This window comes from Mesorhizobium sp. M0051, from assembly GCF_040323235.1.
Taxonomy (GTDB): domain Bacteria; phylum Pseudomonadota; class Alphaproteobacteria; order Rhizobiales; family Rhizobiaceae; genus Mesorhizobium.
In genome coordinates this window covers 1-57671 of record NZ_JAMYUT010000007.1, presented here as the reverse complement: position 1 = coordinate 57671, position 57671 = coordinate 1, and the positions used below count along the sequence as shown (strand labels likewise).

The 57671-nt window shown below is 61.2% G+C and carries 51 protein-coding genes and 2 pseudogenes (1 of these 53 running past the window's edge); 33 read left to right on the top strand and 20 right to left on the bottom strand.

Annotated features, from left to right (window positions below):
* Window positions 1-218, bottom strand: partial view of a LysR substrate-binding domain-containing protein gene (locus NKJ90_RS09375; RefSeq protein ID WP_023758764.1) — the start only. The gene continues 691 nt to the left of window position 1, outside the view; the window shows 218 of its 909 coding nt (coding positions 1-218); it begins with the start codon at window positions 216-218; its stop codon lies beyond the left edge, outside the window.
* 92 nt (window positions 219-310) lie between these two features.
* Between NKJ90_RS09375 and NKJ90_RS09370 the strand changes: the two genes are divergently transcribed.
* The 3 genes from NKJ90_RS09370 to NKJ90_RS09360 all read left to right on the top strand — a co-directional run bounded on the left by NKJ90_RS09370 (window position 311) and on the right by NKJ90_RS09360 (window position 4332).
* Entirely contained in the window at window positions 311-1861 is a 1551-nt protein-coding gene (locus NKJ90_RS09370; protein ID WP_352485957.1) for a trimethylamine methyltransferase family protein, read from the top strand.
* 30 nt (window positions 1862-1891) lie between these two features.
* Window positions 1892-3541, top strand: coding sequence for an ABC transporter substrate-binding protein (locus NKJ90_RS09365; protein ID WP_031260045.1), 1650 nt, complete (start codon window positions 1892-1894; stop codon window positions 3539-3541).
* 95 nt (window positions 3542-3636) lie between these two features.
* Entirely contained in the window at window positions 3637-4332 is a 696-nt protein-coding gene (locus tag NKJ90_RS09360) for a cobalamin B12-binding domain-containing protein (RefSeq protein WP_352485956.1), read from the top strand.
* Here NKJ90_RS09360 and NKJ90_RS09355 read toward each other — a convergent pair.
* The 3 genes from NKJ90_RS09355 to NKJ90_RS09345 are packed head-to-tail and all read right to left on the bottom strand — an operon-like array spanning window position 4327 to window position 7794.
* Window positions 4327-6312 (bottom strand): oxidoreductase, encoded by a 1986-nt coding sequence (locus NKJ90_RS09355; protein WP_352485955.1) that lies wholly within the window; start codon window positions 6310-6312, stop codon window positions 4327-4329. The two genes, NKJ90_RS09360 and NKJ90_RS09355, sit on opposite strands and share 6 nt — an antisense overlap.
* Window positions 6313-6356: 44 nt before the next feature.
* Window positions 6357-7151, bottom strand: coding sequence for a pyrroline-5-carboxylate reductase family protein (locus tag NKJ90_RS09350; RefSeq protein WP_352485954.1), 795 nt, complete (start codon window positions 7149-7151; stop codon window positions 6357-6359).
* A 13-nt stretch (window positions 7152-7164) separates the two neighbouring features.
* Window positions 7165-7794 (bottom strand): TetR/AcrR family transcriptional regulator, encoded by a 630-nt coding sequence (locus tag NKJ90_RS09345; protein ID WP_352485953.1) that lies wholly within the window; start codon window positions 7792-7794, stop codon window positions 7165-7167.
* A 148-nt stretch (window positions 7795-7942) separates the two neighbouring features.
* Here NKJ90_RS09345 and NKJ90_RS09340 point away from each other — a divergent pair, with 148 nt between their 5' ends.
* The 3 genes from NKJ90_RS09340 (at window position 7943) to NKJ90_RS09330 (ending at window position 11684) form a co-directional block, all read left to right on the top strand.
* Complete coding sequence (locus NKJ90_RS09340; RefSeq protein WP_352485952.1) at window positions 7943-9979, top strand: oxidoreductase; 2037 nt, start codon at window positions 7943-7945, stop codon at window positions 9977-9979.
* Between the two features lie 50 nt (window positions 9980-10029).
* Window positions 10030-10632, top strand: coding sequence for a dimethylsulfoniopropionate lyase (locus tag NKJ90_RS09335; protein ID WP_352485951.1), 603 nt, complete (start codon window positions 10030-10032; stop codon window positions 10630-10632).
* 917 nt (window positions 10633-11549) lie between these two features.
* Window positions 11550-11684: a hypothetical protein gene (locus NKJ90_RS09330; protein ID WP_023758752.1), complete on the top strand. Its 135-nt coding sequence runs from the start codon at window positions 11550-11552 to the stop codon at window positions 11682-11684.
* A 628-nt stretch (window positions 11685-12312) separates the two neighbouring features.
* Here the strand turns inward: NKJ90_RS09330 and NKJ90_RS09325 are convergent.
* The 7 genes from NKJ90_RS09325 to NKJ90_RS09295 form a co-directional block, all read right to left on the bottom strand.
* On the bottom strand, window positions 12313-13353 hold the full coding sequence (locus NKJ90_RS09325; protein WP_352485950.1) for an EscU/YscU/HrcU family type III secretion system export apparatus switch protein: 1041 nt from the start codon (window positions 13351-13353) through the stop codon (window positions 12313-12315).
* A 117-nt stretch (window positions 13354-13470) separates the two neighbouring features.
* Window positions 13471-14010: a pilus assembly protein N-terminal domain-containing protein gene (locus NKJ90_RS09320; protein ID WP_352485949.1), complete on the bottom strand. Its 540-nt coding sequence runs from the start codon at window positions 14008-14010 to the stop codon at window positions 13471-13473.
* 48 nt (window positions 14011-14058) lie between these two features.
* A complete protein-coding gene (gene sctV / locus NKJ90_RS09315) occupies window positions 14059-16221 on the bottom strand; it encodes a type III secretion system export apparatus subunit SctV (RefSeq protein WP_352485948.1) in 2163 nt (720 codons plus the stop codon).
* Entirely contained in the window at window positions 16218-16421 is a 204-nt protein-coding gene (locus NKJ90_RS09310) for a hypothetical protein (protein WP_352485947.1), read from the bottom strand. Before NKJ90_RS09310 ends, sctV begins: the two co-directional genes overlap by 4 nt.
* 125 nt (window positions 16422-16546) lie before the next feature.
* Window positions 16547-16987, bottom strand: a complete 441-nt coding sequence (locus NKJ90_RS09305; RefSeq protein WP_031260040.1) for a hypothetical protein — start codon at window positions 16985-16987, stop codon at window positions 16547-16549.
* Window positions 16984-17988: a SctD/MshK family protein gene (locus NKJ90_RS09300; protein ID WP_352485946.1), complete on the bottom strand. Its 1005-nt coding sequence runs from the start codon at window positions 17986-17988 to the stop codon at window positions 16984-16986. The genes NKJ90_RS09305 and NKJ90_RS09300 overlap by 4 nt, the downstream gene beginning before the upstream one ends.
* 116 nt (window positions 17989-18104) lie before the next feature.
* On the bottom strand, window positions 18105-18290 hold the full coding sequence (locus tag NKJ90_RS09295) for a hypothetical protein (protein ID WP_023758745.1): 186 nt from the start codon (window positions 18288-18290) through the stop codon (window positions 18105-18107).
* A 209-nt stretch (window positions 18291-18499) separates the two neighbouring features.
* Between NKJ90_RS09295 and NKJ90_RS09290 the strand changes: the two genes are divergently transcribed.
* Window positions 18500-19360, top strand: a complete 861-nt coding sequence (locus tag NKJ90_RS09290) for a MurR/RpiR family transcriptional regulator (RefSeq protein ID WP_352485945.1) — start codon at window positions 18500-18502, stop codon at window positions 19358-19360.
* Window positions 19361-19435: 75 nt separating this feature from the next.
* The gene (locus tag NKJ90_RS09285; protein ID WP_352485944.1) at window positions 19436-29272 is read left to right on the top strand and encodes a LysM peptidoglycan-binding domain-containing protein; all 9837 of its coding nucleotides are present in this window, start codon (window positions 19436-19438) and stop codon (window positions 29270-29272) included.
* A 17-nt stretch (window positions 29273-29289) separates the two neighbouring features.
* On the opposite strand, the gene NKJ90_RS09280 is transcribed toward NKJ90_RS09285, so the two are convergent.
* Both NKJ90_RS09280 and NKJ90_RS09275 read right to left on the bottom strand, forming a co-directional pair.
* Complete coding sequence (locus NKJ90_RS09280) at window positions 29290-30222, bottom strand: LysR family transcriptional regulator (protein WP_023758741.1); 933 nt, start codon at window positions 30220-30222, stop codon at window positions 29290-29292.
* A gap of 3 nt (window positions 30223-30225) precedes the next feature.
* Window positions 30226-30694, bottom strand: a pseudogene (locus NKJ90_RS09275) (L,D-transpeptidase).
* A 202-nt stretch (window positions 30695-30896) separates the two neighbouring features.
* Between NKJ90_RS09275 and NKJ90_RS09270 the strand changes: the two are divergent.
* The 13 genes from NKJ90_RS09270 (at window position 30897) to NKJ90_RS09210 (ending at window position 40729) form a co-directional block, all read left to right on the top strand.
* On the top strand, window positions 30897-31829 hold the full coding sequence (locus NKJ90_RS09270; protein ID WP_352485943.1) for a hypothetical protein: 933 nt from the start codon (window positions 30897-30899) through the stop codon (window positions 31827-31829).
* A gap of 18 nt (window positions 31830-31847) precedes the next feature.
* On the top strand, window positions 31848-32480 hold the full coding sequence (locus NKJ90_RS09265; protein ID WP_352485942.1) for a hypothetical protein: 633 nt from the start codon (window positions 31848-31850) through the stop codon (window positions 32478-32480).
* A gap of 17 nt (window positions 32481-32497) precedes the next feature.
* Window positions 32498-33331, top strand: a complete 834-nt coding sequence (gene sctJ, locus NKJ90_RS09260) for a type III secretion system inner membrane ring lipoprotein SctJ (protein WP_352485941.1) — start codon at window positions 32498-32500, stop codon at window positions 33329-33331.
* Entirely contained in the window at window positions 33328-33957 is a 630-nt protein-coding gene (locus NKJ90_RS09255) for a SctK family type III secretion system sorting platform protein (RefSeq protein WP_023758736.1), read from the top strand. Before sctJ ends, NKJ90_RS09255 begins: the two co-directional genes overlap by 4 nt.
* The gene (sctL, locus tag NKJ90_RS09250) at window positions 33954-34571 is read left to right on the top strand and encodes a type III secretion system stator protein SctL (protein WP_352485940.1); all 618 of its coding nucleotides are present in this window, start codon (window positions 33954-33956) and stop codon (window positions 34569-34571) included. The genes NKJ90_RS09255 and sctL overlap by 4 nt, the downstream gene beginning before the upstream one ends.
* Window positions 34568-35926, top strand: a complete 1359-nt coding sequence (locus NKJ90_RS09245; RefSeq protein WP_352485939.1) for a FliI/YscN family ATPase — start codon at window positions 34568-34570, stop codon at window positions 35924-35926. Before sctL ends, NKJ90_RS09245 begins: the two co-directional genes overlap by 4 nt.
* A 13-nt stretch (window positions 35927-35939) precedes the next feature.
* On the top strand, window positions 35940-36401 hold the full coding sequence (locus NKJ90_RS09240; RefSeq protein WP_156938522.1) for a hypothetical protein: 462 nt from the start codon (window positions 35940-35942) through the stop codon (window positions 36399-36401).
* Between the two features lie 78 nt (window positions 36402-36479).
* Window positions 36480-37538, top strand: coding sequence for a type III secretion system cytoplasmic ring protein SctQ (gene sctQ, locus NKJ90_RS09235; protein ID WP_352485938.1), 1059 nt, complete (start codon window positions 36480-36482; stop codon window positions 37536-37538).
* Window positions 37531-38184: a type III secretion system export apparatus subunit SctR gene (sctR, locus tag NKJ90_RS09230; protein WP_352485937.1), complete on the top strand. Its 654-nt coding sequence runs from the start codon at window positions 37531-37533 to the stop codon at window positions 38182-38184. The genes sctQ and sctR overlap by 8 nt, the downstream gene beginning before the upstream one ends.
* A 16-nt stretch (window positions 38185-38200) precedes the next feature.
* Window positions 38201-38470 (top strand): EscS/YscS/HrcS family type III secretion system export apparatus protein, encoded by a 270-nt coding sequence (locus NKJ90_RS09225; protein WP_023758730.1) that lies wholly within the window; start codon window positions 38201-38203, stop codon window positions 38468-38470.
* A 9-nt stretch (window positions 38471-38479) separates the two neighbouring features.
* Window positions 38480-39295, top strand: a complete 816-nt coding sequence (gene sctT, locus NKJ90_RS09220; protein WP_352485936.1) for a type III secretion system export apparatus subunit SctT — start codon at window positions 38480-38482, stop codon at window positions 39293-39295.
* A 170-nt stretch (window positions 39296-39465) separates the two neighbouring features.
* The gene (locus tag NKJ90_RS09215) at window positions 39466-40314 is read left to right on the top strand and encodes a D-glutamate cyclase family protein (RefSeq protein WP_352485935.1); all 849 of its coding nucleotides are present in this window, start codon (window positions 39466-39468) and stop codon (window positions 40312-40314) included.
* Between the two features lie 250 nt (window positions 40315-40564).
* Window positions 40565-40729, top strand: a complete 165-nt coding sequence (locus NKJ90_RS09210; protein ID WP_023758727.1) for a hypothetical protein — start codon at window positions 40565-40567, stop codon at window positions 40727-40729.
* 787 nt (window positions 40730-41516) lie between these two features.
* Here NKJ90_RS09210 and NKJ90_RS09205 read toward each other — a convergent pair.
* A complete protein-coding gene (locus NKJ90_RS09205; protein ID WP_352485934.1) occupies window positions 41517-41708 on the bottom strand; it encodes a hypothetical protein in 192 nt (63 codons plus the stop codon).
* Window positions 41709-41767: 59 nt separating this feature from the next.
* Between NKJ90_RS09205 and NKJ90_RS09200 the strand changes: the two genes are divergently transcribed.
* From NKJ90_RS09200 to NKJ90_RS09190, 3 genes are all read left to right on the top strand, one after another.
* Window positions 41768-41902: a hypothetical protein gene (locus tag NKJ90_RS09200; protein WP_502904892.1), complete on the top strand. Its 135-nt coding sequence runs from the start codon at window positions 41768-41770 to the stop codon at window positions 41900-41902.
* Between the two features lie 108 nt (window positions 41903-42010).
* Window positions 42011-42328 carry a helix-turn-helix domain-containing protein gene (locus NKJ90_RS09195; RefSeq protein ID WP_502904891.1) on the top strand — a complete coding sequence of 106 codons (318 nt, stop codon included), beginning with the start codon at window positions 42011-42013 and terminating at the stop codon, window positions 42326-42328.
* Window positions 42329-42339: 11 nt separating this feature from the next.
* A complete protein-coding gene (locus tag NKJ90_RS09190) occupies window positions 42340-43578 on the top strand; it encodes a type II toxin-antitoxin system HipA family toxin (protein ID WP_352485933.1) in 1239 nt (412 codons plus the stop codon).
* Between the two features lie 31 nt (window positions 43579-43609).
* Here NKJ90_RS09190 and NKJ90_RS09185 read toward each other — a convergent pair whose 3' ends face one another.
* The 3 genes and pseudogenes from NKJ90_RS09185 to NKJ90_RS09175 form a co-directional block, all read right to left on the bottom strand.
* Entirely contained in the window at window positions 43610-43768 is a 159-nt protein-coding gene (locus NKJ90_RS09185; protein ID WP_156938521.1) for a hypothetical protein, read from the bottom strand.
* Entirely contained in the window at window positions 43765-44178 is a 414-nt protein-coding gene (locus NKJ90_RS09180) for a c-type cytochrome (RefSeq protein WP_502904890.1), read from the bottom strand. Before NKJ90_RS09180 ends, NKJ90_RS09185 begins: the two co-directional genes overlap by 4 nt.
* Before the next feature lie 306 nt (window positions 44179-44484).
* Window positions 44485-45063, bottom strand: a pseudogene (locus NKJ90_RS09175) (sensor histidine kinase); the annotation flags it as partial.
* Here NKJ90_RS09175 and NKJ90_RS09170 point away from each other — a divergent pair.
* On the top strand, window positions 45059-45199 hold the full coding sequence (locus tag NKJ90_RS09170) for an aldehyde dehydrogenase family protein (RefSeq protein WP_352486079.1): 141 nt from the start codon (window positions 45059-45061) through the stop codon (window positions 45197-45199). The pseudogene NKJ90_RS09175 and the gene NKJ90_RS09170 sit on opposite strands and share 5 nt — an antisense overlap.
* A 135-nt stretch (window positions 45200-45334) precedes the next feature.
* Here NKJ90_RS09170 and NKJ90_RS09165 read toward each other — a convergent pair whose 3' ends face one another.
* Together NKJ90_RS09165 and NKJ90_RS09160 are read right to left on the bottom strand one after the other, a co-directional pair.
* Complete coding sequence (locus tag NKJ90_RS09165) at window positions 45335-45589, bottom strand: hypothetical protein (protein WP_352485932.1); 255 nt, start codon at window positions 45587-45589, stop codon at window positions 45335-45337.
* A 236-nt stretch (window positions 45590-45825) separates the two neighbouring features.
* Complete coding sequence (locus tag NKJ90_RS09160) at window positions 45826-46494, bottom strand: GntR family transcriptional regulator (protein ID WP_023758719.1); 669 nt, start codon at window positions 46492-46494, stop codon at window positions 45826-45828.
* Between the two features lie 130 nt (window positions 46495-46624).
* On the opposite strand from NKJ90_RS09160, the gene NKJ90_RS09155 reads away from it, so the two are divergent.
* From NKJ90_RS09155 to NKJ90_RS09120, 8 genes are all read left to right on the top strand, one after another.
* The gene (locus NKJ90_RS09155) at window positions 46625-47212 is read left to right on the top strand and encodes an amino acid synthesis family protein (RefSeq protein ID WP_031260025.1); all 588 of its coding nucleotides are present in this window, start codon (window positions 46625-46627) and stop codon (window positions 47210-47212) included.
* Window positions 47205-49001, top strand: coding sequence for an alpha/beta fold hydrolase (locus NKJ90_RS09150; RefSeq protein ID WP_352485931.1), 1797 nt, complete (start codon window positions 47205-47207; stop codon window positions 48999-49001). The genes NKJ90_RS09155 and NKJ90_RS09150 overlap by 8 nt, the downstream gene beginning before the upstream one ends.
* A 5-nt stretch (window positions 49002-49006) precedes the next feature.
* On the top strand, window positions 49007-50056 hold the full coding sequence (locus NKJ90_RS09145) for an LLM class flavin-dependent oxidoreductase (RefSeq protein ID WP_352485930.1): 1050 nt from the start codon (window positions 49007-49009) through the stop codon (window positions 50054-50056).
* Window positions 50053-51531 carry an aldehyde dehydrogenase gene (locus NKJ90_RS09140; protein WP_352485929.1) on the top strand — a complete coding sequence of 493 codons (1479 nt, stop codon included), beginning with the start codon at window positions 50053-50055 and terminating at the stop codon, window positions 51529-51531. The genes NKJ90_RS09145 and NKJ90_RS09140 overlap by 4 nt, the downstream gene beginning before the upstream one ends.
* A gap of 82 nt (window positions 51532-51613) precedes the next feature.
* Window positions 51614-52618, top strand: coding sequence for an ABC transporter substrate-binding protein (locus NKJ90_RS09135; protein WP_031260023.1), 1005 nt, complete (start codon window positions 51614-51616; stop codon window positions 52616-52618).
* A gap of 67 nt (window positions 52619-52685) precedes the next feature.
* Window positions 52686-53546, top strand: coding sequence for an ABC transporter permease (locus NKJ90_RS09130; RefSeq protein ID WP_352485928.1), 861 nt, complete (start codon window positions 52686-52688; stop codon window positions 53544-53546).
* Window position 53547: 1 nt separating this feature from the next.
* On the top strand, window positions 53548-54348 hold the full coding sequence (locus NKJ90_RS09125; RefSeq protein ID WP_352485927.1) for an ABC transporter permease: 801 nt from the start codon (window positions 53548-53550) through the stop codon (window positions 54346-54348).
* A complete protein-coding gene (locus tag NKJ90_RS09120; protein WP_023758711.1) occupies window positions 54345-55421 on the top strand; it encodes an ABC transporter ATP-binding protein in 1077 nt (358 codons plus the stop codon). Before NKJ90_RS09125 ends, NKJ90_RS09120 begins: the two co-directional genes overlap by 4 nt.
* A gap of 669 nt (window positions 55422-56090) precedes the next feature.
* On the opposite strand, the gene NKJ90_RS09115 is transcribed toward NKJ90_RS09120, so the two are convergent.
* A complete protein-coding gene (locus NKJ90_RS09115) occupies window positions 56091-57467 on the bottom strand; it encodes an ISNCY family transposase (RefSeq protein WP_352485926.1) in 1377 nt (458 codons plus the stop codon).
* Window positions 57468-57671: the final 204 nt, after the last annotated feature.

Genomic DNA, 57671 nt, shown 5'->3' with positions numbered 1-57671 from the left:
AAGAAGCGGGCCCCCGGTTCGGTGAGTTCGACTTTTCGATGCCGGCGGACAAAAAGCTTCGTACCGAACTGCTCCTCGAGGCGTATGATCGAGAGTGAAACCGCTGCCTGGGACATGCCAAGTTCCTTGCCGGCTGCTGTGAAATTGAGCAGACGGCCAGCTGCCTCAAAAGCGATTAGCCCATTCGCGGAGGGCAAGAGATGTCGCAAGCTACCCATAATCAGAGCTTATCGCATTGATTAGAATTTTCCAGCGTCACAGCCGAATTTCGTCTCGCTAAGATAACTGAATCTGGGAGGATGGAGTTTCCATGAACGCACCGGCCGCTGAAATAACCGAACCTGCCAACCGTCGAGCGGGTGGCCGCGTGGGGCGCAAGACGCTGCGCGGAATTCCCATGGCCTCTTTTCCGACCCTGGTCCGCAAGATCCCTGTGTATGAAATGGTCCCGGATGAGGCGGTGGAGTTGATCCATCAGGAGTCGCTCTCGATCCTCGAAGAGGTTGGTTGCGAATTCCGCGACGACGAGGCGATTGCCCTGTGGAAGGCCGCCGGAGCCGATGTTTCCGAGACGCGCGTCCGTATCGACCGTGCGCTGCTGATGGAACTGGTATCGAAAGTCCCGTCAGAGTTTACGCTCAATGCGCGAAATCCGCAGCGTACGGTGCGGGTAGGCGGCAACAACTCCATCTTCGTGCCGATGTACGGCGCGCCCTACGTGCGCGACCTCGACAACAACAGGCGTTACGGCTCGCTCGCCGACCTCAACAATTTCCACAAGCTCGCCTACATGGCGCCGGCACTGCACTCGTCGAGCTCGGTCATCTGCGAGCCGATGGAAATTGCGGTGCCGAAGCGTCACCTCCACATCATCCATTCAGCGCTGAAGCATTCCGACAAGCCTTTCATGGGCATCGTTACGTCGAAGGAACGCGCTGAAGACACGATGGCGATGGCGGGCATCGTGTTCGGCGAGGATTTCGTCCGCGACAATCCGGTGCTGGTGTCGATTACCAACTGCAATTCGCCGCTGGTCTGGGACGCCACCATGCTGGACGCGATGAAGGTCTATGCGCGCAGCAACCAGCCGGTGATCCTGGCGCCCTTCGCGCTGTGCGGCGCCTCGACCTCGGCCTCCGCCGTGGGTGCCGTGGCGCAGGTCAACGCGGAAGCGGTGGCTGGCGTCGCGTTCACGCAATTGCTGCGCCCTGGGTCGCCGCAGGTCTACGGACAGTTCATGGTGACGGTGGACATGAAGACCGGCGCTCCCATGGGCGGCACGCCGGAGGCGGCCCAAATGATGTATCTGATGGGGGCGCTGGCGCGGAAATACCGGCTGCCGTGGCGCACGTCTGGCTTCCATGTCGGGTCGAAGCTGAACGATGCGCAGGCCGGTTACGAGGCGAACATGCTGATGCATGCCGCCATCCTTTCAGGCGCCAATTACATCTGGCACTCCGCCGGATGGCTCGAGGCCGGCCTGACTTGCGGCTATTCGAAATTCGCGACCGACTGCGAACAGCTTGTCGGCTGGTACAAATACGCCGGCGGGCTGCCGTTCGACGATTTCAAGGAAGCGATGGCGGCGATCCGCGAGGTGGGCCCGCAGGGCCATTTCCTCGGCACCAAACACACGCTCGAACATTTCGAGTCCGCCTTCTTCATACCCAGCATCATGGACTTCAATTCGTACGAACAATGGAAGGCTGAAGGGGCGAAGGACCACGACACGCGCGGTCGCGAGAAGGCGCGCAACATGCTCGCCGACTATGAGGAACCGAAGCTTGACGAAGGCATCGCCGAGGGCCTGACGGATTTCATCGCGCGGCGCGAGGAGCGGCTGCCGGACAGCGTCAGTTAAAGACGTAACGGGAACAAAAGGGAGGAAAAAATGACACTCTTCAGAAGCAATGGCGACCGCGTCCCGGGCGCTATCGAGGCAATGGCGAAAGAGACGCGTGCAGGCCATATGGACCGGCGCGAATTCCTGGCGCTGGCCAGCGCCTTCGGCGCGTCGACGGCTTTCGCCTACAGCATGATCGGCCTTGCCGAGCCGACCAAAGCCCTGGCTGATGAACCGAAAAAGGGCGGAACGCTGCGTGTCGCGATGTCGGTCAAGGCGCAGAAGGATCCGCGCACCTATGACTGGACCGAGATGGCAAACGTCACCCGCAGCTGGCTGGAGCCGCTCGTCCGCTACACGCACGAGTTCACCTTCGAGCCGGTCCTGCTCGAAAGCTGGGACGTCAATGACGACGCCACCGAATACACACTGCATCTGCGCAAAGGCGTCACCTGGAACAATGGCGATGCCTTCAACGCCGATGACGTGGTCGCCAATCTGAACCGCTGGTGCGAGAAGGGTGCGTCCGGCAATTCCATGGCGGCACGCGTCGGCGCGCTGATCGACACAAAGACCGGCAAGGCCAAGGATGGCGCCATCACCAAGGTCGATGACCTCACGGTCAAGCTGAAGCTGACCGAACCCGACATCGCGATCATACCGGGCTTCACCGATTATCCGGCGCTGGTCGTGCATCGCGACTTCGACAAGGATGGCGCCGACCCGATCAAGAAGCCAATCGGCACCGGACCTTTCGAACTGGTGTCTTATGCGGTGGGTACGAAGGCGGTCGTCAAGCGTCGCGAGAACAGCAAGTGGTGGGGTGGCGAAACGCCGCTCGACGGGGTCGAGTTCATCGACTACGGCACCGACTTCAACGCCACGCTAAATGCCTTCGAGTCCGGCGAGATCGACCTCGATTTCGAAACGCCGGCCGACTTCATCGACGCCCTCGACAAGATGGATCTGGTAAAGTCGGAGGTCGCGACAGCGACCACGCTCGTTGCCCGCACCAACATCACCCACAAGCCCTATGACGACCAGCGGGTGCGCAATGCGCTGCAGATGGCCGTCGACAACAATGCCGTCATGCAGCTCGGCTACGCCGGGCTCGGCACGGTCGGCGAGAACCACCACGTCGCCCCGATCCATCCCGAATACTATCCGCTGCCCAAGAAGACACGCGATGCCGCCGCCGCCAAGAAGCTGATGGCGGATGCGGGGCAGGCCGACTTCGAGCACGAACTGATCACCGTCGAGGACGAATGGCAGAAGAACACCGGCGATGCGATCGCCGGCCAATTGCGCGATGCCGGCATTAAGGTCAAGCGTACGGTGCTGCCGGGCTCGACCTTCTGGAATGACTGGACGAAATATCCGTACTCGATGACCATCTGGTACATGCGGCCGCTGGGCGTCCAGGTGCTGGCGCTCGGCTATCGCACCGGCGAAGCATGGAACGAAACGGCCTATGCCAACCCGGATTTCGACGCCAAGCTCAAGCAGGCGCTCTCGCTGGCCGATCCTGCCAAGCGCAAGGAAGTGATGAAGGACGTCGAGCAGATCTTGCAGGATTCCGGCGTCATCATCCAGCCGTTCTGGCAGAAGCTCTACTGCCACATGAGCAAGAAGGTGAAGAACTACGGAATGCACCAGACCTACGAAATGGACTTCCAGAACGTCTGGCTGGACGCCTGATTTAACTCCCGCGACTTGCAAGCAAATGCTGCCGGCACCTATGACAAAGGTGCCGGCAGCCCGTAAATCACTGACAAGCAATTGGCGTAGGCAAAATGTCCGACGACGAGATCATCCTTTCCGAACTTTCCGACGACGAGTTGGTGCAGCAGATGCACGACGATCTCTATGACGGGTTGAAGGAAGAGATTGAGGAAGGCACCAACATCCTGCTCGAGCGCGGCTGGGCGCCCTACAAGGTGCTGACCGAGGCGCTGGTCGAAGGCATGCGCATTGTCGGCGAGGATTTTCGCGACGGCATCCTGTTCGTTCCCGAAGTGCTGCTGTCGGCCAATGCCATGAAGGCCGGCATGTTCATCCTGCGTCCGCTGCTCGCCGCCACTGGTGCGCCGAAGCAGGGCAAGATGGTGATCGGCACCGTCAAGGGCGACATCCACGACATTGGCAAGAACCTTGTCGGCATGATGATGGAGGGCGCCGGCTTCGACGTCATCGACCTCGGCATCAACAATGCGGTCGAGAAATATCTCGATGCGATCGAGAAGCATCAGCCAGACATCATCGGCATGTCGGCACTGCTGACCACGACCATGCCCTACATGAAGGTCGTCATCGACACGATGAAGGAAAAGGGCATCCGCGACGACTATGTCGTGCTGGTCGGTGGCGCCCCGCTGAACGAGGAATTCGGCAAGGCCGTCGGCGCCGATGCCTACTGCCGCGACGCGGCGGTCGCCGTCGAGACCGCCAAGGATTACATGAAGCGCAAGCACAACGTGCGCGCTTCATAGCCCCAAGGCAATTTTCCGTCCTTCGTGGAAGGCGTAGGGCGCCTGGCGCGGGGCGACGGCGTCGCCGACCTCCACGAAAGGCTGGGACGTATTTTCCAACTCTTTCGCCAGCCAATTCGCCGCCACATTGGTGGTTGCGAGAACAAGGCAATCGCCGGGCACAAAGCTCTCTTCACTGGTGTTGTGGTCAACGATGGTCGCGCCATCCCCGTGCCATTCCAGCACGCTGACATCCACCAACCAAGTGACGCCGAGCTGGCGCAATGTCCGCCGCAGCGGGAAATCGGCAGCCGTGCGCTGCAGTTCCTTGCCGATCAGCGGATCGGGCGTGAGAATGGTCACCTGATGACCATCCTCGGCAAGTTTCCAGGCTGTACCGCCACCGCGCCAACCGCCTCCCTCGTCCAGCAAAAGCACGCGCTTGCCTGGTCGCGCAACGCGAGCCATGACGGATTCGATCGAGAAGACGTTGCCTCTTTCGATGCCGGGCAGGCTCGGCATTGCCGGCAGCGCCTTCTGAAAGCCGGTTTCAGGAGACACGGACCCCGTGGCCAGGATGACGGCATCAGCCTGGAATGAGGGGATTTCCGACGCCTCGACATAGGTGTTCAGTCGCACGTCGACATTCAGTTTGCTGAGCTGGCGCTCATACCACCCAAGGAGGTCGAGGATTTGGCCGCGGCGCGGTTGCAGTCCGGCAAGCAGAAAGTTCCCGCCCAATCTGCTGGAAGCTTCGGCCAGCACGACGTCGTGACCCCGCTCGGCGGCAACCCGAGCCGCTTCGAGGCCGGCGGGGCCGCCGCCGACGACAAGTACCCGTTTCTTGATAACAGCGGAGGTGAACCGGTCACCGCCCCATTCAAACTCGCGCCCTGCAGAGGGATTGATAAGGCAGCTGATCCAGTAGTCGCGCGAACGACGGCCCCAGCACATTTGGTTGCAGGATATGCATCCCCGCACGTCCTCTGGCCGGTCTGCCGCAGCCTTGCGTGACAGATGCGGGTCGGCGATCTGGCCTCGGACGATCGAAACCAGATCGGCAGCTTTCTCGCCGAGCACGGTTTCGGCGTTTTCAGGCGTCCTGATATGGCTCTCGGCCACCACGAGGGCCGTCTTGACCACGCCCTTGAGGGTCGCCGCAAGATCGGCGCCAAGCTTCTCCGGATAGAGAAAGGTCGGCATTATCTTGTAGAAATCGAGGTAGCTGCCGGTTCCGCAGGTCACGTAGTCGATCAGCTCCTGCTTATCATGCAGCCGAACGATCTCCGCCAGCTCCTGGCGACTGAGCGCGACAGTGTAGTCTGGCTCATCGCTGACCGAGAGCCCAACGATAAAATCTCGGCCGCAAGTTTCGCGGATGCGGGTCAGGATCTCGCGGGAGATCCGCGTGCGGTTTTCGAGCGAGCCTCCCCACTGGTCCTGGCGTTGGTTTGTCCAGGGTGTCCAGAACTGATCGACCAGTCCAAGATAGGAGGCCCAGACTTCGACGCCATCGAAGCCGGCCTCCCGGCAGCGGCGCGCGGCCTGGACAAAGCCGTCGATGGTCTCCCAAATCTCATCCTCGGACATAGCGTGGGAACCGTCGCTGTCATGGTAGCTTGGAAGGCCCGAGGGCGACCAATGTGCATGAAACGAGTTGTCCGAATCGCCATGCGCACCGACATGATAGAGCTGCTGGATGGCGATCGCTCCGTGGTCTTTGATGGCGCGTGTGACCTGCTGGAAATGAGGAATGACGCTATCGTCGCCAGGTCGAAAATTGCCGCGTGTCAGGACGGCGGCCTGATGAACGGGCATGGGTTCGACAACAATCATGCCAGCCCCACCGATGGCTCGCTCGGCATAGTAGGCAACGTGTCGTTCGGTCGGTACGCCATTTTCGGCCATGTTGGCGGTATGAGCCCCGAACACGATCCGGTTTCGCAAGGTGCGGCTGCCCAGCTTTACCGGCGAGAACAGATGCGGAAAGAGTTTTGACATAGTATCTCACCAGCGGTCGGAGGGAGGCACGGCTCGTGCGGCTGTCAGGTGGCTTGTCCCATAGCCACAGATTTCTGAAGCGCTGCAGCAAGGCCGCCTCGCACGGCTGCTTCAAATCCGGCTGCGCGCATGGCCTCGATCGCTGCCGCGGTAGTGCCGCGGTAGTTGACGAAAGTCTGGACGATATCTTTGGGGTTTTCTGCGCGAGCCGCGAGGAGTTTGCCGGTTCCAATCAGCACCGCGCTGACGCCCCGCCGGGCAATATCTGGGTTCATTCCTCGGCTGACCGCATCGTCGATCATCGCTGCCGCCAAAAGCGCCGGAAAGGCTGGGCCGGAGCCTGTAAGGCCCGTCATATAGTCGATATCTGCTTCGCTTTTGACCTCATCGGCAGCACCACAGGCCTCCAGAATACGGCGAACGACATTGCGGTCATCCGCGGTGACCTCCTGGGAGCCTATCCAGGGACTATAGGAATACCGCACCTCTGCCGCTGCATTCGGAAGCGTGCGGACGACACGGTCGGTCTTGAGACGTTTAGCCAATTGGTCGAGAGGGATTCCGGCCATGACCGACATGACGAGCTTGCCATACGCAGAAATCTCGATAGCAGGCCAATCCTGGGGGCGGACCGATACGATGATGACATCAGATCGATCCGCCAGCTCCTGATTGTCCCTGGTCCATGTTGCGCTTGGCTGAAAGCCGGGTTGCCCGCTTCTATGAGAGAGAGTGAGTTGCTCGGGGGACACTATTTGCGCATCGATGATGGCCTCGGCGAAGGCGCGTCCAAGCCAGCCACCTCCGCCGATTATTCCGATGCTCAAGGGTTCGCCCATTGTCAAACCTGCCTCACCCCCCCGAATAGCCATGTCTGGCGAAGAACCGGTCTAGCTCGCGCTTCTGCGGGGCCTCACCTGTAAAGATCTCTACGTACCCGGGAATGCGGTTCATGCGGTTCGCGAGATCTTCCTTGGTCTGCATTGAGATGTAGCCAATCTGCACAAGGTAGATTGTGCGCGCTCGAACATCGGCTGAGCTTTCCTCGTAACCGAAGCGGACGAACATTTGGCTCATTGCATCGAGACGCGCCTGGTCGGCTTTATGCACCTCTGCCAGAATGTCAGGAGATTGAAGCGCCCAGCTTCTGACTGCGAACTCGAACTGTGAATCGAACAAGGACTTGTCGAGCCAGCAGTCGAAAACGTTTAGCATCGCTTCGGCGACCGTCTCGGCATAGGCCTCAGCCTGCTTTACGAGGTTGCCAGTGTTCTTGTCCCGCCAGCGGGTCACGAGGGAAGCCAACAGTTCTTCTCTATCCTTGAAGAACCAATAGAAGCTGGTGCGCGACAAGCCCAACTTCTTGGCCAATGGCGAAATTCTCACAGAGTCGACGCCGGATTCCAGAAGCAAGTCGTAGGCGGATTCAAGCCACCCCTCCGGTGATCCGCGCCATCCGCTGTCGTTCGAAATTTGCTCCATGAGCGACGAACCTAACAAACTGTCAAAGTGAAAACCAGAAAAATGTACATCGATGTCTATTTAGTCGACGCCTCGGCTTCGAAACTTGACATATATGTACATTTTCGAATAGCGTTCGCATATACCGTCCCATCCCGGAGTCCGCCAGATGTCGAACGATCCCCTTCTGCAGCCGTACAAACTCAAGCATTTGACCCTGCGCAATCGCATCATCGTGACGTCCCACGAGCCGGCTTATCCGGAGGACGGGATGCCGAAGCAGCGCTATCTTGCCTACACGGTGGAAAGGGCTAAGGGCGGTGTGGCGATGACGATGACAGCCGGGTCCGCGGCGGTTTCGAAGGACAGCCCCCCGGTCTTCAATAACCTGCTCGCCTACAAGGACGAGATCGTGCCGTGGATCAGGCAGATGACCGATGCGGTGCACGAAGAGGGTGCCGCCATCATGATCCAGCTAACCCATCTTGGACGGCGTACACGCTGGGACAAAGGCGACTGGCTTCCGGTTGTGGCGCCGTCCCATCATCGAGAAGCCTCACACCGCTCATTTCCCAAGAAAATTGAAGACTGGGATATCGAACGCATCATCAAGGACTTCGCGGACGCAGCGGAGCGAATGAAAGCAGGCGGGATGGATGGCGTCGAGCTCGAGGCCTACGGCCACTTGCTCGACCAGTTCACGTCTCCTCTCACGAACGAACTTGACGGTCCTTATGGCGGTGCGCTTGATAACCGCATGCGCTTCTGCATGGATGTCTTGAAGGCGATCCGGTCACGGGTCGGCGAGGACTTCATCCTGGGCGTGCGATATACTGCGGATGAATGTCTTTCCGGCGGCAATGGCGTGTCGGAGGGCATTGAAATCTCCAAGCGCCTCAAGGAAAGCGGACTTATCGACTACCTCAACGTGATCCGCGGCCACATCGACACCGATGCGGGCCTGACCGACGTCATTCCGATTCAGGGAATGGCGAATGCGCCGCATCTTGATTTTGCCGGCGAGATTCGTGCCGCGACCAACTTCCCAACCTTCCATGCAGCGAAAATACCGGATGTGGCGACTGCGCGCCACGCGATTGCATCGGGCAAAGTTGACATGATCGGCATGACGCGCGCCCACATGACTGACCCACACATCGTGCGGAAGATCATCGAAAAGCGCGAAGACGAAATCAGGCCCTGCGTGGGTGCCAACTATTGCCTTGACCGCATCTATCAGGGCGGAGCGGCATACTGCATTCACAACGCCGCGACCGGCCGCGAACTGACCATGCCGCACATCGTCCCCAAGGCAGAAACCCGCAGGAAGATTGTCGTGGTCGGCGCAGGTCCGGCTGGCCTCGAGGCCGCCCGCGTGGCGGGTGAGCGCGGACACGAGGTCGTGGTCTTCGAGGCCGCCAGCGACCCTGGCGGGCAGATCCGCCTGACAGCGCTGAGCCCGCGCCGCAAGGAGATGATGAGCATCATCGACTGGCGCATGGCCCAGTGCGAAAAGCATGGAGTGACCATCAAGTTCAATAGCTGGGCGGAAGCAGAAACCATCGAGGCGGAAAATCCCGACGTCGTCATCGTTGCGACGGGCGGGGTGGCGCATACCGACGTCCTTTCCAAGGGCAACGAGTTCGTGGTGTCGTCATGGGACATCATTTCCGGAGACGTGAAGCCGGGAAGCAATGTCCTCATCTTCGACGACGCGGGTGACCACGCGGCACTCCAGGCCGCGGAATTCCTCGCTGGCGCGGGAGCCAAGGTTGAGATCATGACACCGGACCGGTCCTTCTCACCCGAGGTCATGGCTATGAACCTCGTGCCCTACATGAGATCTCTTCAAAAACTCGATGTGACCTTCACCGTTACCTATCGACTCGAGTCTGTTGAAAAGAATGGCAACCAGCTCATTGCAAACGTCGGCAGCGACTACGGCGGTATATCCAAGCAGCGCGTCGTGGACCAGGTTGTCGTCAATCACGGCACCCTTCCGCTCGACGACATCTATTTCGAACTGAAACCGAAATCGACCAATCACGGCGAGATTTCGCATGATGAGCTCATTGCCGGACAAGCGCAGTCGGTGGTGCGGAATCCGCAAGGCCTATTCCAACTCTTCCGCATCGGAGATGCCGTTTCAGCTCGCAACACCCACGCTGCGATCTACGACGCACTTCGCTTGGCGAAAGATATCTGATTGCCGGGCGGCGGACGACAGCGTTCGCTCTTCATAACAAGGGTTCGGTCATGGTCAGAAGTGACGCGCTGCAATATTTTGTAGACACAGCATTCGTGGCATTCGACCGGTTCTCCCACGACCTGCGGTCGCGCCGATCGATCATCCAGCTCTTCGCCCAAGCGGAGGTTCCCGGGCCTGAAAGGACCACGGCTGGGAGCCGTTTGCCAGTCTGTTCCTATCTCGGCCCGGCGTTGGCAGAAGAGACAGTTCCGTCCACACTTCGCAATCTGGTCGAACGCTTCAAGGCGATCGAGCCGTTGCTCGAATGGCGGCTGAAATCGAACCCCGACCCGTCTGCAAGCAGCAATTTCCGCGACGGTCATGCCAACGCGATGATACTTGGCCCAGGCGGCATTGAGGACAGAAACGATCTGTGGCTCGGCGTCACGTTGATGGCGCCTCACGTCCGCTATCCCGACCACGATCATCCGCCGGAAGAGACCTACCTCGTGCTTTCACATGGCGAGTTCAAGCAGGGTGACAAGGCCTGGTTTTCGCCGGGCATCGGCGGATCATTCTACAATCCGCCAGGCATCAAACACGCCATGAGATCGCTGGATGCGCCGCTGTTCGCTTTCTGGGCGCTGTTGGTGGATCAAACTCATCACTGAGCTGGGCCGAAACCCGGCCGCGGCTCGAGGAAGCAGCCAATCAAGGTTGCCCTGTCGGTGAAGCGCGTTTCATCAATAGCTTCGCCTATCGACTTGGGTTGACCGCGGACCGTCAAGGCGCCGCCGCGCTTGAAGACGCACCTTGATCAAAGATCGCGGAATGGTTGCTATACGTCGACTTTCACATGGCCGACCGGGTTCGAACAGCAAGCAAGGATATAACCGTCGGCAATCTCTTCGTCGGTGTGTCAATTACCACCGAATCGGACCCTGGTTTTTCGCGCAAAAGGAATTTTGTACGCCGATCCACACATTGCGCAGCCTGACGGCTCCTTTGCCTGCATACCGGTTGGATGACGCGCGAGACGGCGACGCACTTCAAGCTGTCGGCGGAGCCGCAGTTTTCCCGTAACCGCCCGATTGTCACCGCCTGCCTGACATCGTCGTGATGGCGTCGTTTGCGGCGTGTCTTGTGCGAGGTTTGCGATGCGTGTCGAGATTCTTGGTGCTGAACGGCGGCGTCGCTGGGGTGATAAGAAGAAGCTCGACATCGTCATGTCGGTTGGAATTGAGGGGCGACCGTGACTGAGGTTGCCGAGTGGCATGATGTGACGCGGCAGCAGATTTACATCTGGCGGCGAGAGCTGAGGAGGAAGGGCTCTTGTTGCCGTCGGCGGGTCCCATGTTCCTTCCCGTGGACATGCCCGTGGCGCAGAGCGAACCCCGTATGGGCAACGGCACTGACAGATTGTCAGCGTCGCTGGTTGAGTTGCAACTATGCTGTGGGCGGAACCTGCGCTTTGACAGAGAGATCGATCTTGCCACTCTGACCCGGCGAACAATCGCGGCCGGATCGAGAGCGAGCTTGCCAAGCGGCGCGGTGAATTGGAGCGGATGATCGACCTCGGATCAAAGGCGTGATCTCGGCCGATCGCGTGGTCGAGCGCAAGGCTCCGCTCGACGCCGAGATTGCTTGGCTTGAGGCCGAGCTTGTCGTCGCGCCGCCGATCAGTGCCGTGGAACTTCATCCGGGCGGGCGCCTTCGCCTTTGAAGGAGAGGTTCTGGCGCGGGCGTTGCAGACGACCTTCGAGCGCCGTGAAACGCCGCTTCCCACCGAGACGCCATTGGCGCTGACGACGGGCTTCGCCGAGGCAAAGCAAGTCCAGTGGGCGGTGTTTCTGAGACGGACCGAGGTCGCCCTCGCACAAGAACCACTTCGAAAATCCAGGCGCGCATCGCCGAGCTTGTCATGCCGCCCACGATCGCAACGACGCAGGCTGCGCCTTTCAATGCGCGTTGGGCGGCAGGCGGTCCCTGGGTCGACAGATAAACTTTTGCGCAACATCAATGCAGCCAGTGCCGAGACCTGCCGAGACCCCGATGGCATTGGTTTTCTAAGCGCGATATGGTTTGATGACGCTGGTTTTAGGGGCAGATTCGGGCGCGTCGCCAGAGGACGAGAAGGGCATAAATCGTCCGACTGGTCCCGATAGTTGGCGAAACCTCATAAAAATTTTCATGGCGATTTTCTTTTTAAATTCAATACTGTAACTTTTTGACGGGCCCAGCGTCGGAATCTTCTCACCGTCAGAATAAATTTGTCAGCAATTTCAGTTGGTGCATGCTGTTTAAACAATTGAGTGGGAATGCTTGCCGGGCACTTCTGCGGCGATCCTGCCTCAGGTGAGCCCGTGCCGGACGAGATGGCGAACGACCGGCGAAAACATCTGCTGGCCGATATAAGATCCGGTGTTCGCCTGCTCGAAGAGTGTTTCGGCAGCTGCCGCATCCTCAACTATGGGGATACCTGCCTGGCGCGCTTGAGCCATTATCTCGTGGGCGGCGCGGCCCTGACCCTTGCCGACGACCGTCGGCACAGGCGTTTCGCCCTTAACGTAGCGCAACGCCACGGCGCGGTCGGCGGACGCGAAAACGATGACGGCATTTTTCACGCCCAGCTTCGCAGGTTGCATCACCGTTTCGCGCCGCTGTCGCTGCTGTTCATGGCGGATCAATGGATCTCCTTCGAGATCCTTGTGCTCGCGCTTGTATTCAGTTGTCGTCATGCGCATGTCGCGAAGGAACAGCCAGCGCTGAATGGGAACATCGATCAAGCCGATAACGACAAAGGCCAGGGCAGCGGCAACTCCAAGGGGCGTCAGCACCGCCTTGATAATCGGCTCCAGACATGACTGACCGCAGCCTGGCACATCGAAGAGCGGCTGCAGCCATTCGGCCAAGACGAATACGAACAGGCTTGCCAGCAACACCACCTTGATCAGGCCCTTGGTGAACTCGACGACGTTGCGGAGCGACAGGACTTTCTGAAGGCCCTTCGCCGGGTTTATGTGATCGAACTGCGGCTTGAGCTGCTCAAACGAGAAGACCGGCCCGAATGTCCCCAGCATGCCGAAGGCCATGGTGAAAACGACAACGATCCCGACCAGCGGCAATGTCGCAAGCATCAGCAACGAAAACGAATGGCGGATGGCCCGCAAACTGACCTCCCCGAACGAGCCGCCGGGCACCGTCACGGTCTGCACGAGTTCCGAAAGGCGGCTGAAGAGCATCGGCCAGGAAAAATAAAGATACGCGAGCGCTGCGAAAAGCGTGAAGCCGGAGACCAGGTCGCGGCTTTGCGAAACCTGGCCTTTGCGGCGGGCGTCACGAAGCTTCTTGTCGGACGCTGGTAATTTCTTTTCCTCAGCTTCTTCGGCCATGTTGCAATCTTATTGCACTGTCGTGGTTCCAGTGGGCCGCGCTGGCCTGTGTAAGGTGGGGCGGGCTTGAATACGGAGAGGTGGATATGCGGTTGCATGCCGTATTCTTGCCCGTCGTCATCGCGCTGGCGCCGGCGAGAATGTCCGGGCGACATTGTCGAGATCCCCTGCCTCGTCGACGCCGCGTGCCTCGCCCATCGCAACAATGCGGGTTCCGAAAATATGGAGATTTGTCACCGAGTTCGGCTGCATTGCATGCTTCGCTTCATTGGCGGGCGTGACATCGGGCGTGACGCGGAATTGGGCCGTTGCCTCGATCTGCTCATCGGTGGCGATCGCGATGAGGTTGGTCAAGCCGGGTTTGAGGCCGAACACATAGACCATGCTCGGCGACACGACTTGAAGGTCTGCAATCGTGGTGTCGGCGATGAGGACGGATTCGACCGGTTCGTAGATCCGCAGCAAGCGTCCTTGCCCGACCGGCAGGTCGAGCGCTGGCTTGCTCGACAAGGGCGAAACCTTCTGCGCCGACGCGTCGGCAAATGTGAACAAGACTGCCAGCAGGAAGCCAACCGTCGCGATAGCGAGCCGGCGCAAATCCGTCCGCCTGGCGACAGCGGCTGATCGAACGCCTGCTGCGCTATCGTGGATTGTCATGCCGTTCCTCTCCTGATTCCCCAAATGTCCCCGTCCGTCCGGCTGGCGTCATGAGGTTGCCTCTTGCCCGGCCTTCGGCTGAGCCGATGTCAACGACTGGGAGACGCTGCGCGCGCCGGCTTTGCCCGAGCGGCCCGAGATCGTGGCCAGCGGCTGGACGTTGAATTCTTGCGCGAGTTCCTGGAAGGACAGAACCGGAAGCTCGATGGCATTGTGCATGAGCAGGCTACGCATATGACGCCGCACATCCATCGCGGCGAGGACCACCGGCGAGACATCGGTGGAGTTCTGCGCCAGCGCCCGCTCGATTTCGGTGACCAGGGCCTGCGCATCATCGTCGGAAAGATTCAGGAATGTCCCGGTCGAAGTGCTTTGCACTGCGTTTCGCAGGATATCCTCGGCCGACCGCTGCAGGACATAGGCGGCGATGATGTTGGTGCGGCCGGCGGAGCGGAAGCTGATCTGGCGTTTCAGGGATGTGCGAACATATTCCGTCAGCAGGACGACGTCCTGCTCGCGCTGGCCCCATTCGATCAGGGCTTCGAGGATCAGGCGCAGATTGCGGATCGGCACGTTTTCACCGACGAGCCGGCGAAGCACTTCCGCGATCTTCTGCAGTGGCACGATCTCCTGTGCCTGCCTGACCAGGTCTGCATAATCCGGCTCCATGTCCGACAGAAGCCTGCGTGTTTCCTGAATCCCGACGAAATGGCCGGCATAAAGCCGAAGCGAATTTCCGGTCCATCTGGCCGCTGTTTCGGCCGGTGTGGAGAAGGCGAAGCCGGCTTCCTTCAGCACCGATATGTCGCTGTCATCGACCCACACGAATTTGCGCTGACCGGCAACCGAAGGACCTTTTTCGTAGGTCACTTCGAGCAGATCGAGATGCGTTGCGTCCGCTTCGACAAGAACGCGGTCGGCTGGAATTTCGGCATCCAGGATGGGTGCTCCTTCCAGATCGATGCGGATGCTTCGTGGTGAAAGCATCTCGTCGACCTGCGTGCCGATAGCCGGAACGTCGATACCGAGATCGCCGAAGAGTTCGCGGCGCACGCCGTCGGCGAGCGCGGCGAATTCGGGCTCGGGAATCGAGCGTCCGAGTTCTGTTCCGAGGCGTACCACGACGCGATAGGAAGGAGGCAGTATTCCGGTGGGGATTGCTGAAAGCGAGGCGGAATTCCCCGACCGTTCGGGCAGCTGGCCGATGTCCTTGGGCTCGGATTCCTGGGCTGTGCGCCGATTGACTGCATAGGCGCCCGCTCCGAAGCAGGCACCAAGCATCAGGAACACGATAAAGGGGAAGCCCGGCACCATGGCAAGGCCGACCATGATCACCGCGGCCAGCGCGAGCGCTCGGGAATCCCGCAGGAGCTGGCTGGTTATTTGCTGGCCAAGATCGCCAGTTCCGTCGGCGCTGCCGACGCGCGTCACCATCGTACCGGCGGCCACGGCGACGAGCAGTGCCGGTATCTGCGCCACCAGCCCGTCACCCACGGTGAGCAGCGAGTAGGTGGCAGCCGCGTCCCCCAGGGACATATCGTGCTGCAGCGTTCCGACGGCGAACCCACCGACAAGGTTGACCAGAATGATCACGATCCCGGCGATGACGTCGCCCTTGACGAATTTCATGGCGCCGTCCATCGCGCCGAACAGCTGGCTCTCGCGCTCCAACTGCTGGCGCAGACGGCGTGCCTCCGCCTGGTCAATGTCGCCGTTGCGCAACTCGGCATCGATACTCATCTGCTTGCCCGGCAGCGCATCGAGCGTGAAGCGCGCGGCCACCTCGGCGACGCGTTCGGCACCCCGTGCAACCACGATGAACTGCGCGACGGTGATGATCAGGAAGATGACCAAGCCCACCGCAATACTGCCGCCGACGACGAAGGTACCGAAAGCGGTAATGATATCCCCGGCGTCGGCCTGGAGCAGGATCAGTCGCGTGGTCGTGATCGTGATGGCCAGCCGGAACAAGGTGGCGATGAGGATGACCGACGGCAGCGACGAGAACTGGAGCGGATGAGAAACGTAAAACGAAGCCAGCAAGATAAGCACGCTGATGGCGATATTGGCGGTGATGAGAATGTCGACGAGGAATGTCGGCAACGGGATAAGCATCATCACCACTGCGACGAGCAGCAGGACGGCAATGACCAGGTCGCTGCGGCGTGAAAGCCTGGCCAGGAATCGCAGAAGTCGCTCCGATATGGTCATTCAACACCTCGGTGCGACAGGAAGCTCAGCAAGGCACTGCGCGCCTCGGTCTTGCGCCCGGCCACGAGCAAGGCGCGGCTCTTCAGCAATGCAAGCGCCGGGTGGTCCATTCCGTCCAAGGTCTCCAGCCTGGCGATCGTGGCAAGCGCCTTTTCCGCCTCGCCATCGAGTATGAGCAGGTGCGCCAATGTCCGCAGCACGCCGGCATTTCCCGGCGAGAGCTGTGCAGCGATAAGCAGGTACGCCGCGCCCCGCTTTGCCTGCCCGTGACATCCATAGAGATAGCCCAAGACATGCAGCAGGTGTACGGTGTCATGCGGGTCGGTCAGATTTCGATTCCTTCCTGCATGCGACCAAGCAGATCGCGATGACGCTCGATTTCATCCTCCATCAGCGTTCTGGCGAGTGTCTTGAGTTGCTCGCCGCCCTCAAGGTCAGGGACCAGGTGCGTTACAAAATGCTGGAGAATTGGCACGGAGCGCCGCAGGATGGCTGGCTCGGGAATATTGGGCATGACGAAGTTGACGAGTATCTCATCGAGCGATTCCCCGGCGGCACCCTGAGAGCGCTGGAATTCCGCAGTTTCTGACATTTCCGTGCCAGCGGCTGACTTCGTTCCCTGGGCACGGTTTGTGGCTTTGTCGGCGCCATTCATCCGTCGCCGGTGGATCGATTGACCGCGTACGCTTTCGGCCTGCCGGACCTCGCGGCCGGGTGTGTCAACCCTTGCCGTGTCGAACCGCGGCCCTTCAAGCCGGCGGTTCACGGATATTTCAGCGCGACCGTGGCGCCGCCCTTGGTCAGGAGAAGTTCCGTCTCGCCGATGTGCTTTATGGTCCAGCCGTCATTCGTGAATGCGCCTTCGTGATAGCGTGCGCCGTCGGCGGTAATGACGTATGGCCGCTCGCCATACCAGATTGCCTGCAGCGTCAGGCGCGGAGCCTGCTCCGCGTTGCCGATCATGACGTTGGAGACGAGGGCAATATGCGCGCCAAACGCCTGGTCGAACCAGGATTGCGTTTCCGTCCAGACACCACTTTTGTCATTGGGGATCATCCCCGAGACCACGAGGCGTCCCGATGATCGCTGAACGGTCAATGTCCTTATGCCGGATTGCTCGAGATGCTGCTTGAGCTGGCTTTCCGCGTCGGCGGCACTTTGGATTTGCGCCGGCGATGAATCGTCCAGGACTTCTTGCCCTGCGTCACCCGCAAAGGCCATCCTGACCGGTTCGCCGTCTTGTGAGGCCAGCTTCTGGCCAATATCGGGCTTGGCGAAGGAGAACCCGTTCGCCGCGACGGAAACAGCGAATACAGCAAGCAGAACGCTGCCTGCAACCAGGAGAGGGCGATTGGAAACAGCCCACCGATTCGATGGGCGTTCGGAGTTGACCAACTGGATGCCGGCGTCACCGACGCTTAGGGTGAACGGCAGCCTGCAGCGGCTGCCATGTCCCTCGTGGATGGTCTCGCCTGTGGCCAGTGCGACATCGCCGCCAACGGCTTCGATTTCAAACTGGCTGCCCTGGCGCCGCAGCCTTGCATGGATCGGCGCGATGCCGGCATCCCTGAGGACGATGTCCGACTCCGTGCTGGAACCGATCGTAAAGACTGGGTCGACCAGACTGATTTCGGCGCCGGCGTGAAATCCGTGGGTTACGCTGAGCGCGACGGAATGTCCGGCTGCCGGGGAGGGAGCGATAATCGAGCGGAACCGGCGCGCCGCCGGCGCCGGATCCAGATATCTGCCGATAGGGCTAGCGGTCATGCCACTTCATCTCCCGCCGATGACGATTTCAAATGCAGCCAGACGACGGCGTTGAAAGGCCGTGCAGTATGCCGCCGATTGCTTGCGGCGGCGTATGGGTTCGAGAATCCGCTGGCTCAGGCCTTTTCAGCCGATTGGCCGAGCGTCTTCGCGGTGCTCATCAGCATGTCATGTTGGGATTTCGCGATCTCTTTCGTGATCTCCAGCCCAAACATGCGCTCCTGTTGCTTGATCATCTTGTCCAGGTTCTGTTCCGGCGACCCGGTAGAGCCGGAGGTAATGGGAGGGGTAGCAGCCATCATTGTCTCCTTGAGGGACTATTCATTACGAACTCCGGACTCACACCGCTGCGATCCGGCAGGTTGCCAAGGCACTCTAAGGCAGCATGGCCGAAATTGAAAGTCCATTTGGAATATATGAGCCACTCAAGTTCCAAGTGTTGCATTGCCAACGTGTGAGGAGTAATCTGCCAGGCGGGTGAATGGGGTATTTCAGGATGGAAAAAGGTCCTTTGGCCGAGTTGTTGGTCGAACGGTTTGAGAATATGCCGCCTCAACTGCGGGTCGCCGCGCGTTTCGTGCTGGATCATCCCAAGGATGTCGCACTGATGTCGATGCGCGAGCAGGCGAACCAGGCCGGTGTTTCGCACAGCACGATGATGCGGCTGGCGCGATGGCTTGGGCTTGAAGGCTACGAGGATATGCGCAGCCTTTATGCGCGCGCTCTGCGTGAGACGATCGCCGGGGAGCCGGCGCGACAGGGTATCGAACAGCGTGGCGATCCGGGATATTCGACGGCCGGCGTCGTTGCCGACACGCTTGCGGCCCAGATTTCAAGTCTTGGTGAATACGGCAATGCCATGCAGTTCATTGCCGCCGCCGACCTGCTTGCAAGATCGCGCGATCTTTTCGGTCTCGGCTCACGCTCCGCCTACCCGGTCGCAAGCCACTTCGTTCACGTCATGTCGTTTCTGGCTGGCGCTGGCCGCAAGGTGACGCTTGTCGGCGAGATGGCCGGACAAGGCCTGAATGCCCTGCAGCACGCGGGACGTGGCGACGTGCTGCTGGCTGTGGGCATGGCGCCTTATGAACGCACGACCATCGACGTGGCGCGCCAGGCGGCTCGGCAGGGCGTCGGCGTGGTGGCAATCACTGACAGCAGCGTGTCTCCGCTGACGCGGATCGCGCGGGAGACAATCATCGTCACGTCGAATTCGCAGTCGTTCTTCCGAAGCATGGCGCCGGCGTTCGCCGCCGTCGAACTTCTGGCGGCACTGACGGCAGCGCGGTCCGAAACGGATGCCGCAGAACGGGTAAAACAGTCGGAAGAGCAGCTTGCCGCTTTCGGCATTTATTGGAAGCCCCCTCGATAACATCCAAAAGGGTGCGATCGGGCGGGCGTGCCGGCGGCCAGGCTGCCGGCAACAGTGATTCCGGAGGTCGTCCAGATGGTTCGCCTGGTAACGCTCAACAAGCCGCCCGTCCAGCCGCAAAAGGTCAATGCCACGGCAAACGCCGAGCAGATAGCGCGGCTGGAGGCGCAGGCGGCGAAACTCCGGGAGCAGATCAGGCTCGCCAACCGGATGGGTGAGCGCGACTGGGCGGCGCAGGCCCGCCAGGAACTGGCGCAGGTGAACACGCAACTGAGTTCCCTTCAGCCGCCGCCGGCTGCGGCTCCGGCAGCGCCGGCGTTGAACGCCAGCACCGGCATATCCGGCAACGGCACGACGGTGACGCCGGCGCTCTATGTGCGGACTGATCTCGCGGCACCCACGCTGATGCCGGTGAAACTTGACGCAAGCAAGCCCGACGACAACGCCGCGGAAGCGACGACTGCCCGCAACATCGTCAACGACGTCACCGGTGGCAAAAGTATCGACCAGATTGCGTCTGCCCGCGGCATGACGCGCGACCAGGTCATCGCCGCGCTCAGGTCTGGCGGGATGACCGTGTCGACCGCCGACCCCAGCGGCAATGGTGACGTGCAGACAACGAAAATCACGGATGCCAGCGGCCGCACCGTCACGCAATATTACGACTATCAACACGACAGCTACTATACGAGCGTCGAGCAACCCAACGGCACCGCGACCACCACACCGATCCGGGATGGGCTCGGGCGCAAGGAAACCAGCAACTACAATCCCGATACCGGCGCCATCACGACGCGTTACGAAGACGATCTCGGCAAGGGCACCGTCACCGAGCGAACGTCGCTGCCCAACGGTGCTTCGGTGGAAACGGTGACGCCAGGCGCCGGTCCGTCCCTTCCCGTGACCACCGTCACCGGTCCTGACGGCCACAAAACCATATTGGCGGCCGCGCAGGATCCGGGTGGGAAAAGCACGCAGAACATCAAGCAAGGTCTGGCCGACGGGAAAAGCATCGAGCAGATCGCGCAGGACAACGGCCTCACCAGCGAGCATGTGATGGCCGAACTGCAGGCCGCCGGCTATCAGGTCAAGACGCAGGCAGCGGCGAGCGGCAATGGCGACGTGCAGTCGGTGGAGCTCGTTGACCCGCACACCGGCGACAAGACCGTCTACTCGCACGACTATCAGCACGACGAACGCTCCGTCGTGACCACGGCCGACGGCAAGGAAACCTCGCAATCCGTCGATGGCAACGGCAAGACCCGCAACAGTGTGCACAACACCAAAACGGGCGAGACCACGACCACGATCGTCGATCCGAAAACGGGGACCGAAACCAAGATCGTCACCGACAAGGACGGCCGGGTGACGACGACCATCACCGAGAAGATCAATGGCGGCAAGCCCGTCGAGCACGAGGTCAAGCCCGGCGACAATTTGACCCTTATCGCGCAGCAATATGGCGTATCGCTGGATGATCTCAGACGGACGAATCCTGAGCTTTTCGATTCGTCCCGAGATCCGGACATCATCAAGCCCGGAGAAAAGGTCACCATCGAAAACGGGACGCGCACTACCGTGGAGGTCACCTTCAACGGCTATACGCTGACCACTAAGCCCGATGACAGCATGACGCTGCACAACAACACCACCGGCACCGACCTGAAGATCGAGGCAGGAAGCACGCAGGCCGCTTTGGCCAGGACGCTATTGGCGGTGAACCCCAACAGCAGCAATTTCGAGGAGGCAAAGGAAGGCCAGGTCGTGAAGACCTTTGTCGAAGGGCTGTTGGCCGGTGAGACCTTGCCCAGCCTCATCGACGCCGCGGAGAAGGCCGGACAGGACAAACAGGCCTTGATCGACAAATACGGTTTGGGCACGGCCGCCAAGCCCAAGCTGGATGGGCAAAACAGGGTTGTCGATCCGTTCGGCGATCCGCCACAGGGCAACGCACCTTCCGGCGGGAAGTGGACGCCGATGAAGATCGACGGCGTCTGGACCTGGGTCGATCCCCAGGTCGCCCAGGCCATCATTTCCGAGAACATCGCCCTGTCGCGCATCACCGAGACGCGAGCTCTGGCCGGCCAGCAGCAGGAGCAGTTCAACGTCGATATGCTCGATCCCGCCTACAAAGATGCCGTTGATGGCGCGCAGACCATCATAAACAGGGCACTGGCGCCTAACGGTCTGCAATGGACCGCGCAGAAACCGAAGGGCACGCTCGCCGATGCGCGGGAGCGGCTGACCAAGGCCAACACCTTGCTACAGAACGCACGCGATGCCCGTGGCGAATATGAGAATGCCGCACGCGTCCTCAAGGATGCCATTGCCGGGCAGAGCAAGCTGACGCCGCTGGGTGATCCCGATGCAACAGCTGTCGGCCCTGTCAACGGCCCGAACCGGTATACCGAACACGCTCAGGGTGTCGCCGAGCACGCGGCCGTCGACAAGCTGTTTTCCGAGGTCGGCCTGCATCTGAGCAAGGGCGACAAGCTCACCATCGATTTCCTGGTGGGCAAGGCCGAACTGGACGGCGTCCCCACGGACTCGAAGGAATACAAGGACCTCAAGGCGCTGCAGACGACAGCAGGCAGTCAGCTCGAACTGGCGCAGGCCTACCAGAACTACTTCGACGCTCATACCACTGCCGCACAGGTCGGCGCGCAGCAGACGGATCTCGAGCAAAAGCTGCTTGGCCAGTATCTTGGCGAACAGGAGTTCGACCCCAACGAGGAATACAACCGGTATAGCGGCGACTACCTCGGACACTACAAGACATCGACGCTCGAGGTCCGCGACGGCCAGCTCTGGGTCGTCAATCATTTCGACAAGGGAACGACGGAGCAGCAGCTCACCTACAGTCTGAACGACAAGAATATCTCGGACGAATATCGGGACCGCCAGCTCAACAAGGACTGGCAACAGCTTCTGAGCGGTTCGACGGAGAAGATGTGCACCGCCAACGGCCTGGAAACCGCGAAGGCCGGCGAGGCGCAAGCGGCAAAGAATCTGAACGATGTCCTAGACAAGCAGCTCGGCAACAGCATCACCGACCTGAAAACGAAGCTGACGAGCCTGCAGACCAACTTCAACAATGCGCTGACGCAACACGGGCCTGGAGCGGTCGATGCGCCCCAAGGGACGCTGCCCGATGGCGTGCAGCCGGTCGAAATCGAGGTCGCAGGACAGACGATCAAGGTGGCGCCGGAGGTTGCCCAGAAATACAACCAGACAGGAATCGATGCGCTGACCCAGGGCGGCAAGGCAATCTGGATCGACCTGGACACACAGGATAACGATCATGGTGGCCGCTGGGTCGACCCCGAACTGGCGGTCTCCAAGCTCAAGCTTGATGCGACAAGAGCTCAGATAGCACAGGCCGAGGATCTGCGCCGAGTGGTGCAAGGGTTCAGCGATTACCATGAGCTTCGGCTCAGCGATCCCTCGCTCTTGGCCGACCGCAACAGCATGGTGGACAAGACCTATCTGGACGAACATCAGCAGCAGACGCTCGACGGCATCTATCAGCCGAAGTTCCAGCAACTGCTCGACAGCGGCTATGACAACGAGTTCCGGGAACAATCTGGTCCGACCCTCGATGACACGGTCGCCAGGACGTTCGGCCTGAATTCTTCGACCGATGATGGCCGCGAGGCGATCGAGAATGTGACGCATGAGATCCGCGATATTGGCGGCGACGATCCGTATGTGCGCAGCGTGCCGATCTTCTATGTCGACGACGAGGTCGGGACGCAGCAGGTCACGCTCTTTGCCGTGCGCGACGGAGACGGCAACACTCGCTATGTCGACGTGACAGGCGAGAAGTTCGACGACCTCGGCGACTTCCAGGACAACAACAGCCAGTTTGGTGAGAGCGGCAAGCTCGTCGTTCCCAAAGGACTGGAGATGAAGGCGGGAGACGACGGCAAGATCGCGCTTGAAGTGGTGAAGGCGCGCAACGTCTCGGTCTGGGACAAGGTCGCCGATCCGCTGGTTGGCATCGGGACCGGCATCGCCACCATCCTGTCGTTCACGCCGGCCGCGCCGATCGCGGCCCCGCTGGCCTATACGGGTGCTGCCTATCTCGGAACCCGAGCGGTCATAAACCAGGTCAACCATCTGGAACATGGCGGCGAGTGGGACGATAGAGAGTCACTGATGAACATCGCCAGCGCGGCGACCACGGTTCTGCCCATGGCATCCAGCGGCCTGCGCACCATTGGCTTGGCGGGAAAGGAAATGACCGCGCTTCAGGCCTTCCGTGGCAGCATAGGTGCGACACGATCCGGCTCTTCCCTGGCGCTCGAAACCCGCGGTTACATGCAATCGACCGCCGGCCTGAACAAGGCGGCGTGGGGAATGGATGTCGGCTCGGTGATTGTCGGCGCACCCTTGCTGGCGACCTCTGCCTATGATCTTGCCGTCAACGGAGATCAGATGAATGGTCTCCAGCTTGCCAATGCGCTTACCGGTCTTGGCACCGGCATCACCGGCACCGGCCTCGGCATCCACGGCCTGCGTACGTTGCGGCCGGGAACGGGCACGCAGGCGAGCTCCAACGGTCCGGACGCCAGTCCGCCACCGGGCAGCGACGGACCGCACCAGCAGCCGCCTGGCGGCAACGGACCGCGGCAATTGCCGCCGGCGCCGGAGCCCAATTCCTCGGGGCGCCCAATGAATGTCTATGAGATCGGTGCCGATGGCGTTTACAGGCCGACCGGGAAGCAGGTTTTCCACGACCCCAGCCATCCGGTGATACCTGGAGAAGTGATCAAGGCCGATGACGGCAGCGGCGATGGTTCGACAATGCAGCCGGGCCACGATCCTCAGGGGTCGACCCCGCCCGGTACTGCCCATCCCGCCGATGGCGATCCCATCATCGTACCGGGCAAGCCGACAGGACAAGACGGAACGGTGCGCCTCGTCTGGGACCCGGAGACACGCAGCTTTGCCGGCACGCCCGGACACGACACGAGCGGGTATGTCTACACCAGCGGCAAGGATCCGAGGACGCCCTCGGCCTATCTCGACGGCTTGGCCGTCGAACAGCTTGTGGCCCGCTACGAGCAGGAGAAGGGCTATTATTCCAGCCGCGAGATGGCCGAGCGCTATGGGCCGGACGGCGTTCAGATTCCGCGCACGCTGCTTCGTGACATACTGCCGGACTTCCGCGTCGGTGTCACCTTCCGGGTCCGGTTGAACACCGGCGATGCATTCGGGATCGGCTCGCCGACAATCGCGGCCATTGGCTTCGGTGTCGGAACCAAGACCGATGTCGGCATGATCGGGTGGTCGATCGTCGACAGCGTCAGCCAACGCAGCCTGACGCCGTTCAAGGACGCACTCGGCACCCAGGGCGTCGTATCCTACCGGGCACGCGAATACAGGAACATCACAGGCCTCCAGGCCGGTGTCTGGCCGGTGTCCAATCAGACGGCCTTCCCGGTTCGCAGCAGCGATCTGTCGGCGGCGGCGAGCAAGGCGATATTCAGCGATGCGACCGGCTATGACGCCAAGCCGCTGGACGCTGCCATCGTTGGGATGACACCCGATGGCGAAGGCACCGTGATCGAGATGGCCTACACGCCTTTGCTCAAGGGCGAGGAGGTCACGCTGGCACCTGGCCAGCATGACTTCTTTGGCGTGCCGGCGGAAAACAGATCCGGCCACGTCCAGCTGCAAGGCGCGCTTCCGTTCGACCGTGTCATGACCGAGACCAAAGCCGGTATACGCCTGCCGATCGTGGCCAATCATGTCGCGGCGGTGGACCAGATGCCGCGCGTCGGCTTAGAGAAGCGACCGGAACTGTCCGTGAAGGACACGCTCCAGCCGGGCGACATCGTGTCGACGCAGGCATACGACCAGATCCAGTCCGCTCTCGGCTCGACAAGCCTGAAAATCCAGTTCGCGGTCAAGGACCCGGCGAAGGCGTCCGAACTCATCGCAGCCATCGGCCAGGGCGATGGCATCCGCTCGATCCGTGACCTCGTCAACGCCGGCCAGATCGATCCGTCGAACACGGTTTCTCTGGTCGATGAGCCGACGCTGAGCGGATTGCGTCTCTCGGCAGTACCGGGCAAGGCGCCGACGGCAGACATCGTTTTGCTGACCGGCGAGAAGGCTCGAATTGTAAATCCCGAGGCCATGCTGGTCGACGTCATCTTCAACGATCACAACAGGCTGCCTGGCGTACTGGGTTTCAATCCCGACCGGATGGTCACGTCCGCGACCTACAAGGTGAAATCGACGCTACAATCATGGCTTCCCGCGCGCTTCCAACCCGACGAATCACCGCAGTCCCGCTACATGCCCAGCGCCGGCAACATCTATAAGAACCTCTACGGTTCGCACGGCACCCCGGCCACGCGCTACACGCTTTCACTCTCGACGCATCCTCTGCCTGCAGGTGCGTTGACTTTCAGCGCCGAGGTGAGAATCCAGTACAAGTCCAGAGCGGCCAGCATCGCGCCGTCGATCGCCAAGAACGAAACCGCGACACTGACCTTCGATCGCGCCGACGGGCAAAATGAGGAATTGACGATCCCCGCCTGGCTCGCCCACGCCGTGGAAACCTCGCGCGACGGGGCGGCGACAGGCATCCCGAAGGGCGGCAAGGCCTCCCTGGAGCAGTTCCTCGGCGAACTGGAAAAGAATGCAAGACCCGACCAGCGCGCGGCGATCGAGCAGTTCCGGACGGAATTCGGCCCATCGATCGTCGATGGCGGCTTCATGCGCCAGAACGTTGCCGACGGCGTGCTGACCTTCCTCTCCTCGCAGGTGGGCAGCCGCCGAAACGGCCCGATCCAGATAAGGGACGAGCACGGTCAATCCGTGACCGCCACCCGTTATGGACCGCTGCCAAAGAGCGCAGAGAATGTCTATGTGCCGCCCGCCGACGGACCGCCAGCGCGCAGCGACGAACCGGAGCTGATGCACAAGTCGCATATTCTGTTCCGCGATCCCGAGACCGGAGAGGCATACGTCCTGCCATGGATGCGCGGCGCCTCCGAGGACCATGTGCCGGGCACTCAGGGGCGGCCGGAGGGCGAAAGCGTGCCGCCGGCGGCGAACCCTGCCAGGAAGGCAATCGAGGCGGCGCCTCCCACGACCTATTCGCTGCAACAGGTCCGCAACATGCGCCAGCCTGAGAAATGGCAGGCCGGCGAGATCTATACGCGCGAACTCAATGGGTCGCCTGGAGAAGCGCATTTCCCGGTCGATGCCAACCTGGGTGGGTCCCACCCCGTCTCAGGCGTGGGTGGGCGATATGTGGATTCGCCCGTCTTCAAGAGCGACGACGTGATCGAGGCGATCGAGGTCAAGACCTATCATCGCTGGACGACGATCAACGGCGTCGCGCAGATGCGCGAAGTGCCGCTCACGCCGAAACTGCAGGAGCAGATCAACAAGGATGTGGCACTGCGGAACGAGAACCCGGGCTATCAACCGCGCTGGGTTTTCCTCGATGCGCCGCCTTCCGCGGACTTGCAGCGGGCGCTCGACGATGCGGGAATTGTCGGCAACATCTTCGGACACAACAGACCCGCCACGGCTGCGCCGCAGCTACAATCGGCAACGGCCGGAACCGGTCCGGGCCGAACCCTGCAGCTCAAGGACGAGAGCGGCAAGGTGATCACCGCGACAATGTTGGGCACCGAGCCGAGGGGCTCGGAACAGGTCTATGTGCCGCCTTCCGACGGGCCTCGTGCGCCGGCCGATGCACCGGAGCTGGCGGACAAGACGCACATACTGGTGTACGACCCCGACACCGGCGAAGCCGTCGTGCTGCCGTGGATACGCGGTGCTTCCGGCGGCCACGCGCTCACCCGAGATGGCGTCAGGGCGACTTCGCTTGACCAGGTGCCGGATCTCAACATGGCCGATTTCGAGCCAAACCAGATCCCCTGGCTCAGGCGTGAGCAGGTGGCCGAACTGACGGAACAGCAGTTCCGCGACATGGATCAGGCCGGCTTGCTGCCCTCTCTGACCAGGAGCCAAATGCGGGGTATCGCGAAGGCAAAGATAGGCCAGGTCAACATCGCGGGCCTCGACGGGAAACAGATTCCTTGGCTGACCGAGGGCCACATCCGGAATATGACCGGCCAGCAGTTCCGGGATCTCGGCAAAGCCGGTTTGACGCCTCACCTGACGAAACCACAATTGCAGGCGATCAAAGGAGACAAGGTCGAGTTTGTCGACGTGTCGAAGTTGGAAGCGCGCCAGGTTCCGTGGTTCAAGCCCGGCCAGGTCGCGAAGTTCACGTCACAGCAATTCAAGGATCTGAGCGAGGCCGGATTGCTGAAGAACCTCACCGAGCGCCAGGTTGCGGCGATCCCCGAAACCATGGTCGGTTCCGTGGACGTGGCGAAGCTCGATCCCAAGCAGGTGCCGTGGCTGACCGCGAAGCAGATCCCGGCGTTGACCCGCGATCAATGGGGCGCCTTCACGATCCACCACACCGAAGCGCTGACCCAGCCGCAAATCGAAGCGGTGACACCAAAACAGTTCGAGGAAATGAGCCCCGGCCAGTTCCGCAAGTTCACGCTTGAGCAGTTCGAGTGGATGAGCGGGGATCACACGAACGGCCTCTCCGTGCTGCAACTGACGACCTATCGGGCAACCCATAAAAAGGCGATGACGCCGGATCAAGCGACCCGCGTCGATCTGGCGCTGAGCCATGCCAGGATGAGGGAAAACGCTCAGGCGCTCGCTACCTTTGGTGGCATGTCGACCACCTCCTACACGCTGTGGACTTCGTTGCCGCCAACTTGGACCGCCACCGCAAGTGGAGTGGCATTTGGCGTGCGAGGCTTCGTTTTCGGGGCGCAGGCGCTCTTCCCCAACGCAACCGCGGCTCACAAGCCGTTCGGGCGATTCCTCAATGCGCTCGGCGGAGCCACATTCATTGCCGCAGCACCAGGTGCCGCGACCGGGATGATCCAGGGTAAGGATCTTGTCGTCAACAGCACGTTTACGCTCGGCAACGTCGTCTATGGCACAAAGTCGATGCTGCAGTCGTTCACCGGCAGACCGGTGATCCGAAACCTGGCCGAACATCTGGCTGGACCAGGCTATGTGCTTGGCTGCGCCGTCTATACGCTGCATTCCTGGCCGGCGCCGATCGCAACAGTCGCCGGCACCATGTTCACGTTCGGCTGCGCGGAATTCTGGGCGTCGGCCATAAGGACGGACCGAATGAATAGCCGTTCGGTACCGCGAACCGATGCCGATATCGCGGCGGCGGAAAAGTCCGACAAGAGATGGACCGCATGGGATCGGTGGACCCTGGGCATCACCTTCGGCGTTGGAATGCTTCTCTTCTCGCTGGACTCCCTGCTCGCGGAGCCTTGGAAGGGCGCGAAGACGGCCCCTCCACCCGACCCGAAAAAACCGGCTGGCGATGCCTCGTCCCAGCGATCCGATGATCCTTCGGACGTTCCAGGTGGGGAACAAACCCCGCCAGAGACCTTTCCGCAACTTGTCGTCCAAGCGGATGACGGCCTGAATTTGCGGACCCAGCCCGACGGGCATTCGGCAGTGGCGACGGTTCTGCAACCCGGCACATTCGTCGAACAGACCGCGAAACCTTCGACCGATCCTTCGGGAGAAGCCTGGATACCCGTCGCAGGTTTCGGACCGGACGGCGAAATGCATAGCGGCTGGGTCTCCGGCGACTATGTCGATGTTCACCCCAAGGGCAGCAGCAATTCCGAGGGCCGCACGAATCCAACGCTGGAGAAGAATGGCTATCAGTGGGTCGACGTCAAGAACGGCGACTCTATCCGCCTGATCGCCAGGACCCATTCAGCGGATGTGGCGGCCACGGTGGTGCTCAACATGGATCATATCCTGAGTCCGGACATGATTTTCTCCGGCGACCGCATCTACCTGCCGGTCACGTCGGTCGGCTGAAGAACTGCCGGCCCAATCTAGCGTCCGTCAGCAGGCTGCGCCTTGCCGCTTCTCGCGGCATAGGCGTGCGCGACGCAGGCGGCCAGCTTCGCCGCCCGCTCCGCTATCGGATTGGATGGTTCGGAAGAATAGGAGGCGGTAAACCGCAGGTCGGACGGGTGCCATTCGCAGTCGACAATGCGCAATGTGCCGCTTGCGGTATAGTCCTGGACGACTTCCTCGGGGAGCGAGGCTATCCCGATACCGTTGAGAGTCATCTTGATGGAGGCGGCCAGCGAATTGGCCGGAAAGATACGCGGCGTCTTTTCCAGTTCGCTGGTGAGCTTGCGGTAAAGTTCGCTGTAGGGTCTGGTGGTGCGCGCGTAGCTGATGATCGGAAACTGCATCAGATCATTCAGCGTCAGCTTGCTTCGGTTGGCCAATTTCAATTGCGGCGAACAGACCCAGACGAGCGGAAAGGATGGCAGCTCGATGTTCTCGATGCTGTGCTCCAGAATCGGGCCCATCAGCACTGCAAGATCGAGCCTGTGGGACATGAGTTCGTTGCGAAGGGTCGTCGTCGCATCAACGACAATATCCGTATCGACAAGCGGGTAGTTTGCTTGCAATTCCTTCAGGAAATCCGGAAGCCAGGTGTGCACGATGGATTCGGCAACCCCGAGCCGAAGCACCCCTGCCGTCTCTGAAAGAGAGTTGGCCGCCAGCTGCAGCCGTTCCGCTACGCGCAGGACCCGTTGAGCAGGTGGCAGCAGCCGTTGTCCCTCGGCGGTCAGCCTGACGGTGCTGCTGTGCCGTTCGAACAGCTTGGCGCCCAGCGCTTCTTCCAGGCCGGCAATTCGGGTGGATACCGCCGGCTGCGTCGTGTTCAGGCGTTCCGCTGCCTTTCGAAAGCTTCCGAACGTGGCAACCAGGAGAAAGGTTTCGAGCTGCTTGATGTTGAAAGGGATCACGATTCAATGCCGGACAATAATCTGAGCTCCAATCTTTACGCGGTCATATAGATCGATAACGTCTTCATTGGTCATGCGGATGCATCCCGAGGAGTTGGCCTGTCCGACGGTCCATGGCTGGTTGGTGCCGCGGACGCGATAAAGCGTATTTCCGATATAAAGGGCGCGGGCGCCCAATGGGGTTTGGTCCTCCCGCGACATGAACGGGCAGCAAGCGACCCTTGGATGCTTTCCCGGATCGCATATCGGCAGGCGGTCGCCAATCCGGCCAGTTTCTCTTGCTCGAAATCGTGTCGCGACCGGCCCACTCCAGGCCCTCCTTGCCAACCCCCACTGCATATCGCAGCGCTTTGCCGTCCCCAAGGATGTAATAAAGACGCCGCTCCGTGGTGTTGATGACGATCGATCCCTTCGGTTGAGCCTCGCTGAAGTTCACGATTTGCCTTGGGATCGCTAACCGCTCCGGCAGCATTCCTTCGTCCGACGTCTGGTCGGGAGCGGAAGGGGAGACCAGCACATTTCTCGCCTGATCGTAAGTCCAGCATCTAGGGTCATAAGCGCTCTTCGATTGGGCCTGCGCTGAAGCCATGGCGGCAACCAGCGTGGCAGCAACCAAGGCTGCCGCTGCCACTCTCCGGCTGAGACGTGGGCCGAACAGGATACTGCCTCCCGCTATGCTGGCGGGAGCGAACGCGTTCGCGAGCAGCGCCCTGTTTGCCACCACCGACACCTTTCTGCATCCAGGCGTTGAACAGGGGATCACACACGGGTCCCGCCTGATTCCAGCGCGCACCATATCGCTTTGCTCACTGTTCGCAACATTTGGCACCGAACTAGCATCGGCAATCCAATTGGACTTCCAATTTCGCAGTGCGCACGTTAGAGTGAACCCGGCGGGCAAAACCATGAAGCGAGCGATGCGGGTCACCACTCGTGGGTCGCTTGCAATAGGACAAAAGTTGACGGGACGCGGTATTTGCCATGCGGATCGGTTGTCGGGAGCCAGGGCTGCCTTTGCCGCCAGCGGCCTTGCCGTGGTCCTGGCGCTCGGCTTTGGCTCGCAGCACGCATACGCTGCCGAACCGCGATGGCCACCTGGCCCTTACAAATACATCACGGTCGACCAGTCGGTGGCAGACGCGCTGGTCGAGCTTGGCCGCAACATGCGAGTGCCGATGCGCGTCAGCAAGCTTGTAAAAGGACGCCTGAGCGCCGGCATGCCGGCGGGGACGGCCCACGAGTTTCTGGAACAGATTTGCAATCGATACGGGCTGGTCTGGCATTTCGACGGCATCGTCATGAACGTTGCGACCGAAGCCGAAATCCAGACGGAAATGATCCCGCTTGATGCAAACACGGCTGCCGGTGCGGAAGATCGGCTTTCGCGGCTGGGCGTCATCGATCCGAGGTTTCCGGTAAAGGTTTCCAAGCAAGACGATGTCGTCTCGGTATCGGGGCCACCCTCCTACATCGAACTGGTCAGGAAAACGCTCGGAGTTCCCGCGGCAACGGGCACGAAGCCGGAGCCGGGCAAGATTGTTTCGGTCCGCGTTTTCCGCGGAAGGCAGGTGGAGGCGTATGACGTCCCCTCCGCCGAGAAGAACTAGGGAACGGGAGGCAGGTTCATGCAGATCGCACCGATTGGAGCCTTGGAGGCTACGCTTGCAAACTTGACCACCAGCATAAGCTCACAACAGCAGATCACCGCTGGCGCCGCGGCGCAGCCTGGCAATCGAATGGCCGGTGCCAAGCAGGAAAAGCACGACGCCGTGAGGGTCAACACGCCTGAGCGCGGTGATGTCGCCACACGGGAAGGTCAGCAGGTGGCACAAGCGTCGTCCGGTGCCAATCCGGCAATGGCTGGGCAATCCTCCAAGCCGGAAAGGACGGAAGCGATCGTCGAACGCCAACTCTTCGACTATCTGGCCGAGGCAGAGAAGGCAGGGGGCGGGGCGTTCACGGATCCGTCGGCCCTGTTCGGGTCGGCCGTTCGGTCGTTGGACGGAACCATGCAGCAGGTCCAGAAAGCCCTGGGCCAGGCGAACGCCCCGGTGAGCGCCGATGCAGCTACGGTGCAGGATGCCGCCGGCAAGACGGCCCCGTCAGGCAAGGAAGCAGAAAATTCCCCGGCAAAGAATGCCGAGCAACTTCTCGAACGGTCCATTTCGGTGATGTGGGCAGCCGCCAATCTCGAGGTGGTGACGAGCAGCGTGACGGCCGTCACGTCGTCCACCAGCACGCTGATCAAACAACAGTGAATGCCGCGGGGTATTTCGTGCCGACGCTAACCTTGCCGTGGCGGTCAACGCTATTGAATCGATGCGGCGCCCGGTGGCGCGTGGCGTTGATTGTTATCGGCATGCTTGCGTTGCAGGCGTGCTCGGAGGAGCTCTATTCCAATCTCAACCAGCGGCAGGCCAACGAGATCGTGGCCACGTTGATGCGTCATGGGATTCCTGCCCAACGCGAGACCGCTAAAGATGGGAAAATGACGGTTTCGGTGCAGAAAAATCGGTTCGCCGACGCAATGGCGATTCTGGATGAAAGCGGATTGCCCAAACAGGAATTCCAGACGCTGGGCGACGTGTTCAAGAGAGGTGGGCTGGTGTCCTCGCCGGTGGAAGAGCGGGCGGCGATGATCTATGGCCTGAGCCAGGAGCTGTCGCAGACGATCTCGGATATCGACGGCGTGCTTTCCGCGCGCGTCCATCTTGTCCTGCCCGAAAACGATCCGCTGAGACAGCAGCTGGTGCCGTCGTCCGCCTCCGTCTTCATCCGGCATCGCGCATCGGTTCCGATGAATGAGCTGATCCCACAGGTCAAGATGCTGGTGGCCAAGGGTATCGCCGGACTGACCTATGACAATGTTTCCGTCACCCTCATTCCGGTAACGGCGGCGGCCCCCGAGCAGGGAACCGGCGAGGCGGGCTTCACGACGTTCCTCGGCCTTTGGTTGCATCCGGACAGCGTCGTCGCCGCGATGTGGCTGTTCTACGGCATGGCGGCGGCCATACTCGCGCTGGCTGCCCGGCTGGCCTACCTCCGGTGGTACCGACAGCCCGGCGTCTATGCGCTCGATGCTTCGGCACTGTCTGTGAAAAAGACATGACCGAGACCGGCTCGAAGCAAACCGCCAGCCCGGAATGGCAGGCATTCGTATCCAACCCCGCATCCTATGTGGATGCGGCCAGGCTCGCGGAATGCCTTGACGGCACGATCGGCGAGGCTGCCTGCGAGCGCATGCTGCAGTCGCGACGCCTGCATGAACGATTATCGGAGCTTCTGGTGGAGCGTCATAAGCTGTCTTCAGCAGTCGAAGAGCCGGCCGACGAGGTCGATCGAGCGATCGCCTTGTCCTCCGGCGAGGAGCTGGAGGAACTTGCGCTTCGCGCCGGCGCGATCTACTGGGCCGGCAGTCTGGCCGCTGTCATTGTTGGACGCGAAGCGGCCGCGTGGCAGGCAGCGCTTGGCGCGGATCTCTGCGCTTTCGCGGTCGCCAACCGCGATCTGGCCGGTCCGATGCAGCGGTTGGAACCCCTGGAGGACATTTACGGCCGTGTCTATGCCCACGGCCTGAGTTGCCTTGGCGCCTGGTGTCAGGCGATGCCTGGCGATACGAGCATGCGGGTGCGCCTCAAGCTGGTGCCGCACGAGCTTGTCGATCAGACGGCAGGCGAACCCTTTGCCGAGACCGGTCCCGCGATTGTTCGACGAGCGATGAGCTCGGCGGGATGATCGAACCGGGCAAAGCGACCGATGCCGTGCCGGGGCGCCCTTTCGCCCGGATCCTGCGCGCCGCCGAGGTGCGCGCCCTGCAGGATGGGCATGCCTTTCTCGATGAAGCAAGGCGCGATGCGCAGCAGTTGCGTGATGCCGCTCGGCGAGCCTATGCGGCTGAATATGCGCAGGGCTATGAAGACGGCAAGGCGCAAGGCGATGCGGACGCCACACGCTTGATCAGCGAGACGGCGGTCAAGGTGGATCACTATTTTGGCGGGCTGGAAGCCGAAGTCATCAGCCTGGCCCTCGATGTCGTCAGGCGAATGCTTGGAGAATTCGACGTCAGCACGCTTGTCGCGAAGGCGGCAAGGCAGGCTGTGATTGAAATTCGCCGCGCCAAATATCTGAAAGTCCGAGTTCATCCCGCTTCCGTCGACAGGGTTCGCGATGAGCTGGACGCTGTCTTGCGCGAGAGTGATCTGGGCATGACGGTCGAGATCGACGCGGATGACGCATTGGCAACCGGCGCCTGCATCGTTTCGACCGACTTTGCCGTCGTCGATGCGACCATCGACGCGCAGCTCCAAGCCATAGCTGCCGCGATTGCGTCAAAGGCGGAGGTTCCATGAAAGAGCCCGCTATTGATATCGAAAGCCGTCTGGCGTCCCTCATTCCGAACCTGCGCTCCGCCCTCCGCAACGATGCCAGCCGGCCCAGGAAAGGGCGTGTACGGCGGGTCACCGGCACGATCATCCATGCGACCGTCGAGGAGGCCCGGATCGGCGAGATATGCGAACTGGTCGACCCCAGGACCGGCAAGACGACCAAGGCGGAAGTCGTCGGCCTCATGGACGAAATGGCGATCCTTGTTCCGCTTGGCGATCTGAGCGGTCTTTCAAGCCTGACGGAGGTCGTCGCGACCGGAAAGGACCAGCGTGTGCCCGTCGGTCCCGGGCTTCTCGGCCGGGTGATCAGCGCGCTCGGCGAGCCCTTGGACGGCAAGCCGCTTTCGCAGGATGGCATGACCGGCAGCTATCCGGTCAATGCCTATCCGCCATCTCCGCTGGAGCGCAGCTTGATTTCCGAGCCGATCCAGCTCGGAATCCGCGTCCTCGACGGGCTGCTCACCTGCGCGCGCGGGCAGCGCGTCGGCATCTTCGGCGAACCTGGCGTCGGCAAGTCGATCCTGCTTTCCGACATCGTCAGAGGCACCGATGCCGATGTTGCCGTGGTCGCCCTTGTTGGAGAGCGCGGACGTGAAGTGCGTGAGTTCCTCGAACATCAGCTTGGACCGGAAGGGCGGCAGCGGGCAATCGTCGTCGTCGCGACCTCCGACCGGCCTGCCATCGAGCGCGTCAAGGCCGCCTATGTGGCGACCAGCATTGCCGAATATTTTCGCGACCAGGGTAAGCATGTGCTGCTTACGATGGACAACATAACGCGGTTTGCCCGTGCGCAGCGCGAGATTGGCCTGGCCTCGGGCGAGCCATCGACGCGTCGCGGCTTTCCATCTTCGCTGTTCGCGGTCTTGCCCCGCCTGCTCGAGCGCTCAGGCCCCGGCCGCGTCGGTTCCATCACAAGCCTCTACAGCGTTCTATTGGAAGGCGACGGCACGCTGGATCCTGTCGCCGAGGAAATTCAGGCGCTCCTCGATGGCCACGTCTTCCTGTCGAACGAACTCGCGCAGCGGAACCATTTCCCGGCCATCGACGTCCTGCGCAGCCGAAGCCGCCTCATGGATGCGGTTGTACCGCCGGCCCATCGGTCTGACGCCAGCCGCCTGCGTGAGTTGCTTGCCCGCTACGCCGACATCGAACTTCTCCTGCGGGTCGGTGAATACGAAAAGGGAAGCGATGCCGTCGCGGACGAGGCGGTGGCGAAGATCGATGCCATCAACGCCTTTCTGCGTCAGGCGTCCGCTACACACGAGAGCATCGACAAGACGCGCCAACTCATGCGGGAAATCGTCAATGAAAGATCGTGACATGATCGCTCGATTGGGCGACCTCAGACGCCGCCGGGAAGAACGCGCCAAGGAAGGCGTGATCAGAAGGCACGCCGCTGCGCATCGGGCCGCGAAGGAGGTTCAGGCGGCAGCCGCTGCGGTCACCGAACACCTCCGGCGCACGGTTGACGCAGAAGAGGCAGCGTTCGGTTCGCTGGTTGGGCAGCCGGTAAAGGCTGCCAGCTTCCATCGGCTTCAGGGACGGTTCGAAATCGCCGCCAGAAAAACCGAGCAGTTGCGCGAAAACGAGAAGATTGCCGGCGCCGCCGAGGAGCGACGGAAAGAGGAGTTGTCGGCAGCCCGCAATGATCATCGTGCGAGCCTGAAGGCGGTGACGAAGCTGGATGGCCTGTTGGAGCATCTGACCAAACGCAGCGCGCGCCGTCGCCTCGCTCTTTCCGAGCTTGTCGAGGAAGAGGAACGCGATCCGCCGCGCTTGCCAACAGAACGATAGCCCATCCGTGATCGTGGATATGGAAGTGTAATGCCTCAGGCCCTGGCGTCGGCAAAAACGAAAGCGCGCGGAAAACCGGTGAAACGCTCAGCAGGACTGCCGGGCGTCGGCGAACGGCTGACACTGGAATCCGTCGCGGCCGCGGAAGTCGGGGCATTGAACGCCTTCTACCGCCGCCGCGCCCCAGCGCAGATCACCATCGCGGGGAAGGCAATGACGATTGCTGCCGTCTGGCCGGCGGCGAACCCTGCGGACCAGCGGCTGTGCACGATTGCGTTCACCGTCGCAGGCAAGGTCGCCAAATTGCGCCTGCCGCTTTCTGTGGTCGAACGAGCCTTCGCCAAGGCGGACGAGCTGGTCGACATGAAACGACTGGCGCCCACTCACGCCGCACTGCTGCTGGAATCCGCATTCGAAGAGGACCTCGAAAGGATTGAGAGCAAGCTGGGTGAGAGGATCGCGCTCACCTCGGTTGAGCGAAGAGATACGGTTTCGGAGCAAATCCCCCTCGCTTTTGTCATGGCCGGCAACGACGAAACGATAGACTGCGTGTTGAACACGACGGACGCCGGCCTGGCGGTTCGGATCGGCCGCCTTCTCGACGAGATCGGCAAAGCGAGGCCGCCGATTCCGGCCGAATTCCCACTGTCGGTGTGCCTTCGACGTGGCGCGCTGACGATCACCCTTGGCGAGCTTCAAAGCCTGCAGCCTGGCGATGTGGTGCTTTTCAGGGATGCGGAGGAAGAACGCATGGCGGCACTCATCATTGCCGAGCGTCTTTATGCGCCGGTGACCTTGACTGCCGGTGGGCCGCAATTGCTTGCCGCGCCGTCTGCAATCGCTGGATCGAATTGGGAGTGGACCATGAACCAGAACACGCCGCCGCCAGCCGGCCAGACATTGGAAGAGTCGACTCTGGACGAGTTGCCGGTCGCGCTTGCCTTCGAGATCGGCCGCACGGCAATGCCTCTTGGGGACGTAAGGCAGCTTGCGCCCGGCGCTATCATTGCGCTCACCGATGTAACGCAGGAGACTGTCGACATCATCGCCAACGGCAAGCGTGTCGGTCGTGGCGAGATCGTGCGGATTGGGGAAAACCTGGGCGTGCGGATCGTCCGTATGTTCGACAATGCTTGAGAATTCGCCCAACCTCCTTGGGATTCTGATCGCTGTAGGCTTCGTCGGGTTGCTGCCGCTGGCCGTCGTCACGATGACGGGCTTCCTGAAAATTTCGGTCGTGCTGTTTCTTGTCCGCAACGCGCTTGGCGTCCAGCAGATGCCGCCCAATCTGGTGCTCTACGGAATAGCGCTTGTGCTTACGGTCTATGTCACCACGCCGTTGCTGAGCGAGATGTCGGGCCGGCTTCAGGAAGGACAAGTTCAGTTCCAGACTACGGACGACCTTGCCAGGGCGGCACAAATGGTCAGGGAACCATTGCAGCGACATCTGATGAAATTCACCCAGCCGGAAGAACGGCAGTTCTTTCTCGATGGCACAAGCCGCCTGTGGCCGGAACAGGCGCGGCAGAATCTCAAGGATGACGATCTCTCGATCCTTGTTCCCGCCTTCGTCGCATCCGAGCTTACCCGCGCCTTCGAGATCGGCTTCCTGCTTTATCTTCCTTTCCTCATCATCGATATCGTTGTTGCGAACGTCCTGATGACGCTCGGCATGATCATGGTCTCGCCGGTTCTCATTTCGATCCCGCTGAAACTGTTCCTTTTCGTCGCAATTGATGGCTGGTCGCGGCTGATGCATGGCCTCATCCTGAGTTACGTCTGACACCGCTGGGGTTCCCATGAGCAATGACTTCATCCTGGCGAAGGTCCAAAGCGCGCTTCTGACGGTGCTGCTCGCGTCCAGTCCGGCGATCATCGCGGCGCTGGCTGTCGGCATCCTTGTCGGCCTTGCCCAGGCGCTGACGCAGATTCAGGACCAATCGCTGCCGCAGACGATCAAGCTCGTGGTGATCCTGTTGGTCATCATCGTCTTCGGTCCGCTGCTTGGCCAGCAGATCGCGGAGCAGGCCTCGACGGCGCTGGACGAATTCCCCGTCGTCACGCGCTGAGGCACGCGGATGCCGGTCGAACCACTCTTCGCGTCGGTCAAAGAGCTTCAGTTCTATCTTCTGGCAGGGGCTTTCGCGCTCGCACGCCTGACCGGTTTCATGCTCCTGATGCCGCTCTTTTCACGCGTGCCGCTATCCGGCCTTCTGCGCAACGGGGTGGCCCTGGCGTTGGCGGTTCCGGTCTTTCCGATGATCGTGACCAAACTGACGAACACCGATATCACGACAACGATGATCGTTCTGTACATGCTCAAGGAGGTCGTTGTCGGGGTGACGCTCGGGCTGGCAATGGGCATACCGTTCTGGGCGGCGGAGGCTGCGGGCGATATCCTGGACCTGCAGCGCGGTTCCACGATGGGGACCCTGATCGATCCGATGATGACCCATGAGACGAGTGCCACCGGCACCTTGCTCGCCGTCATCATGGTGACGATCTATCTGGCAGCCGGTGGCCTGCAGCTCTCCCTGACGAGCCTCTACGACAGCTACGGCCTTTGGCCGATCGACCAACTTCTGCCTGTGTTCAGCAAGGATGCTGCCTGGATATTTCTCGATCTGCTGAATCGCATCCTGGTGATGGCGTTGACCCTTGTGTTCCCGGTCGTTGTCAGCATGCTCTTGTCCGACATTGTGCTGGCTTTCCTGGCGCGCGCCTCGCCGCACCTGAATGTCTTTGCGCTCTCGCTGGTCGTCAAGACGCTGGTGTTCAGCCTCGTACTTGTCCTCTACGCGGCTTTCCTGCTCTTCTACATGAACCGGGACCTGGCCTTTCTGCACGAAGCAGCACGACAGATAGAAGCGATCGGCTGCCGCAGCTGCCAATGAGAGCGAAAGATTTATGAGCAGAGGCTAATAATAACAGAGGCCTCTGTTTGTCGACCAATAAATACAATTTATCGACGAGGAAAGATTCTGATAATTTGACAGGCGGCCGACCCGTCGATGATCTTACGCCTTCTCGACGTGTCTCTGAAACATGCACATCCTCGGAATCCATGGCTCGCCAGACCACTTCATTGATCTACGAGGACTTGCGACTGGTCGATGCAGATAGGCTGCGCAGACTGGTTAGAACGGGCGCCTATGATGGGCATACGGGAGGGCTTGCGCGCGGCAAATTGCAGGCCAACGTTGTGATTGTGCCCCGCAGCTTTGCCGGAGATTTCCATCAGTTTTGCGTCCGCAATCCGAAACCCTGTCCTTTGGTGGCCGTGAGTCGTGCCGGCAGTCCATTGCTCCCCGCCTTGGGTGACATCGATATCCGCACCGATGCGCCCCAGTACAACATCTATTGGTTTGGGGAGATGATCCGTCGGAAAACCGACATCATCGATTTGTGGCGGGATGACTTTGCCGCTTTTGCGCTAGGCAGTTCGCTTACCGTCGAGGCAGCACTTGCCGAAAAGGGCGTGAAACTCCGTCGCATCGACGTCGGAAAAACTTCTCCCAAGTTTAGAACCAGGATCGAGACCTTCCAAGTCGGATCGTTTGGTGGCGAAATGGTCGTCTCCATGCGCCCGATAAGACAATGCGACGTCGACAAGGTTCGCGCCCTTACCGCAGGTTTCCCGCATGCGCACGGCTCCCCCATCCATGTCGGGGAGCCGGTGACCATCGGGATACGAGATTTGATGGCTCCCGACTGGGGCGATGCGGTCGAAATCAGGGAAGGGGAGGTCCCTGTATTCTGGGCCAGCAGCCTGACCGCTCAAGACGCTCTTGCGCGTGCCGAACTCGCGATCTCGATCACGGTGTCGCCGGGCCATATGCTGATCACCGACGTGGATGCACAAGCCGTTAGAGCACTCAGTGTTCGGACGGACTTGAGAACCAGGGCCTGCTGAGGATGCTGTTCGACATATCGACAGTGTCGGCCGGAGGCTAGATTGATTGCCGACGGTGGTGCCACGCTGGCAGCAAGCCTCGGCAAAGCTGCATCCAGCTCAGTAAAGGTAATTTCAAGCGCTTCGGCTTCGTCCATCGTTTTCCTCGCCAATACACCATGCGCCACCCCCATCGGAGCGGCAACTTGCATTCAGCATCCGGTGGAACAATCCGCCCTTCGCCGGGTTTCTCCCGCCGAAGGAGACCTTCATGATCCGTTGGCTTGTCAGAATCGGCGCACTCTATGTTGCGTATAAATTCGGTGAAGAAGTCGGGCGCGCTCAGGCTCGAGTTGATTTGCGCCTACGACCGCAGCCCGATTATGAGAGCACCCCGACCGCCCGTAACGAAGAGGAGTTCGGCGAGCCGATCTGATTGTCATTCGCCGGCCGTAGGTCGGGTCGGAGTTTCCATAGATCCGCCCAACCGAGGCGACACACCTGCACAGTGCCGTCGCTAAGCGCGACGGTGTGGGGAAGTGGTCATGTTATATTTTTTTGGGGAAATGGGCGCGATATGGCGGATATCGGAACGCCCCCTATCCCCTAGAAAGCGGTGGATAAAAGTCGGCGCCGCCCAAATAGTTCTTGCTAATTTTTCTTTTTCGGCGCCAGCGTCTGCTGGGGCTTACTGAAGGCGAAATGCTAAACCGCGTAGCTTCCACCACATCTAATTTGCGCCATTTTAACTTTATTGTTCCCGACGACGTCATTGACGCTGTCGAGGGATATCTCTGCTTTTGTGCCGCCGGACGCATCGTTTCTACCTTTTCGGCAGTTCAAGCAGTGCGAGACAAAGTCCTAGACTGCGAGCTTTCCGACGAGCAGATTGAGTGTTACGCTGTATTGGCTGCGGTCGATGAAGGCCTAGCCGTCCACTTCGATCGGCGAGGACGACAACCGGATCCCTACTCGAGTTTGAGTAGGTGTCACTGGCATCTGGTGCCGATCTGGAAAACCAAGGTGCGGTTGGGAGTTGCCCACGTGTCATTTCGCCGGCCGAACGTAGTCGGTCCTGCCGGCCGTACCCCTCCGCTCATTATCATTGGCAGAACGCAAGCCAGGCCGCAGCGAATAGAATTCCTTCCATGAAACGCGCCTGCCGCGGAATGGTTCGGCGCTCTCCGTAGTGCTGGTGACGCTCGTTGATCGGGGTGCAAGGTTCATGCTGCTTTAACACTGTCGCGCAGTGATGGGATAATCTCGCCATCGCCCACATCCACCATCACGACGAACGACAGGTTTTCGTTGTCGTCCTGCCTGTAGGTGACGCCAACCACCTCAACCGACGCGCCGTCGTTGTCTTCTGCCTGAAAAGCGGCGATCGGCATCATCACAATGCCGAGGCCCGCCATGCTCCAGATGCTGGCCCGTGTTCGCTGAGTTCGAGACGGCCATTCGCTCGGAGAGGCTGTTGGATGGGATTGCCAAGGCCAAGGCCATCGGCACCAAGTTCGGTCGCAAGGTCAAGGCAACCCCGGAGCGGATCTTCACCATGCGGGCCGATGGCGAGACCGGCCCTGGCGATGCGGGATCAGCGCTCACCTAAGGTCATGATCCCCAAACAGTTCATTTATATGACAAATGATCTACAAACAGATCAACCCCTTGACATTGACAGCACAAAAGATACTTATGCGTATCAAACTAGCTTTGAATGAAACTCATAGGTATCGCCATGCCATCGGAATATGCGGGCCTGCTTGAAATAGGTCACCTGCTGAAGCAGGCGCGGCTTACCGCGTCGCTGACGCAGGAGCAGGTCGCCGATATGGCCGGCATATCGCGTCCCCGATATCGCGACATCGAAACGGGCGCAGCCGCGGCACGTGCGACCACCCTGATGAACATCACCCGCGCCCTAGGCCTGGAGATGATGCTGATCCCACAGTCCATGGTTCCTGCCGTCAAGTCCTTGCTGCGACCGCATGACGACGATCTCCCCGCCTTTGTTTCCCAACCCGACGAGGAATGATCGTCCCCCGAATGTTTAAAGCACCCAAGGCCATCCTTGACGTGCTGCTGAACGATCTGAAGGTCGGAACGATCGTCAGGACGCCAGGCGATTTCAATGCATTCAATTTCGACGACGCCTATCGAGCGACCGGGGGCTTTCCCGTCCTCAGCCTTTCTTTCCGCGCGGCGGCAGGAGGATTGCGGAAGGATCCAAAGCCTCTTGCCGGGGCCTTACCTGCATTCTTCGCCAACCTTCTTCCAGAAGACAAACTGCGCGAAGCGATGGAGAAACACCACGCAGGCAATGTGCGCGCAGGAAACGATTTTGATCTGCTGGCCGCGCTGGGTGCGGATCTTCCCGGCGCCGTGCGTGTCTTGCCGACCGATGGCACGACGGCAGTTGCCGAGGATGCCTCAAAGGATAGGCCAAAAGCCCGGTTCTCGCTCGCGGGCGTACAGATGAAACTCTCTGTGATCAAGAACAACGGCAAGGGAGGTGGGTTGACCTTGCCTATGGGCGACGAGCAAGGCCAGTACATCGCCAAATTTCCATCGTCGGCGTTCCCCGGCGTCTCTGAAAATGAGTTTGCCAACCTAGCGCTGGCGGCGGCGATCGGCATGGACGTGCCCGAGCGCGAGCTTGTCGAGAAGTCCGATTTCGAGGGAATTCCCGAGGAGTTCGACACGCTGTCGGACGGCAAGGTTCTCCTCGTCAAACGCTTCGATCGCGTCGTTGGTCGTGAGCGCGTCCATATCGAGGATTTCGCGCAGGTTTTCGGTGTCTATCCCTCGCGCAAATATGAGGGCGCCGCATATCATGACATTGCCTCAGCCCTGAGCGCGGCCGTCTCGCCGACGGCCGCGCTCGAATTCGTGCGCCGTCTGGCGCTGACGGTCATCACCGGCAACGGCGACATGCACCTCAAAAACTGGTCGCTGATCTACCGGGGCCCTGGCGACAAGCCAGAGCTTGCGCCAATTTATGACGTCCTGTCGACCGTGCCCTATATTCCCGCCGACTCGATGGCGCTCTCGCTCGGCGGCGAACGCTCCTTCAAGGCGCTCGCTGCCCCGCGATGGAAGGCGTTCGCCAACCGTGCAAGGCTGCCAGAGCCGGCCGTGCTGAGGACGGTGATCAAGGTCGTCGAGCGCGTCAACGATCATTGGTGGAGCCTTCCGGAACGGGCCGTTATTCCGGAGAAGGTGCTCGAGCGGATTGATGAGCATGTGAAAACGATGACCCCGATACTCGGCACCTGCGCCGCATAAGGAGGGGAATCGCGGCGATGGGATGGCTCCCCTACTTGCGCAGATCGATTTCGGAAATGAAGGCCTCGCCGATATGTAGCCTGGCGCTGTAGCGGCCGATGTAGGTCGTCGTGCGCTCCTTGGCCGCCCACATGTTACCGTCCACCTCCTGGATCGGCTCCTCGACCAAGGGAGATTGGATTGATATCATCGAGTAAAAAACCAGTATGCCGTCATTCTCTGATGATCCGAGAGACCAACAAGCGGTCCAGGAACCCGGATGCCTTCGAACGCGACGTTCGCGAGCGCGATCGCCGCGCGCTGAGCGGCATTGGAAAAGCCGAAAGTCATTTGGGTGCCAGGCACCATCTGACGCGGCGCTGTGAGGAAGGTGTCGAGCGACGAACTGTCCCAGACGATGTTCGACTCCCGCAACGCGGCTGAATAGCGTGCTCCCTCGATGCTGCCGGCCTGGCGGCCGATGACGCCAGACAGATGCGGACCGGCCCTGTTCTGGCCAGGCTCCATACTGTGGCACGCCCCGCAGCGCTGCCGGAACAGCCGCTCGCCGTCGGCCTGCTGCGCGGAAGCGGCGGCAGGCAACAGCAGGCCGGCGGCCAACAGCGTAGCCAGGGATGCGCGCGCTCGCATGATGGACGTCGCCAGGGATGCGGTTGCAACTCCAGCGGACATGAGGGGGTTGCGTGTCGTGGCTTGTGAATGGTTCATCGGATGGCCTCTGCGAAACGTTGAGGGGAGGAGCTTTGCTGCGGGCCGGAGGCTTCCGGCAGGACCAGCCGCTCGACAGCAACAGCGGTGGCTGGGCAGGGAGGGAGAGGATGCAGGTGATGACTTGTCCTTCGTTGCGACGGCGATGATCCAATCGTGGCGGCAGCGCGGCAGTCCTGATCGTGGGACGGGTTTCGGTCAAGCCGGCAAGGATCGTAGTCCGGTCGGAGGGTTCGTCTCAGGCACCGGCGCCGGGGCAAGGTGCTTGGCCATGTCGATGAGCGGCAGCCTGATGACAGCGCGAAGGCCCCCGCTCCGGTTCTCCAGCACGATATCGCCGCCGTGGTGACGGGCGATGGCGCGGGCGATTGATAGGCCGAGCCCGACGCCGCCGGTCTCCCGGTTGCGCGACTGCTCCATGCGGAAGAAGGGAGCGAACACCTGTTCCATGTTGCCTGGCGGAATGCCGGGTCCTGCGTCCTCGACCACGATGTCCAGGCTATCGGCACTCCGCACCAGGCTCACCCTTGCCTGTTCGCCATAGCGGACGGCATTCTCGACGAGGTTGCGGATCGCCCTGCGCAGGGAGTCCGGCCGGCCGCGGTACAGCACCTTGGGTCCATCGGCGACGGTGATGTCTTGGCCGAGCTCAGCGAGATCGTCGCAGAGGCTGCCGACCAGCGCCGAAAGATCGACGGTTCGCGTCTCCTCTACCGTGGCGTCCTCGCGCGCGAATGCGAGCGCCGCTTCCGTCATCGTCTGGATCTCCTCGATGGTCAACTGCTTCGACCATGGCGATATGACCTCGATCTGGGGTGGGTACAAGCGGACGGGCAACGGGCGCGACAAGTGCCTTGAGGCGCTATCACAGTACACGCAGACAAAGTCGGTGTGGGTGAATCTCGGCGGCTGATACCTTGGAAGGCCGTCGAGCCCTGCGGGCCCCGGCGGCTCTCTTCTCGCCTCGCGTTGATGTGGCATCCTTCCAATCGCGCGAGGTCGCATTCGCCGGAAATCGGCAGCAGGGCGAGCGACCGGGAATGGAATACTACAGTGATGTTTTTTCTGGAGAGAGGGCGGGTCGCGGCCTGGATGCTAGGTCAATAGCTTCAGCTTCGCCAATTCCCGTCATACACAGCAGCCGAATTACCGTTTCCTGGGTGACGGAGGTGGTTAGCTCCTCCTTCGCGAAAGCAAGGCTCACGCCCACAATGGCAAAAGTCGCCATTTTCCAGGTGAGTTTTGCGTCTTCCCTTGCCGGTGGAAGTCGCCTGGTTCGACCACCCAACTTGACGAGCGTCATGCGGCGAGATCATGCTGACGAACAGAGAGACTTTGACTGTCTCCTCCATTTTCTTCCGCTCCTAGGACGTTGTCGGTCATGACGCGAGCGACCGCGACGCCGAGGCTTGCGCAAGGGAAACAGCTTCCGCGGACGGGCCTACCAAAAAAATTTAGTGAAAGGCGCGGACGTGCGCACCCGGAGTCGCCCCCCGAGGACAGCCTTGCCGATTCGACAGAGGCAGCGTCAGGAGAAAATCAGTTGGGACGCAAGGACAGCCGCGCGATGTTCCAAGCCTGCTCGACATGGTGCCGGGCGGCGGCTTGCGCCTTGTCGGCCTCACGTGCCCTTATCGCGTTCATGATATCTTCCATCTCGGCGATCGCGGGACCGCGCCGGTTGGCCGAGGCGATCGTCATTGATCGCAATTGATTGATGCGCACGTTCAATCCTTGCACGATTTCCCAGGCGATCAGCTTGCCTGCGGCAACAAACAAATTCTCGTAAAAGCGCGATGTTGCCCGCATCACCTCGACGGGGATGCTTGAGGCCCATGCCTTGAGCAGGTCCTCATACGCGCGTTCGAGACCTTCAATCTGTTCGCTGGTTGCGGTGAGGGCGCAGGCACGCGCCGCGATCCCCTCAAGCAAGGCACGCAACTCATAGATCTCCTCCGTACGGTTGAGGTCGGGTCGCGCTACCGCCGGCCCGTGCCCTGGAATCATCTGGACAAGGCCCTCGGTCTCCAACTGACGCAGCACTTCTCGAACCACGGAACGACTGACGCCGAGTTGGTCGCAAAGCGGCCGTTCGACAAGCCTTTCACCTGGCTGGAACCGAAAATCCATGATCGCCTCGCGCATGCGTTCCAGCGCCAGGGTCCGAAGCGTTTTTGTCGAGCGCTCGATGCGAAGTGTATCGTCCATGGATTGGTCCTTTCACGAATGACGAAACCAGATTCGAATGCCTGTTGACAAGCCGCTTTGGCCGATAATAGTATGGTATACCATATTATGGAATGTGAGTTCAACCTTGGTCAGTTTCCAGAGGACCTCTATGAGCCCTGCTATTCGGAAGATAGTGACCCATGTCGAGACCACTCTGATCGAGGGTGGCAAGGCGGCACCCAGGCCCCTGCGCCTAATTGGCGTCGCTGCTGTCTTGGACAACCCGTGGGCAGGCAAGGGGTTTACCGATGACCTTTCGCCCGCGATACGGGCCTATGCGCCGGTGCTTGGCGAGTTGCTTACCCGTGAGATTCTTGCCGTCGCCGGTTCCGGCGAGGCGATCGAGGGCTACGGCAAGGCTGCCATCTGCGGCACCTCAGGCGAGATCGAACACGCCTCGGCGCTGATCCACACCCTGCATTTCGGCAACCACTATCGCCGTGCCGTTGGCGCCAAGACCTATCTCGCCTTCACCAATCTGCGTGGCGGGCCGAACACGCCAATCATGATCCCGCTGATGGACAAGAACGACGAAGGCCGCCGCTCCCACTATCTGACCGTGCATTTCCAGATCGGCGACGCGCCGGCGCCGGACGAACTGGTGGTGGCGCTCGGCGCTTCCATTGGCGGACGTCCGCACCACCGCATCGGCGACCGCTATCAGGATCTGAAAGAGGTCGGTGATCTGCATGGCTGACGCCGCCGCCCTTGCATGGGTCCGGGACACGGCTCCGGACGGAACCGGCTTCATCCGTGCCGGCTCCGGCGCGCCGGTTCTGCTCATCCACGGCGTCGGCATGAATGCCGGGATCTGGCAGGCGCAGATCGAGCTGATGCAGGATCGCCGCGAGCTGATCGCCATCGATATGCTCGGCCATGGAAATTCGCCGCTGCCGCCGGAAAACTCCAACCTGTCCGACTTTGCCGACCAGGCGATCCGCTTGCTCGATCACCTCGGTCTCGCCTCTGTTTCGATCGTCGGCCACTCCATGGGGGCGCTGGTCGCTCTCGAAATCGCCCTTCGCGCACCGTCGCGTGTCGACTCCGTCATCTGCCTCAACGGCGTGTTCCGTCGTCCTGAGGCATTGGCGCAGGCGGTGCGCGAACGCGCGGCAGCACTCGGCTCTCATGGCGATCCTTCGGCCATCGCCGCAACGCTTGCCCGCTGGTTCGGCGACCCGCTGCCGGCCACCCTTGCCAGTGCAGCCGCAACGGCACGCACGGCGCTTGAAGGCGTCAGCGCTCAGGGCTACGCGCGCACCTATCGCCTGTTTGCCCGCGCCGATACCGAGCATGTCGACCGCCTGGCCGAGCTCGCAGCGCCGGCACTGTTCATGACCGGATCGGAAGACAGGAATTCCACGCCGGCCATGTCGGCGGCGATGGCCCGACTGGCACCGCACGGGCAATGTCTCGTTCTCAGCGGCGAAAGACACATGATGACAATCGCTTCGCCGGAAAAAGTGACTCAACACATGATGGCGTTTCTCGATGCGGAGAAAGACGCTGCCATTAGGCCGGAGACGGCTGCTGCATTTGACGCCGGCGAATTCAGGCGGGCGCTCGGCTCGTTCCTGACCGGTGTCACCATCGTCACCACGGTCAGTGCGGAGGGCGAGCCACGCGGCTTCACCGCCAACTCCTTCACCTCGGTCTCGCTCGATCCGCCGCTGGTGCTTGTGTGCATCGCCAAGAAGGCGTTGGGGCACAGCGCCTTTTCGACCTCAAGAGGTTTCGCCATCAACATCCTGTCGGAGAGCCAGAAGGCAGAATCCGGCATCTTCGCCTCCAAGGCCGCCGATAAATTCGCTTCTGTTGCCTGGCAGTCCGGGCAAACCGGCAATCCGCTGATCGACGGTTCCGTCGCCGTATTCGATTGCGGCATGGAGCAACTGGTCGACGCAGGTGACCATTCGATCCTGATCGGCCGCGTTCGCGACTTCACCCACAATGGCGCGCAGCCGCTTGGCTATTGCCGCGGCACCTATGTCACACCCGGCCTCAGCCAGGAGGCGCTGGCGGCAGCACCTCATGGGGCCGAAGTTGGTGCCATTCTCGAGAATAAAGGCCGCGTGCTGTTCTTCGAAACACCGGGCGGTTTCCACGAATTGCCGGCGGGTCGCGGGCTGGGCTCGCCGAAGGACGCTCGCAGCCTCAAGGGATGCCTCGCCGCCAAGGCTGTCGACGCACAGCTCGGCTTCCTGTTTGCGGTGTGGGACGACGCGGCCGATCCGTCGCGCTCACACGTCTACTACCGGGGAACGGTTACCGCACCCAATCCCAGCGATCGCCAGACGCGGCTTGTCGAGATCGACGATATCGCCGATCTGAAGATCGCCGATCCGGCGGTTCGTTCCATGCTGACCCGCTATATCAGTGAACGCACGGAAGATGCTTTCGGTGTCTATGTCGGCAACGAGGTCGAAGGCGAAGTCCGGCCGCTCGCCAGGGCCGCGTCGTCCCAAGCTCTTACTGGTCGCAGGTGATGCCAATGAAATTTTCGCTGTTCGTCCACATGGAGCGCTCGGATCTGGCGAAGCCGCATTCCGAGCTTGTTGCCGAACTGGAGGAACTTGTCGTGCTGGCCGACAAGGCCGGCTTCGAGACCGCCTGGATCGGTGAGCATCACGGGATGGAATTCACCATCTCGCCCAACCCTTTCATCAACATCGCCTATTTGGGCGCCAAGACGAGCACGATCCGGCTCGGCACCGGAACCATCGTCGCGCCGTTTTGGCACCCGATCAAGCTTGCAGGCGAAGCGGCGATGGCCGACGTCATCACCGGCGGCCGGCTCGACATCGGCATTGCACGCGGCGCCTATGCATACGAATACCAGCGGCTTTTCCCCGGGCTCGAAGCCTGGGGCGCGGGTCAGCGCATGCGCGAAATGGTGCCGGCGATCCGTGGCCTGTGGGATGGCGATTTCGAACTCTCCGGCGAATTCTGGTCGTTCCCGTCGACCACCTCGTCGCCCAAACCGCTGCAAAAACCTTATCCGCCGATCTGGGTGGCGGCGCGTGACCCCAATTCGCACGACTTTGCGGTGGCCAATAAATGCAATGTCCAGGTGACGCCGCTCGCCTCCGGCGATGGCGAAGTGGTGAGCCTGATGGAGCGCTTCAACGCGGCCTGTGCTGCTCATCCCGAAATAGCGCGACCCGAGATCATGCTCTTGATGCACACATTCGTCGCCGAGGACGCAGCCGACGCCGAGCGTCTGACGCAGGACCTGTCGCAATTCTATTGCCAGTTCGGCGCTTGGTTCCAGAACAAGAAGCCGGTGCGCCAGGGCGTGCTGGAAGAACTGACGGAGGGCGAGATTGCGGCCATGCCGCAATATGCACCGGACAAGATCCGGCAGCATCTTGTGATCGGCGAGGCAGACGAAGTGATCGCCAGGCTGAAGGCCTATGAGGCGCTCGGTTACGACCAGTATTCGATCTGGATCGACAGCGGCCTTTCGCATGAGCGCAAGAAGAAATCGCTGCAGCTGTTCATCGACAAAGTGATGCCGGCCTTCCAGGGACCGCGCGCGTGACGAGCACCGGCGAATTCAGGAACTACATAGACGGCCAGTTCGTGGAGGCCGCCTCGACCTTCGACAGCATCGACCCGTCGACCGGCACAACATGGGCAAAAATGCCCGCGGCTTCAGCCGCCGATGTCAACCGCGCCGTCGCGGCCGCACATCGGGCACTGCACTCCGGCCCATGGGCAGCGATGACCGCAACGGCGCGCGGCAAGCTTCTGGTGCGGCTCGGCGATCTGGTTGTCGCCAATGCCGACCGGCTGGCGGAACTCGAGACGCGCGACACCGGCAAGATCATCCGCGAGACGCGCGCCCAGATCGCCTATGTCGGCGACTACTACCGCTATTATGGCGGGCTGGCCGACAAGCACGAAGGCTCATTTGTCCCGATCGACAAGGCCGACATGGAAGTGACCATCCGACCCGAGCCGATCGGCGTCGTCGCGGCGGTCGTGCCGTGGAATTCGCAACTCTTCCTGTCCGCCGTCAAGCTCGGCCCGGCCTTGGCGGCCGGCTGCACTGTCGTCCTCAAGGCTTCGGAGGATGGCCCCGCCCCACTGCTGGCCTTTGCCGAACTCGTGCACGAGGCGGGCTTTCCCGCCGGCAGCGTGAACATCCTGACCGGCTTCGGCCATGATTGCGGCCACCGCCTGACCAGCCATCCGCTCATCGCCCGCGTTGCCTTCACAGGTGGTCCGGCAACCGCCCGCCAGATCGTCAGGAACACCGCGGAAAACCTTGCCTCCACGACGCTCGAACTGGGCGGCAAAAGCCCCGTCGTGGTGTTTGCCGATGCCGATCTCGACAGCGCCGCCAACGCGGTCGTCGCCGGTATCTTCGCCGCCACCGGCCAGAGCTGCGTCGCCGGCTCGCGCCTGCTGGTCGAGCGTTCAGTGAAGGACGAGTTCCTCGCCCGGCTCAAGCACAAGGCCGAGGCGATCCGGATCGGCGACCCGCAGGATCCCGAAACGGAAATGGGGCCGCTTGCCACATCGCGGCAGCGCGAATGGATCGAGAAGACCGTCGCCGAAAGCCTCACCAGTGGCGGCCGGCTGGTCACCGGCGGCAAGCGCCCCGAGGGCAAGGCGGACGGCTTCTACTACGCGCCGACGATCATCGAGGCATCAGACCAGAACCTTGCCTGCGTGCGCGAAGAGCTGTTCGGTCCGGTGCTGAGCGCGCTTGCCTTCGACAGCGAGGCTGAAGCGCTGTCGCTTGCCAACGACACCAGGTTCGGCCTCGCTTCCGGCGTGTTCACCACCAATCTCGCGAAAGCCCATCGCATGGCGCGCGGCATCCACGCCGGTGTGGTCTGGATCAACACCTATCGCGCCGTCTCGCCGCTGGTTCCGTTCGGCGGCTATGGCCAGTCAGGCCTTGGCCGCGAAGGCGGCATGGACGCGATCCGCGACTACACGCGTTCGAAATCGGTGTGGATACGCACCTCCGACGACCCAATTCCCGATCCTTTTGTCATGCGGTAGCCGCCGCGGACGGGGATTCGCGATCAAGGCGAAAACGCCGATCGCGAACAGCCAACAACGAAAACAAACAGAGGAGAACGACATGAAACTGATTTTCACCGGCATTGTTGCCGGACTGCTTGCAACGACGGCCGCCAAGGCCGAGGAAATGGTCTTCACCAGCTGGGGCGGAACAACCCAGGAAGCCCAGACCAAATCGTGGGCCGAGCCCTTCACCGCCGCATCCGGCATCAAGGTCCTGCAGGACGGGCCGACCGACTACGGCAAGCTGAAGGCCATGGTCGACGCCGGTAGCGTCAACTGGGATGTCGTCGACGTCGAGATGGATTTCGCCATCAAGGCGGCCAAGGACGGCCTGCTGGAGCCGATCGATTTCGCCGCTGTGCCGAAGGCCGATCTCGATCCGCGCTTCACCACCGACCATGCCGTCGGCAGCTTCTACTATTCCTTCGTGCTCGCCTGGAACAAGGGCGCGGTGTCAGGCGAACCGGCCGGCTGGGCCGACATGTTCGACACCAAGAAATTCCCGGGCAAGCGCACCTTCTACAAATGGTCGGCGCCCGGCGTCATCGAGATCGCCTTGCTCGCCGACGGCGTTCCCGCCGACAAGCTATATCCGCTCGATCTCGACCGCGCCTTCAAGAAACTCGACACCATCAAGTCTGACATCGTCTGGTGGAGCGGCGGCGCCGAGTCGCAGCAGCTGATCGCTTCCGGTGAGGCGGCGTTCGGCCAGCTGTGGAACGGCCGCGTCTTTGCGCTTCAGCACGACGAAGCCGATGTCGGTGTGTCCTGGAATCAGAACCTGACGGCAGCCGACGTCCTGGTGGTCCCGAAAGGCGCCAAGAACAAGGATGCGGCGATGAAGTTCCTGGCTGCGGCAAGCAGCCCGGCCGGCCAGGCGGAATTTGCCGCATCCAGCGGCTATGCGCCTGTTAACACCAAGGCCAAGGCCGAAATGGCGGCGGACGTCGTGAAGTCGCTGCCGGATGCCCATGTCGACGGGCAGATCAACCTCGACATGAACTACTGGGCCGAGCACCGCGACGAGATCGCCACGCGCTGGTATGCCTGGCAGGCGAAATAAGCCTGCCTCTTGAACAGCACGGGACGAGGCGGCCAGCACCGTCTCGTCCCATAGCCGGATCACTGCCATGTCGGTCGAAACACGCCAGAGCCTACCAGGATTCCGCATGCCGGCAGGCTTCAACAGCCTGCTGCCGGCGCTGGTCCTGATCGTGCTGTTCTTCGTCGCGCCGGTCTTGGCCCTGCTCTTGCGCAGTGTCACCGAGCCCGAACCCGGCCTGCAGAACTACGCAACGCTGCTGGGTGACGGCACCTATGCCAGGGTGTTCTTCAACACCTTCCTCGTCGCGGCGGTGGTCACCGCCGTTACCGTCGTCGTCGCCTTTCCAGTCGCCTGGATGCTGGCGATCATGCCCTCCGCGCTGGCCTCGATCATCTTCGGCGTCATCATCCTGTCGATGTGGACCAATCTGCTCACCCGCACATATGCCTGGATGGTGCTGCTGCAGCGCACCGGCGTCATCAACCGAGCGCTGCTCGCCATCGGCATCATCGACCAGCCGCTGCCGCTCATCAACAATCTCACCGGCGTGACCATCGGCATGGTCTACATCATGCTGCCGTTCATGATCCTGCCGCTGGTCGGCACCTTGCGGGCGATCGACCCGATGACGTTGCGTGCCGCAGCATTGTGCGGCGCCAGCCCCATCCAGGCATTCCGTCGCATCCTGCTGCCGCTGTCGCTGCCCGGCCTCGCCGCTGGCGGCCTGATGGTGTTCGTCATGTCGCTCGGCTATTTCGTCACCCCGGCACTGCTCGGCGGCACATCGAACATGATGCTGGCCGAAATGATCGCGCAGATGATCCAGTCGCTGCTCAATTGGGGGTTGGGCAGCGCCGCCGCCTTCATCCTGCTCGTCGTCACCATGGCGCTCTACGCATTGCAGCTGCGCCTTGTCGGCGCCAGGCGCATGACGGGAGGCATCTGAGATGCTGCTCGACTACGACCGCATGGGTTGGTTGAAAATTGCGCTGCTCGGCTTCACCGCCCTGGTCGCCGCTTTCTTGCTCCTGCCGGTGGTTTTCATTGTTCTGCTGTCGTTCGGCTCGTCGCGCTGGCTGGCCTTTCCGCCACCTGGCTGGACGCTGAAATGGTACCGGGAGCTGTTCGCCGACCCTTCCTGGCTGGAGGCGGCGCTGACCAGCGCCCGCATCGCCACGATGACGGCGATCCTTGCCGTGATGATCGGCCTGCTCGCCTCCTTTGCCCTGGTTCGCGGCCAGTTTCGCGGCCGCGAAATCCTTCGCGGTCTGCTGCTGACGCCGATGGTGTTGCCGGTCGTGGTGTTCGCCATCGCAATCTACGCCTTCTTCCTGCGCCTCGGTCTCGGCGGTACCAGCATCGGCTTCGTCATCGCCCACACGGTGCTGGCGCTGCCCTTCGCCATCATCCCGATCGCCACCGCACTTGAAGGCTTCGACAAATCGATCGAGGACGCGGCCATCGTCTGCGGCGCCAGCCCGTTCGAGGCCAGGCTCAGGATAACCTTGCCATCGATCCGGATCGGCATCTTTTCCGCCGCGATCTTTTCCTTTCTCGCCTCCTGGGACGAGGTCGTGGTGGCGATCTTCATGGCTAGCCCCTCCTTGCAAACCCTGCCGGTCAAGATCTGGGGCAGTCTGCGCTCGGATCTGAGCCCGGTCATCGCCGCCGCCTCCAGCCTGCTGGTCGGGCTGACGCTTGCCCTGATGGTGGTGACGGCGCTGCTGCAGCGAAAGGTCAAGACATGATCCAGCCCTTCCTCTCCATCCGCAAATTGCACAAAGCGTTCGGCGCGTTCACCGCCGTGCACGACGTCACCCTTGAGATTCCCAGGGGCGAATTCCTGACCTTTCTCGGGCCGTCGGGTTCGGGAAAATCAACGACGCTCTATGCCATCGCCGGCTTCCAGGATCCGAGCTCCGGCGATGTCCAACTGGAAGGCAAATCCTTGCTGGCGATACCCTCGCACAAGCGCAGCATCGGCATGGTCTTCCAGCGGTACACGCTGTTTCCGCATCTGACGGTGGCCGAGAACATCGCGTTTCCGCTTCGGGTGCGCCGCCGACCTGATGCCGAGGTGAAGAAGAAGGTCGCCGACATGCTGACCCTGGTGCGGCTGGAAAGCTTCGCCGCGCGCTTGCCCGGCGCACTGTCGGGCGGCCAGCAGCAGCGCGTGGCGCTGGCCCGGGCACTGGCCTACGATCCGCCGATCCTTTTGATGGACGAGCCATTGTCGGCGCTCGACAAGAAACTGCGCGAGGAGATCCAGGCCGAGATCCGCCGCATCCACCGCGAGACCGGCGTTACCATCCTCTATGTCACGCATGACCAGGAGGAAGCGCTGCACCTCTCGGATCGGATCGCGCTCTTCAGGGACGGTCGCATCGAGCAGACCGGCACCGGCGAGGACCTGTATCTCAGACCGGCCACCGACTTCGTCGCCGGCTTCATCGGCAATTCGAATTTCCTCACCGCCGAACATCTCGAAACCGCCAATGGCGCGGCAACGATCCGGCTGGCGGACGGTTCAGTCGTCTCCGGCGTGAGCGTCAACAGGACCTTCGACAAGGGGCAAAAAACCAGGCTGATGATCCGGCCGGAAGCGTTTGGCATGGAACGAAAGCCGGCGAGCGCGGAACTCGCTGTCGAGATCGTCGATGTCGCCTTCTATGGCGAACGACGGCGCATCGTCGCGCGCACGGCCACTGGACAGGAGATCGACATCAGGCCGACCTCCGCCGCCATGCGGTCGCAGGATCTGACGCCCTGCAGCCGTCAAGTCTTTTTCGATCCGGCGGCGGCATTCCTGTTTTCCGCATAACTGCCCGATCGAGAAAGCTCCTGCCAATGATCCTCCCGCCGCTCGCCGACGCGCCCCTCTTTCAACACCGGTGCCTTGTCGACGGCGAATTTGTCCGCACGCCGTGCGACCTCAGTCGAAAATCCGGCTGACGGCGCGCTGATCGCGCATGTTCCCCGCTTAGGGATCAAAGCGCAAGGCCGATTACCAAGCCGGAGAGGGGCGCCGCTGATCTCTTAGAGCGCCGTGATAGCAGTGTCCTAAGATTGCCTGGTGGCTTCGCGACCGAGTGCACGCTTTCCATGGGAGTCGCGGGCGAGCCTGATACAAGCCGGAAGGCCTTGAACGGTCAAAAAATGTGCTCTTCTCAAATGTAGCCGACGTGCTTTTTGAGAGAGATTTCTCTTTCGCAAACTACGAATCCGTGGTTGCACAGGACGATGTGGTCAACGAAGCGTTTTCATTTAATGTCATGTGGCGGTGATGTAGAAATGTCGCTCGCTCTGCAAAGTAGAAATGTCGCATCCTACGTTTGCGAGGGGCAGGGTCCAGCAAGTTAGAAATGCGACAGTGACGCGCTTCCTGGCGCTGACACAAGCGCCCGATCGGGCGTCAGCTGGTCGGGGTTGCGCAGCCCGGTCGGGCGCGTTTCAAGCTTGGCGCCTCGGCTTTAGCTTTTGAGAGCTGACTTCACTCGGCAGCATCCAGCCTTGCCAGCGCTTGTTGTCGACGCGCGATGACAGCAGGATCATTCATGAAATCCGTCCTGCGGCCCGGCTTCGTTCCGCGCTTCCTGTAAGCGATCTGTTCGCTGTTGGTCTTGATCTTCGGCGGAGGCCGCGCCTCGTCCTGCTGAGCCTTGATCCAGGTCAGCACTTCGCCGAGCCGCTTGTTCTCGGTGACCGCGGCGTGGGTGACGCGCTGCTCTTTGTCGAAGACAGTGTAGGGCAGGGAGCATGCCTTCCACCGAACATCCAGGCGACCGTCGGCGAACTCGTAAATGTCGACATATCTGCCGACTAGGCCGCATGAGATATCATTCTTCTCCAGCATGATCTGCTTGCGTTCATAGGAGAAAGACAATTGCTGGCCGACATAGCGCTGCTCGCGTTTGCAGAGCAGGTCGCGGAGTCGATCAGCCGGCATGTTCAAGACACGGTGCAGATTGTCCGGCCGGGTAGGGATCTTCGCAAACTTGTCGTTGAAGCTGGTCGTGAATGCCGGCAGAAAAGCGTTGGCTTCTTCGATATCTGAGATGCCAGCAAGACGCAGTTCCTTCACAAGCCGGTCCTGCAGCGTGCGATTGACACGTTCGACCCGGCCCTTGGCCTGGCTCGAATTGGCGCACAGGATCTCGATGTTGAGTTCGGAAAGCGCTCGCCCGAATTGCGTCATGCCGCGGCCGGCGCTGGCCTCGGCCCTCGCCACCCGAAATACCGTGTGCTTGTCGGAATAGAACGCTATCGGGCAACCATGCGCCTTCAGATAAAGCTCCAGGGCCTCGAAGTAACTGAACGTGCTCTCCGACTTCACAAAGCGAAGCTGCTGGAGTTTGCCGGTCGCGTCATCGATGAAAACGAGCAGGGTGCATGGGTCGCCGCGCTCCTCGAACCAACGGTGATCACTGCCGTCGATCTGCACCAGCTCGCCATCAGATTCCCGGCGCAAACGCGGCTGATGGAATGTCCGGCGCTGCTTGCGCGACAGCCAAATCCCAGCCTCCGCCATCCATTTGCGCAATGTCTCGCGCGACACGACCAGGCCGTGGTTCGCGGCCAGCTTCTCGGCCGCCAAGGTCGGGCCGAAGTCGAGATAATGTTCTCGGACCAACTGGATCGCCAACTCGCCGACGCCGGCGAAATATCGATGGTTCGATGGTCGTCCTCGAGCCTTGTGCCGAAGTGCCGCAGCGCCTTCAGCCTGGAAGGTCTTCAACAGACGCTGAACTTGCCGAGCCGACAGTCCCAGCACCCGTGCGGCCGACACCATGGTCGTGCGCCGCTCCACAACTTTCGAAAGCACCTCAATGCATTGCAGCTCGCGCTCGCTCATGAGGATCAATCCCATTCTGCCGTCTCCCTCGCTCGACAGCGAGCAGGGCGACATTCCTACTTTGCAGAATCAAGACATTTTAACTTTGCGCCAATATGTCAAAGTTCCATAAGATATCTTATGCAACTTTCACCTGTAGCAGCTAAGTTAAAATGTCCGGATCTGGCAAAGTAGGAATGTCGCTCCTGCCTTGCCAATCTGCCCGCGTTCGAGAGCGTG

Excerpts from the sequence above, each read along its gene's own strand:
- NKJ90_RS09270 (WP_352485943.1), top strand. The coding sequence starts at position 30,897 with ATGCTGGCGGGAGCGAACGCGTTCGCGAGCAGCGCCCTGTTTGCCACC.
- NKJ90_RS09130 (WP_352485928.1), top strand. The coding sequence starts at position 52,686 with ATGTCGGTCGAAACACGCCAGAGCCTACCAGGATTCCGCATGCCGGCA.
- NKJ90_RS09120 (WP_023758711.1), top strand. The coding sequence starts at position 54,345 with ATGATCCAGCCCTTCCTCTCCATCCGCAAATTGCACAAAGCGTTCGGC.
- NKJ90_RS09155 (WP_031260025.1), top strand. The coding sequence starts at position 46,625 with ATGAGCCCTGCTATTCGGAAGATAGTGACCCATGTCGAGACCACTCTG.
- sctR (WP_352485937.1), top strand. The coding sequence starts at position 37,531 with ATGCTTGAGAATTCGCCCAACCTCCTTGGGATTCTGATCGCTGTAGGC.
- NKJ90_RS09345 (WP_352485953.1), bottom strand. The coding sequence starts at position 7,794 with ATGGAGCAAATTTCGAACGACAGCGGATGGCGCGGATCACCGGAGGGG.
- NKJ90_RS09170 (WP_352486079.1), top strand. The coding sequence starts at position 45,059 with ATGGTCAACTGCTTCGACCATGGCGATATGACCTCGATCTGGGGTGGG.
- NKJ90_RS09205 (WP_352485934.1), bottom strand. The coding sequence starts at position 41,708 with ATGGCGGGCCTCGGCATTGTGATGATGCCGATCGCCGCTTTTCAGGCA.
- sctL (WP_352485940.1), top strand. The coding sequence starts at position 33,954 with ATGATCGAACCGGGCAAAGCGACCGATGCCGTGCCGGGGCGCCCTTTC.
- NKJ90_RS09210 (WP_023758727.1), top strand. The coding sequence starts at position 40,565 with ATGATCCGTTGGCTTGTCAGAATCGGCGCACTCTATGTTGCGTATAAA.
- NKJ90_RS09265 (WP_352485942.1), top strand. The coding sequence starts at position 31,848 with ATGCAGATCGCACCGATTGGAGCCTTGGAGGCTACGCTTGCAAACTTG.
- NKJ90_RS09355 (WP_352485955.1), bottom strand. The coding sequence starts at position 6,312 with ATGTCAAAACTCTTTCCGCATCTGTTCTCGCCGGTAAAGCTGGGCAGC.
- NKJ90_RS09360 (WP_352485956.1), top strand. The coding sequence starts at position 3,637 with ATGTCCGACGACGAGATCATCCTTTCCGAACTTTCCGACGACGAGTTG.
- NKJ90_RS09350 (WP_352485954.1), bottom strand. The coding sequence starts at position 7,151 with ATGGGCGAACCCTTGAGCATCGGAATAATCGGCGGAGGTGGCTGGCTT.
- sctT (WP_352485936.1), top strand. The coding sequence starts at position 38,480 with ATGCCGGTCGAACCACTCTTCGCGTCGGTCAAAGAGCTTCAGTTCTAT.
- NKJ90_RS09185 (WP_156938521.1), bottom strand. The coding sequence starts at position 43,768 with ATGATATCAATCCAATCTCCCTTGGTCGAGGAGCCGATCCAGGAGGTG.
- NKJ90_RS09135 (WP_031260023.1), top strand. The coding sequence starts at position 51,614 with ATGAAACTGATTTTCACCGGCATTGTTGCCGGACTGCTTGCAACGACG.
- NKJ90_RS09340 (WP_352485952.1), top strand. The coding sequence starts at position 7,943 with ATGTCGAACGATCCCCTTCTGCAGCCGTACAAACTCAAGCATTTGACC.
- NKJ90_RS09115 (WP_352485926.1), bottom strand. The coding sequence starts at position 57,467 with ATGGGATTGATCCTCATGAGCGAGCGCGAGCTGCAATGCATTGAGGTG.
- NKJ90_RS09300 (WP_352485946.1), bottom strand. The coding sequence starts at position 17,988 with ATGACCGCTAGCCCTATCGGCAGATATCTGGATCCGGCGCCGGCGGCG.
- NKJ90_RS09295 (WP_023758745.1), bottom strand. The coding sequence starts at position 18,290 with ATGATGGCTGCTACCCCTCCCATTACCTCCGGCTCTACCGGGTCGCCG.
- NKJ90_RS09195 (WP_502904891.1), top strand. The coding sequence starts at position 42,011 with ATGAAACTCATAGGTATCGCCATGCCATCGGAATATGCGGGCCTGCTT.
- NKJ90_RS09370 (WP_352485957.1), top strand. The coding sequence starts at position 311 with ATGAACGCACCGGCCGCTGAAATAACCGAACCTGCCAACCGTCGAGCG.
- NKJ90_RS09190 (WP_352485933.1), top strand. The coding sequence starts at position 42,340 with ATGTTTAAAGCACCCAAGGCCATCCTTGACGTGCTGCTGAACGATCTG.
- NKJ90_RS09365 (WP_031260045.1), top strand. The coding sequence starts at position 1,892 with ATGACACTCTTCAGAAGCAATGGCGACCGCGTCCCGGGCGCTATCGAG.
- NKJ90_RS09160 (WP_023758719.1), bottom strand. The coding sequence starts at position 46,494 with ATGGACGATACACTTCGCATCGAGCGCTCGACAAAAACGCTTCGGACC.
- NKJ90_RS09255 (WP_023758736.1), top strand. The coding sequence starts at position 33,328 with ATGACCGAGACCGGCTCGAAGCAAACCGCCAGCCCGGAATGGCAGGCA.
- sctV (WP_352485948.1), bottom strand. The coding sequence starts at position 16,221 with ATGACCATATCGGAGCGACTTCTGCGATTCCTGGCCAGGCTTTCACGC.
- NKJ90_RS09285 (WP_352485944.1), top strand. The coding sequence starts at position 19,436 with ATGGTTCGCCTGGTAACGCTCAACAAGCCGCCCGTCCAGCCGCAAAAG.
- NKJ90_RS09225 (WP_023758730.1), top strand. The coding sequence starts at position 38,201 with ATGAGCAATGACTTCATCCTGGCGAAGGTCCAAAGCGCGCTTCTGACG.
- NKJ90_RS09335 (WP_352485951.1), top strand. The coding sequence starts at position 10,030 with ATGGTCAGAAGTGACGCGCTGCAATATTTTGTAGACACAGCATTCGTG.
- NKJ90_RS09320 (WP_352485949.1), bottom strand. The coding sequence starts at position 14,010 with ATGACAATCCACGATAGCGCAGCAGGCGTTCGATCAGCCGCTGTCGCC.
- NKJ90_RS09325 (WP_352485950.1), bottom strand. The coding sequence starts at position 13,353 with ATGGCCGAAGAAGCTGAGGAAAAGAAATTACCAGCGTCCGACAAGAAG.
- NKJ90_RS09245 (WP_352485939.1), top strand. The coding sequence starts at position 34,568 with ATGAAAGAGCCCGCTATTGATATCGAAAGCCGTCTGGCGTCCCTCATT.
- NKJ90_RS09165 (WP_352485932.1), bottom strand. The coding sequence starts at position 45,589 with ATGACGCTCGTCAAGTTGGGTGGTCGAACCAGGCGACTTCCACCGGCA.
- NKJ90_RS09150 (WP_352485931.1), top strand. The coding sequence starts at position 47,205 with ATGGCTGACGCCGCCGCCCTTGCATGGGTCCGGGACACGGCTCCGGAC.
- NKJ90_RS09125 (WP_352485927.1), top strand. The coding sequence starts at position 53,548 with ATGCTGCTCGACTACGACCGCATGGGTTGGTTGAAAATTGCGCTGCTC.
- NKJ90_RS09215 (WP_352485935.1), top strand. The coding sequence starts at position 39,466 with ATGGCTCGCCAGACCACTTCATTGATCTACGAGGACTTGCGACTGGTC.
- NKJ90_RS09145 (WP_352485930.1), top strand. The coding sequence starts at position 49,007 with ATGAAATTTTCGCTGTTCGTCCACATGGAGCGCTCGGATCTGGCGAAG.